The sequence below is a fragment of the Bradyrhizobium sp. CCBAU 11386 genome (genome assembly GCF_028128955.1).
GTDB lineage: Bacteria > Pseudomonadota > Alphaproteobacteria > Rhizobiales > Xanthobacteraceae > Bradyrhizobium.
Window position 1 is genome coordinate 112240 of the sequence record NZ_LBKA01000259.1, and the last position, 55120, is coordinate 167359.

At 66.7% G+C, this 55120-nt stretch carries 57 protein-coding genes and 3 riboswitches (2 of these 60 running past the window's edge); of the genes, 37 read left to right on the plus strand and 20 right to left on the minus strand.

Features of this window, described 5'->3' with window-relative positions; translation table 11 throughout:
- Nucleotides 1-166 carry the start of a bifunctional adenosylcobinamide kinase/adenosylcobinamide-phosphate guanylyltransferase gene (gene cobU / locus XI09_RS41085; RefSeq protein ID WP_271572008.1) on the minus strand. Its footprint begins 338 nt before the window's first position, so the window shows 166 of its 504 coding nt (coding positions 1-166); the start codon lies at nucleotides 164-166; its stop codon lies beyond the left edge, outside the window.
- A 126-nt stretch (nucleotides 167-292) separates the two neighbouring features.
- Here cobU and cbiB point away from each other — a divergent pair, with 126 nt between their 5' ends.
- Nucleotides 293-1234 carry an adenosylcobinamide-phosphate synthase CbiB gene (cbiB, locus tag XI09_RS41090; RefSeq protein WP_271572009.1) on the plus strand — a complete coding sequence of 314 codons (942 nt, stop codon included), beginning with the start codon at nucleotides 293-295 and terminating at the stop codon, nucleotides 1232-1234.
- An 11-nt stretch (nucleotides 1235-1245) separates the two neighbouring features.
- Nucleotides 1246-2211 carry a threonine-phosphate decarboxylase CobD gene (gene cobD / locus XI09_RS41095; protein ID WP_271572010.1) on the plus strand — a complete coding sequence of 322 codons (966 nt, stop codon included), beginning with the start codon at nucleotides 1246-1248 and terminating at the stop codon, nucleotides 2209-2211.
- Here cobD and XI09_RS41100 read toward each other — a convergent pair.
- Together XI09_RS41100 and cobO are read right to left on the minus strand one after the other, a co-directional pair.
- The gene (locus tag XI09_RS41100) at nucleotides 2200-3648 is read right to left on the minus strand and encodes a cobyric acid synthase (RefSeq protein WP_271572011.1); all 1449 of its coding nucleotides are present in this window, start codon (nucleotides 3646-3648) and stop codon (nucleotides 2200-2202) included. The genes cobD and XI09_RS41100 overlap by 12 nt on opposite strands.
- A gap of 11 nt (nucleotides 3649-3659) precedes the next feature.
- Nucleotides 3660-4295: a cob(I)yrinic acid a,c-diamide adenosyltransferase gene (gene cobO / locus XI09_RS41105; protein ID WP_271572012.1), complete on the minus strand. Its 636-nt coding sequence runs from the start codon at nucleotides 4293-4295 to the stop codon at nucleotides 3660-3662.
- 40 nt (nucleotides 4296-4335) lie between these two features.
- A riboswitch (cobalamin riboswitch) is annotated at nucleotides 4336-4555 on the plus strand.
- Between the two features lie 96 nt (nucleotides 4556-4651).
- Between cobO and XI09_RS41110 the strand changes: the two genes are divergently transcribed.
- From XI09_RS41110 to cobJ, 7 genes are read left to right on the plus strand one after another with little or no spacing between them, the layout of a single operon-like run.
- Nucleotides 4652-5026 (plus strand): DUF1636 domain-containing protein, encoded by a 375-nt coding sequence (locus tag XI09_RS41110; RefSeq protein ID WP_271572013.1) that lies wholly within the window; start codon nucleotides 4652-4654, stop codon nucleotides 5024-5026.
- The gene (gene cobW, locus XI09_RS41115; protein WP_271572014.1) at nucleotides 5023-6072 is read left to right on the plus strand and encodes a cobalamin biosynthesis protein CobW; all 1050 of its coding nucleotides are present in this window, start codon (nucleotides 5023-5025) and stop codon (nucleotides 6070-6072) included. The genes XI09_RS41110 and cobW overlap by 4 nt, the downstream gene beginning before the upstream one ends.
- Nucleotides 6072-9320: a cobaltochelatase subunit CobN gene (gene cobN / locus XI09_RS41120; protein WP_271572015.1), complete on the plus strand. Its 3249-nt coding sequence runs from the start codon at nucleotides 6072-6074 to the stop codon at nucleotides 9318-9320. Before cobW ends, cobN begins: the two co-directional genes overlap by 1 nt.
- Complete coding sequence (gene cobG / locus XI09_RS41125; RefSeq protein WP_271572016.1) at nucleotides 9317-10480, plus strand: precorrin-3B synthase; 1164 nt, start codon at nucleotides 9317-9319, stop codon at nucleotides 10478-10480. Before cobN ends, cobG begins: the two co-directional genes overlap by 4 nt.
- On the plus strand, nucleotides 10480-11109 hold the full coding sequence (locus tag XI09_RS41130) for a precorrin-8X methylmutase (RefSeq protein WP_271572017.1): 630 nt from the start codon (nucleotides 10480-10482) through the stop codon (nucleotides 11107-11109). Before cobG ends, XI09_RS41130 begins: the two co-directional genes overlap by 1 nt.
- Nucleotide 11110: 1 nt before the next feature.
- A complete protein-coding gene (locus XI09_RS41135) occupies nucleotides 11111-11842 on the plus strand; it encodes a precorrin-2 C(20)-methyltransferase (RefSeq protein ID WP_271572018.1) in 732 nt (243 codons plus the stop codon).
- Nucleotides 11839-12573: a precorrin-3B C(17)-methyltransferase gene (cobJ, locus tag XI09_RS41140; RefSeq protein ID WP_271572019.1), complete on the plus strand. Its 735-nt coding sequence runs from the start codon at nucleotides 11839-11841 to the stop codon at nucleotides 12571-12573. The genes XI09_RS41135 and cobJ overlap by 4 nt, the downstream gene beginning before the upstream one ends.
- Here cobJ and XI09_RS41145 read toward each other — a convergent pair.
- Complete coding sequence (locus XI09_RS41145) at nucleotides 12549-13295, minus strand: cobalt-precorrin-6A reductase (RefSeq protein ID WP_271572020.1); 747 nt, start codon at nucleotides 13293-13295, stop codon at nucleotides 12549-12551. The two genes, cobJ and XI09_RS41145, sit on opposite strands and share 25 nt — an antisense overlap.
- On the opposite strand from XI09_RS41145, the gene cbiT reads away from it, so the two are divergent.
- The 8 genes from cbiT to cobT all read left to right on the plus strand — a co-directional run bounded on the left by cbiT (nucleotide 13294) and on the right by cobT (nucleotide 20496).
- The gene (gene cbiT / locus XI09_RS41150; protein WP_271572021.1) at nucleotides 13294-14475 is read left to right on the plus strand and encodes a precorrin-6Y C5,15-methyltransferase (decarboxylating) subunit CbiT; all 1182 of its coding nucleotides are present in this window, start codon (nucleotides 13294-13296) and stop codon (nucleotides 14473-14475) included. The two genes, XI09_RS41145 and cbiT, sit on opposite strands and share 2 nt — an antisense overlap.
- Nucleotides 14472-14840, plus strand: coding sequence for a cobalamin biosynthesis protein (locus tag XI09_RS41155; RefSeq protein WP_271572022.1), 369 nt, complete (start codon nucleotides 14472-14474; stop codon nucleotides 14838-14840). Before cbiT ends, XI09_RS41155 begins: the two co-directional genes overlap by 4 nt.
- Nucleotides 14837-15619: a precorrin-4 C(11)-methyltransferase gene (cobM, locus tag XI09_RS41160; RefSeq protein ID WP_271572023.1), complete on the plus strand. Its 783-nt coding sequence runs from the start codon at nucleotides 14837-14839 to the stop codon at nucleotides 15617-15619. Before XI09_RS41155 ends, cobM begins: the two co-directional genes overlap by 4 nt.
- Entirely contained in the window at nucleotides 15619-16929 is a 1311-nt protein-coding gene (locus tag XI09_RS41165; protein ID WP_271572024.1) for a cobyrinate a,c-diamide synthase, read from the plus strand. Before cobM ends, XI09_RS41165 begins: the two co-directional genes overlap by 1 nt.
- Nucleotides 16926-17657, plus strand: coding sequence for a uroporphyrinogen-III C-methyltransferase (gene cobA / locus XI09_RS41170; RefSeq protein WP_271572025.1), 732 nt, complete (start codon nucleotides 16926-16928; stop codon nucleotides 17655-17657). Before XI09_RS41165 ends, cobA begins: the two co-directional genes overlap by 4 nt.
- Nucleotides 17658-17702: 45 nt before the next feature.
- A riboswitch (cobalamin riboswitch) is annotated at nucleotides 17703-17922 on the plus strand.
- Between the two features lie 37 nt (nucleotides 17923-17959).
- On the plus strand, nucleotides 17960-18637 hold the full coding sequence (locus XI09_RS41175; protein WP_271572026.1) for an energy-coupling factor ABC transporter permease: 678 nt from the start codon (nucleotides 17960-17962) through the stop codon (nucleotides 18635-18637).
- A gap of 46 nt (nucleotides 18638-18683) precedes the next feature.
- Nucleotides 18684-19433 carry a precorrin-6A synthase (deacetylating) gene (gene cobF, locus XI09_RS41180; protein WP_271572027.1) on the plus strand — a complete coding sequence of 250 codons (750 nt, stop codon included), beginning with the start codon at nucleotides 18684-18686 and terminating at the stop codon, nucleotides 19431-19433.
- A gap of 10 nt (nucleotides 19434-19443) precedes the next feature.
- Nucleotides 19444-20496 (plus strand): nicotinate-nucleotide--dimethylbenzimidazole phosphoribosyltransferase, encoded by a 1053-nt coding sequence (gene cobT / locus XI09_RS41185; protein ID WP_271572028.1) that lies wholly within the window; start codon nucleotides 19444-19446, stop codon nucleotides 20494-20496.
- 6 nt (nucleotides 20497-20502) lie between these two features.
- On the opposite strand, the gene XI09_RS41190 is transcribed toward cobT, so the two are convergent.
- Nucleotides 20503-21075 (minus strand): histidine phosphatase family protein, encoded by a 573-nt coding sequence (locus XI09_RS41190; protein WP_271572029.1) that lies wholly within the window; start codon nucleotides 21073-21075, stop codon nucleotides 20503-20505.
- 72 nt (nucleotides 21076-21147) lie between these two features.
- Nucleotides 21148-21349, plus strand: a riboswitch (cobalamin riboswitch).
- 113 nt (nucleotides 21350-21462) lie between these two features.
- Here XI09_RS41190 and XI09_RS41195 point away from each other — a divergent pair.
- Nucleotides 21463-23832, plus strand: coding sequence for a TonB-dependent receptor (locus XI09_RS41195; RefSeq protein WP_271572030.1), 2370 nt, complete (start codon nucleotides 21463-21465; stop codon nucleotides 23830-23832).
- Nucleotides 23833-23844: 12 nt separating this feature from the next.
- The gene (locus XI09_RS41200; protein ID WP_271572031.1) at nucleotides 23845-25266 is read left to right on the plus strand and encodes a PepSY domain-containing protein; all 1422 of its coding nucleotides are present in this window, start codon (nucleotides 23845-23847) and stop codon (nucleotides 25264-25266) included.
- A gap of 137 nt (nucleotides 25267-25403) precedes the next feature.
- Here XI09_RS41200 and XI09_RS41205 read toward each other — a convergent pair whose 3' ends face one another.
- Together XI09_RS41205 and XI09_RS41210 are read right to left on the minus strand one after the other, a co-directional pair.
- On the minus strand, nucleotides 25404-26789 hold the full coding sequence (locus XI09_RS41205) for an amidase (protein WP_271572032.1): 1386 nt from the start codon (nucleotides 26787-26789) through the stop codon (nucleotides 25404-25406).
- Entirely contained in the window at nucleotides 26770-27960 is a 1191-nt protein-coding gene (locus tag XI09_RS41210; protein ID WP_271572033.1) for an MFS transporter, read from the minus strand. The genes XI09_RS41205 and XI09_RS41210 overlap by 20 nt, the downstream gene beginning before the upstream one ends.
- A gap of 26 nt (nucleotides 27961-27986) precedes the next feature.
- Here XI09_RS41210 and XI09_RS41215 point away from each other — a divergent pair, with 26 nt between their 5' ends.
- Nucleotides 27987-28322: a hydroxyisourate hydrolase gene (locus XI09_RS41215; protein WP_271572168.1), complete on the plus strand. Its 336-nt coding sequence runs from the start codon at nucleotides 27987-27989 to the stop codon at nucleotides 28320-28322.
- Here the strand turns inward: XI09_RS41215 and XI09_RS41220 are convergent, their stop codons facing one another.
- The 4 genes from XI09_RS41220 to XI09_RS41235 are packed head-to-tail and all read right to left on the minus strand — an operon-like array spanning nucleotide 28323 to nucleotide 32192.
- Nucleotides 28323-29138, minus strand: a complete 816-nt coding sequence (locus XI09_RS41220) for an ABC transporter permease (RefSeq protein WP_271572034.1) — start codon at nucleotides 29136-29138, stop codon at nucleotides 28323-28325.
- Entirely contained in the window at nucleotides 29138-30001 is an 864-nt protein-coding gene (locus XI09_RS41225; RefSeq protein ID WP_271572035.1) for an ABC transporter permease, read from the minus strand. Before XI09_RS41225 ends, XI09_RS41220 begins: the two co-directional genes overlap by 1 nt.
- 19 nt (nucleotides 30002-30020) lie before the next feature.
- On the minus strand, nucleotides 30021-31067 hold the full coding sequence (locus tag XI09_RS41230; protein WP_271572036.1) for an ABC transporter substrate-binding protein: 1047 nt from the start codon (nucleotides 31065-31067) through the stop codon (nucleotides 30021-30023).
- Between the two features lie 30 nt (nucleotides 31068-31097).
- A complete protein-coding gene (locus XI09_RS41235; protein WP_271572037.1) occupies nucleotides 31098-32192 on the minus strand; it encodes an ABC transporter ATP-binding protein in 1095 nt (364 codons plus the stop codon).
- Nucleotides 32193-32280: 88 nt separating this feature from the next.
- Between XI09_RS41235 and XI09_RS41240 the strand changes: the two genes are divergently transcribed.
- A complete protein-coding gene (locus tag XI09_RS41240) occupies nucleotides 32281-33660 on the plus strand; it encodes an amidase (protein ID WP_271572038.1) in 1380 nt (459 codons plus the stop codon).
- Here XI09_RS41240 and XI09_RS41245 read toward each other — a convergent pair whose 3' ends face one another.
- Together XI09_RS41245 and XI09_RS41250 are read right to left on the minus strand one after the other, a co-directional pair.
- Nucleotides 33661-34410 (minus strand): aspartate/glutamate racemase family protein, encoded by a 750-nt coding sequence (locus tag XI09_RS41245; protein ID WP_271572169.1) that lies wholly within the window; start codon nucleotides 34408-34410, stop codon nucleotides 33661-33663.
- Between the two features lie 2 nt (nucleotides 34411-34412).
- Entirely contained in the window at nucleotides 34413-35147 is a 735-nt protein-coding gene (locus tag XI09_RS41250) for a GntR family transcriptional regulator (RefSeq protein ID WP_271572039.1), read from the minus strand.
- A gap of 174 nt (nucleotides 35148-35321) precedes the next feature.
- Between XI09_RS41250 and XI09_RS41255 the strand changes: the two genes are divergently transcribed.
- The 5 genes from XI09_RS41255 to hydA are packed head-to-tail and all read left to right on the plus strand — an operon-like array spanning nucleotide 35322 to nucleotide 40099.
- A complete protein-coding gene (locus XI09_RS41255) occupies nucleotides 35322-36326 on the plus strand; it encodes an ABC transporter substrate-binding protein (RefSeq protein ID WP_271572040.1) in 1005 nt (334 codons plus the stop codon).
- Nucleotides 36310-37161, plus strand: coding sequence for an ABC transporter permease (locus XI09_RS41260; protein ID WP_271572041.1), 852 nt, complete (start codon nucleotides 36310-36312; stop codon nucleotides 37159-37161). Before XI09_RS41255 ends, XI09_RS41260 begins: the two co-directional genes overlap by 17 nt.
- On the plus strand, nucleotides 37161-37937 hold the full coding sequence (locus XI09_RS41265; RefSeq protein WP_271572042.1) for an ABC transporter ATP-binding protein: 777 nt from the start codon (nucleotides 37161-37163) through the stop codon (nucleotides 37935-37937). The genes XI09_RS41260 and XI09_RS41265 overlap by 1 nt, the downstream gene beginning before the upstream one ends.
- Before the next feature lie 3 nt (nucleotides 37938-37940).
- Nucleotides 37941-38678: a maleate cis-trans isomerase family protein gene (locus XI09_RS41270; RefSeq protein ID WP_271572043.1), complete on the plus strand. Its 738-nt coding sequence runs from the start codon at nucleotides 37941-37943 to the stop codon at nucleotides 38676-38678.
- Between the two features lie 11 nt (nucleotides 38679-38689).
- Nucleotides 38690-40099: a dihydropyrimidinase gene (hydA, locus tag XI09_RS41275; RefSeq protein WP_271572044.1), complete on the plus strand. Its 1410-nt coding sequence runs from the start codon at nucleotides 38690-38692 to the stop codon at nucleotides 40097-40099.
- A gap of 175 nt (nucleotides 40100-40274) precedes the next feature.
- Here hydA and XI09_RS41280 read toward each other — a convergent pair whose 3' ends face one another.
- The 6 genes from XI09_RS41280 to XI09_RS41305 all read right to left on the minus strand — a co-directional run bounded on the left by XI09_RS41280 (nucleotide 40275) and on the right by XI09_RS41305 (nucleotide 45938).
- Entirely contained in the window at nucleotides 40275-41111 is an 837-nt protein-coding gene (locus tag XI09_RS41280) for an ABC transporter substrate-binding protein (RefSeq protein WP_271572045.1), read from the minus strand.
- A 71-nt stretch (nucleotides 41112-41182) separates the two neighbouring features.
- Nucleotides 41183-41671: a MaoC family dehydratase gene (locus XI09_RS41285; protein WP_271572046.1), complete on the minus strand. Its 489-nt coding sequence runs from the start codon at nucleotides 41669-41671 to the stop codon at nucleotides 41183-41185.
- Between the two features lie 9 nt (nucleotides 41672-41680).
- Entirely contained in the window at nucleotides 41681-43264 is a 1584-nt protein-coding gene (locus XI09_RS41290; protein ID WP_271572047.1) for an acyl CoA:acetate/3-ketoacid CoA transferase, read from the minus strand.
- A 16-nt stretch (nucleotides 43265-43280) separates the two neighbouring features.
- The gene (locus tag XI09_RS41295; protein WP_271572048.1) at nucleotides 43281-44423 is read right to left on the minus strand and encodes an acyl-CoA dehydrogenase family protein; all 1143 of its coding nucleotides are present in this window, start codon (nucleotides 44421-44423) and stop codon (nucleotides 43281-43283) included.
- 15 nt (nucleotides 44424-44438) lie between these two features.
- Nucleotides 44439-44807, minus strand: a complete 369-nt coding sequence (locus XI09_RS41300; protein ID WP_271572049.1) for a tautomerase family protein — start codon at nucleotides 44805-44807, stop codon at nucleotides 44439-44441.
- 3 nt (nucleotides 44808-44810) lie between these two features.
- Nucleotides 44811-45938, minus strand: a complete 1128-nt coding sequence (locus XI09_RS41305) for a LacI family DNA-binding transcriptional regulator (RefSeq protein WP_271572050.1) — start codon at nucleotides 45936-45938, stop codon at nucleotides 44811-44813.
- A 184-nt stretch (nucleotides 45939-46122) separates the two neighbouring features.
- Between XI09_RS41305 and dapA the strand changes: the two genes are divergently transcribed.
- The 11 genes from dapA (at nucleotide 46123) to XI09_RS41360 (ending at nucleotide 54969) form a co-directional block, all read left to right on the plus strand.
- Nucleotides 46123-47031, plus strand: a complete 909-nt coding sequence (gene dapA / locus XI09_RS41310) for a 4-hydroxy-tetrahydrodipicolinate synthase (protein ID WP_271572170.1) — start codon at nucleotides 46123-46125, stop codon at nucleotides 47029-47031.
- Nucleotides 47032-47045: 14 nt separating this feature from the next.
- A complete protein-coding gene (locus tag XI09_RS41315) occupies nucleotides 47046-48236 on the plus strand; it encodes a CaiB/BaiF CoA transferase family protein (RefSeq protein ID WP_271572051.1) in 1191 nt (396 codons plus the stop codon).
- The gene (locus XI09_RS41320; protein WP_271572052.1) at nucleotides 48233-49396 is read left to right on the plus strand and encodes an acyl-CoA dehydrogenase family protein; all 1164 of its coding nucleotides are present in this window, start codon (nucleotides 48233-48235) and stop codon (nucleotides 49394-49396) included. Before XI09_RS41315 ends, XI09_RS41320 begins: the two co-directional genes overlap by 4 nt.
- A 10-nt stretch (nucleotides 49397-49406) precedes the next feature.
- A complete protein-coding gene (locus XI09_RS41325; protein ID WP_271572053.1) occupies nucleotides 49407-49814 on the plus strand; it encodes a MaoC/PaaZ C-terminal domain-containing protein in 408 nt (135 codons plus the stop codon).
- A gap of 3 nt (nucleotides 49815-49817) precedes the next feature.
- Entirely contained in the window at nucleotides 49818-50249 is a 432-nt protein-coding gene (locus XI09_RS41330; protein ID WP_271572054.1) for a MaoC/PaaZ C-terminal domain-containing protein, read from the plus strand.
- Nucleotides 50246-51199, plus strand: coding sequence for a dihydrodipicolinate synthase family protein (locus tag XI09_RS41335; RefSeq protein ID WP_271572055.1), 954 nt, complete (start codon nucleotides 50246-50248; stop codon nucleotides 51197-51199). The genes XI09_RS41330 and XI09_RS41335 overlap by 4 nt, the downstream gene beginning before the upstream one ends.
- Nucleotides 51200-51210: 11 nt before the next feature.
- The gene (locus XI09_RS41340) at nucleotides 51211-51513 is read left to right on the plus strand and encodes a DUF4286 family protein (protein ID WP_271572056.1); all 303 of its coding nucleotides are present in this window, start codon (nucleotides 51211-51213) and stop codon (nucleotides 51511-51513) included.
- 121 nt (nucleotides 51514-51634) lie between these two features.
- Entirely contained in the window at nucleotides 51635-52471 is an 837-nt protein-coding gene (locus XI09_RS41345) for an ABC transporter substrate-binding protein (RefSeq protein WP_271572057.1), read from the plus strand.
- Between the two features lie 19 nt (nucleotides 52472-52490).
- Nucleotides 52491-53222, plus strand: a complete 732-nt coding sequence (locus XI09_RS41350; RefSeq protein WP_271572058.1) for an amino acid ABC transporter permease — start codon at nucleotides 52491-52493, stop codon at nucleotides 53220-53222.
- Complete coding sequence (locus tag XI09_RS41355; RefSeq protein WP_271572059.1) at nucleotides 53219-54010, plus strand: amino acid ABC transporter ATP-binding protein; 792 nt, start codon at nucleotides 53219-53221, stop codon at nucleotides 54008-54010. Before XI09_RS41350 ends, XI09_RS41355 begins: the two co-directional genes overlap by 4 nt.
- A 26-nt stretch (nucleotides 54011-54036) precedes the next feature.
- The gene (locus XI09_RS41360) at nucleotides 54037-54969 is read left to right on the plus strand and encodes a dihydrodipicolinate synthase family protein (protein WP_271572060.1); all 933 of its coding nucleotides are present in this window, start codon (nucleotides 54037-54039) and stop codon (nucleotides 54967-54969) included.
- Here the strand turns inward: XI09_RS41360 and XI09_RS41365 are convergent.
- Nucleotides 54966-55120 carry the 3' portion of an LLM class flavin-dependent oxidoreductase gene (locus XI09_RS41365; RefSeq protein ID WP_271572061.1) on the minus strand. Its footprint extends 1150 nt past the window's final position, so only the last 155 of its 1305 coding nucleotides appear in the window; its start codon lies off the right edge, out of view — the gene reads right to left on this strand; the stop codon is at nucleotides 54966-54968. The two genes, XI09_RS41360 and XI09_RS41365, sit on opposite strands and share 4 nt — an antisense overlap.

A 55120-nucleotide genomic window follows, 5' to 3' on the forward strand; every position in this document is an offset into this window, starting at 1 on the left:
CGGCTCCGCGTCGCGCGCGATGCTTTGCGATGCGATCCTCCATTTCGGCGTCGAGCGCCTCGGCCGTGGCAATATAGACGGGCCGCCCGGGAAAGGCCTGCGCGCGCGTCTCCGCACGCCGGCTCTTGCCCGATCGCGCTCCGCCCGTGATCAAGATGACGGCCATAAAAGTCTCCTGTCGGCCAGCACTAATCACCAAACGGGGCCAAAGACAAAGCCGAAATCAGGCGGCAGGGGCTTGCGCTCGGCCGGAGCTTTGCGCAACAGGGGCGGAGCGAGACGGGAGATTTGTGTGGGCTTTGCGGGTGCGATGGCGGTGGCGATGGCGGTGGATGCCCTGTTGGGCTGGCCGGCCCCGCTGTTCGCGCGGATCGGCCATCCCGTGACCTGGCTCGGCCGGCTGATTACGATGGTCGACACCGCCTGGAATCGGCCGTCAGATCCGCCGGCGTTCCGCCGCGCCGCGGGCGTTGCCGGCGCGCTCGTGGTGATTGCAGTCTCTGCCGCTCTCGGCTGGGTCCTTCAGTCCGTGCTCGCGCTGGGCTGGATCCAATTCGTGCTGGTGGGCATCCTGGCGTGGCCGCTGGTCGCGCTACGCTCGCTCGATGATCATGTGGCCGCCGTCGCAAGCCCCTTGCTGGCCGGCGACATCGCCGGCGCACGCGAGGCAGTCTCGCGCATCGTCGGCCGCGATCCCGCGGCGCTCGATGAAGCCGGCATCGCGCGCGCGGCGATCGAGAGCCTCGCCGAAAATGCCTCCGACGGCATCGTGGCGCCCGTGTTCTGGGGCGCGCTGTTCGGTTTGCCCGGCATCTTCGCCTACAAGGCCATCAATACGCTGGACTCCATGATCGGCCATCGCAGCGAGCGACACGAAGCCTTTGGCTGGGCGGCGGCGCGGATCGACGATGTCGCCAACTTCATTCCGGCGCGCCTGACCGGATTCCTCTTTGTGCTGCTGGCACCAAAGCGATCCGAGGCATTGTCGTGCATGACGCGCGATGCGCGCCGGCATCGCTCGCCCAATGCCGGCTGGCCGGAAGCGGCGATGGCCGGCGCGCTCGGCGTGCGGCTCAGCGGTCCCCGGATCTACCACGGCAGCATCACCAACGAGCCCTGGCTCAACGAAGGCGCGCGCGATCCGCTCGCCGCCGATATCACGCAAGGGGTGACCGTCTACCGCCGCACCATGCTGCTGCTCGCAGGCCTCCTTGCGATCCTCAGCTTCGCGTGAAAGAACAGGGCATGCGCGAGCACGGTGGAAATCTCGATCTGGCCCAGCAGCGTTTTGGCGGGCGCGCCGAGGACTGGATCGATCTGTCGACGGGGATCAACCGGCTGGCTTATCCGGCGGGCGAGGTGAGCATGCGCGCGTGGAGCGCGCTGCCGTCGCGTGCCGAGATCGACGCCTTGCATCAGGCGGCGCAGCACGCCTACCGCACCAGCGCGGCGCTCGTTGCGATGGGCGGCGCGCAAGCCGCTATTCAATTGCTGCCGCAATTTGGGCCGCGCGGCGGCGCCCGCATCCTTGCGCCGACCTACAACGAATATTCCGGGGTCCTGTCGGCTGCGCGCTGGGGCGTCCAGGAGGTCGCGGATCTTGACGCGCTGGCGGGCGCGGACCTCGCCGTCGTCGTCAATCCCAACAACCCCGATGGCCGGCGCCATACGCCGAAGGACTTGCTGGCACTGCTGCCGCGCGTCGGCCGTCTCGTCATCGACGAGAGCTTTGTCGATGCCGTTCCGCAGCTCTCGCTCGCGCCGGAAGCGGATCGGCCGGGGCTGCTGATCCTGCGGTCCTTCGGGAAGTTTTATGGTCTGGCCGGCCTGCGGCTCGGGTTTGCGATCGGTAGCGCGGCCGACATCGCAGGGATCGCCGCGATGTCGGGGCCATGGCCGGTCTCGGGGGCGGCGATCGCGATCGGATGCCGCGCATTGCGCGACGATGCCTGGGCGGAGGCCACCTCAGCGCGGCTTGCGCGCGACTGTGCCCGTCTCGACGACATGGCGCAAGCAAAAGGCTGGACGCTCGTCGGCGGTACGCCGCTGTTTCGTCTTTACGAAACGCCTGATGCGCTGGCCGCGCAGGAGACGCTGGCGCGTGGCCAGATCTGGTCGCGCGTCTTCGCGCAGAAACCGACATGGCTGCGGCTCGGACTTCCCGGCAGCGAAGCCGAATGGACGCGCCTTGCCGAGGTCCTAGCGCGCTAGCGAAAGCAGGCCTTCGACGTCGAGATGCTTTTCGATGTGGTCGGCGAGCGCATCAAGCGCGCTCTCGACCCTGGCATGATAAGGCTCGTCGCCTGCGGGAATGTCGAGCTTGGCCAAGTACGCCTTGCGGAAATCGTCCGACGTGAACAGGCCGTGCAGGTAGCTGCCCTGCACACGGCTATCGCTGGAGATCGCGCCTTCCGGCGTGCCGTTCAATGTCGCAAACGGCCGCGCGCGATCCGGCCCGTCGGTGCGGCCGATGTGGATCTCGTAGGCCTCGATCGGCTGGTCCGTGGCGGCGTGCACGGCCGCAACACGCGTCAGCGTCTTCTGCGGACTCATTACCGTTTCGACATCCAGGAGTCCGAGGCCGGGCGTGTCGCCGGCAGGGCCTTCGATGCCATCAGGATCGGCGACACTGCGTCCGAGCATCTGATAGCCGCCGCAGAGGCCGAGGATGTGGCCGCCACGGCGATAATGCGCCAGGAGATCAATGTCCCAGCCCTGCGCCCGCAGGAAGGCGAGATCGCCGCGGGTCGATTTGGAGCCGGGGACGATGACGAGACGCACATCGCCGGGGATCGCCTCACCCGGACGCACCATCACGAGATCGACGCCCGCCTCGAGCTTGAGCGGATCGAGATCGTCGAAATTGGCAATCCGTGACAGCGCGAGGCAGGCGATCTTGCATTGGCCCGGCTTTCGCGCGTCGCTGAGGCCCAGCGCGTCCTCGGCCGGTAGCTCGCCGGCGCGCGCAAACCAGGGTAGCACGCCAAAGCCGCGCCAGGACGTCTTCTGCTCGATCAGCTTGTAGCCGTCGTCGAACAGCGTGGGATCGCCGCGGAACTTGTTGATGACAAAACCCTGGATCATCGCGGCATCGTCAGGGGCGATCACCGTTTTGATGCCGACGAGCTGCGCGATGACGCCGCCGCGGTCGATATCGCCGACCAGCACAACCGGCACATCAGCCTTTCGGGCAAAGCCCATATTGGCGATGTCGGCCTTGCGCAGGTTCACCTCGGCGGGACTGCCGGCGCCTTCGACCAGCACGAGATCGGCCCGCGCCTTCAGCCGCTCGAAGCTCTCCAGCACGGAGCCCATCAGCTGTGGCTTCATCGCCGCATAGTCACGCGCACGCGCAGTTGCGATGCGCTTGCCATGCACGATCACCTGCGCACCGACGTCGGTCTCCGGCTTCAGCAGTACCGGATTCATGTCGGTGTGTGGCTCGACGCCGGCGGCGAGGGCTTGCAGTGCTTGTGCGCGGCCGATCTCGCCGCCATCGACGGTCACGGCCGCATTGTTCGACATGTTCTGCGGCTTGAAGGGAAGCACGCGCAGGCCGCGCCGCGTGAAGGCGCGCGCGAGACCGGCGACGATGAGCGACTTGCCCACGTCCGAGCCGGCCCCCTGGATCATCAATGCGCGCGCCATCGCGTGTGTCTTCAGAACTCGACGCCGGCCTGCGCCTTGATGCCGGAGCGGAACGGATGTTTCACCAGCGTCATCTCGGTGACGAGGTCGGCGATCTCGATCAGTTCGTCCTTGGCATTGCGCCCGGTGAGCACGACATGCGTCATCTCAGGCTTTTTTGTCGACAGGAATTCGACGACCTCAGCAATATCGAGATAGTCGTAGCGCAACGCGATGTTGATCTCGTCCAGCACGACCATGCGCAGGCTGGGATCGAGGATCAGCTCCTTCGCCTTCTCCCAGCCGGTGCGTGCGGCGGCGATGTCGCGGGCGCGGTCCTGCGTCTCCCAGGTGAAGCCTTCGCCCATCGCATGGAACTGGCAGAGATCGCCGAAATGGCCGGTGAGCAGGCGGCGCTCGCCGGTGTCCCAGGCGCCCTTGATGAACTGCACGACGGCGCAGGGGAAGCCATGGGCGACGCAGCGCACGATCATGCCGAAGGCCGAGGACGACTTTCCCTTGCCGGCGCCGGTATGGACGATGATGAGGCCCTTTTCGCCGCTCTTGGTCGCCATGATCTTGTCGCGGGCGGCCTTCTTCTTCGCCATTTTCGCGGCGTGGCGGGCGTCGGTTTCCTCGCCCGTTTGGGTATCCGGTTCAGGCGTCATCGTACCTGGTCCTTCGGCTTGACAAGAGGCGGCCGGGGGCAAATGGTGGCCCGGCGTTGGTTCCTGTCCTATGACAGGCGAAGAGGGAATGCGATAGGGTCCGAATCGGCAAGATTTGGGTCCAAAATGCAGCCGCCCCCGCGACCGTGACCGGAGAGATGCCCGAAGCCACTGACCCCTCACGGGATCGGGAAGGCGGGGATCGAAGGGCAAAACCCTGCTCCGCAAGCCGGGAGACCTGCCAGCGCGGACGATTTTTGGACCGGCGGACGGGGTGTTCCGCGACGGGGAAACGGACCCTCGCAAGACCGGTTCGTGGGCCTCTTCGCCTCCCGCTGTTTATTCTGGAAGAGGCGATGACCGTCACACTTCACGTCTGCATTACCTGCCGCGCCGGCGAGACGCTTGGCGAGGGCGAAGTCACGCCGGGCAAGCGCCTTCACGGTGCGATCGTCGACGCCGGCGTGCCCGATGGTGTCAATGTCGTTCCCGTCGAATGCCTGTCGGCATGCAGCCAGGGCTGCTCGGTCGCGCTGAGCGCGCCCGGCCGCTGGTCCTATGTCTATGGCCGCCTGTCGGATGCCAACGCGCGCGACGTGATCGCGGGCGCCGCGGCCTATTCGGCCGCGCCCGACGGTCTCGTGCCCTGGCGCAGCCGTCCCGAGATCTTCCGCAAGCAGTCGCTTGCCCGCATTCCCCCCATTGCCGTCGTGCCGGAGGCCGCCGAATGAATTCGCTCGCAAAAGTCCCGGTCACGGTGGTGACCGGCTTTCTCGGCTCCGGCAAGACGACGCTGATCCAGCATCTGCTCGCCAACCCCAACGGCAAGAAGCTCGCGGTGCTCGTTAACGAGTTCGGCAGCGAGGGTGTCGACGGCCAGATCCTGAAGTCCTGCGCCGATGCCAATTGCCCGGAGGAAAACATCGTCGAGCTCGCCAATGGCTGCATCTGCTGCACCGTTGCCGACGATTTCATCCCGACCATGGAACTGTTGCTGGCGCGGCCCGTCAGACCCGATCATATCCTGATCGAGACCTCGGGCCTCGCGCTGCCCAAGCCTTTGCTCAAGGCGTTCGACTGGCCGGAGATCCGCTCGCGCATCACGGTGGACGGCGTGATTGCGTTGGCCGATGCCGAGGCCGTCGCCGCCGGTCGCTTTGCGCCGGATCCGGCCGCAGTGGAAGCGCAGCGTGCGGCGGACGAAAATATCGATCACGAGACGCCGCTGTCGGAAGTGTTCGAGGACCAGATCGCCTGCGCCGACATCGTGCTGCTGACCAAGGCCGATCTTGCCGGCCCGGCGGGACTCGAAGCGGCCAAGGCTGCCATCACCGCAGAGATGCCGCGCCGCGTGCCGATGCTTCCCGTTACCGATGGCGCGATCGATGCGCGCGTCATCCTCGGTCTCGGTGCCGCCGCCGAGAATGATCTCGCCGCCCGCCCGTCGCATCACGACGGCGAAGAGGAGCATGAGCACGACGACTTTGCCTCCGTCGTGATCGACCTTCCGGAGGTGGCGGATATCGATGTGCTGGTCGCCTCGGTTCAGCGTCTGGCGCGCGAGCAGAACGTGCTTCGTGCCAAGGGTTACATCGCGGTCGCGGGCAAGCCGATGCGCCTGCTGCTCCAGGCCGTCGGCGAGCGCGTGCGTCACCAGTTCGACAAGCCCTGGGGCGCGATCGCGCGGCAGTCAAAGCTCGTTGTGATCGGCGAGCACGGCGATATCGACGAGGCCGCGATAAGAGCGGGACTTGGTCTTTCAGGATCTGGCATCTGATGCACGTCGTCTTCCGCGAGAGCCGCGGTCTGGAAGAGACCGCGACGCCAAGGGACATCGGCCAGGACCCGGCCGATCTCGTGGTGCTCTCGTACTCGGATTCCGATCTCGCCGCGTTCGCGGCCGGCTGGCGCCGAGGCCGCGACAGCCTGCCGTCGCTGCGGCTCGCCAATCTCGCGGAGCTGCGTCATCCGTTGTCGGTCGACACCTATATCGAGCGCACGCTGGCCCAGGCACGCGGCATTCTGGTCCGCCTGATCGGCGGTGAGTCCTATTGGCCCTACGGCCTCGCGGCTCTCCAGCAACTCGCGAAGGCGCGCGGTATCGTGCTCGCGGTGCTGCCGGCCGATGGCCGCGACGACACACGGCTCGATGCATACTCAACCCTGCCGGTCTCGACGCTGCGCCGGTTGAAGGTGCTCTGCGACACCGGTGGTCCGGTCGCGGCGCAAGCGGCGATCGCGCAGCTTGCGCTGGCTTCGGGACTCTATGCCGGTCCGGTCGTCGGCGAGATGACCGTGCCCGAGATGGGCTTCTACGATCCCGCCCGCGGCGTCATCGCGGCGATGCGGGACGGCGAGGGGAAACCGCGCGCGCTGGTGACGTTCTATCGCTCGTACCTCACCGCCGCGGACACCGGCCCGGTCGACGCGCTGATTGCCGCGCTGCGCGAGAAGGGGTTTGACGCGTATGGCGTATTCGTCATCTCTTTGAAGGCAGCGGGCGTTGCGGACTGGCTGGGGGCGCATCTTGCGCAAGATCCTCCGGCCGCGATCGTCAATGCGACCGCGTTCTCCGCGGTCGGCGACGACGGCACGACACCGTTCGATGCGGCATCGTGTCCCGTGTTCCAGGTCGCGCTCTCCACGGCGCGTCGCGAAGATTGGGCGGAGTCGCTGCGCGGCCTGTCGCCCGGCGATCTTGCGATGCATGTGGTGCTGCCCGAGGTCGACGGTCGCCTGTTCGCGGGCGTGGTGAGTTTTAAGTCGGCTGCGGAACGTGATCCTGATTTGCAGTTTTCGCACCTTGCGCATCGAGCTGACGAGCAATGCGTGAAGGCCGTTGCCGCACGTGTCGCGGCTTGGCGGAAGCTTGCGGTGAAGCCGGCCGGCGAGAAGCGGCTGGCGATCGTGCTCTCGAACTATCCGGGCCGCCCGCACCAGATCGCGCACGCGGTGGGTCTCGACGCGTTGGCCTCGGTCGAAGCCTTGGTGTCAGATCTCGCGGAGACTGGCTTCTGTGTCGCACCGGTTCATGCGCTCGGCGAGACGCTGCTGAGACAGCAACTCACCTGGGGCCTCGCCAATTATCGCGCGGCGCTCTCGCGCCTTCCGCAACCCTTGCAGGATGATCTCGCGCAGGCCTGGGGCGCGCCTGAGAGCGATCCGGGCTGCCGCGACGGCGCATTCCACTTCGCCGCGATCCAGTGCGGCAAGTCGATCATCGCGGTTCAGCCGGAACGCGGCGATGCAACCACGCGCGACGCCGACTATCACGATCTCGCCCGCACGCCACGCCACGCCTATGTCGCGTTCTATCTCTGGCTCCGCGAGCAGGCCGTTGATGCTGTCGTGCACATGGGCGCGCATGGCACGCTTGAATGGCTGCCCGGAAAATCCGTGGCGCTGTCATCGAGCTGCTGGCCGGAAGCCCTGATCGGCGATCTGCCTGTCATCTATCCCTTCATCGTCAACGACCCCGGCGAGGCCGCGCAGGCCAAGCGGCGCATCGGCGCCGTCACCATCGGCCATCTGCCGCCGCCGCTGGCAAGCTCGGCCGTGCCGGAAGGCTTGCGCCGGCTTGAACAGCTCCTCGACGAATATTCGACGGCCGATGGTCTCGATCCCGCCCGCCGCCAGCGTCTGATCGCCGCGATCCGGGAGGAGGCGCGCGTGGCCGGACTGGAGGACGATCTCGGCCTCGATGCATCGGCAGCACCAGCCGAGGCGATCCCGCGGATCGATCGCTTTGTCTGCGATCTCAAGGAAAGCCAGTTCGGCGACGGCCTGCACGTGTTCGGCCGCGGCGCCTGCGGCGAAGCGGAACGGAACGCGCTGCGTGCCGCACTTGCGGGGAAGCGCATTGCACCGGGGCCGTCAGGGTCACCCTATCGCGGGCGCCAGGACGTGCTGCCGACGGGACGCAATCTCTTTGCCGTCGATCCGCGCGCCGTGCCGACGCCGTCGGCGCATGCGCAAGGCATCAAGCTCGCGGAAGAGCTGCTTCGCCGCCACTTGCAGGATCACGGCGACTGGCCGAAGGGCCTCGTGGTCGATCTCTGGGGCTCGGCGACGATGCGGACCGCCGGCGAAGAGTTCGCGATGGCGCTGCATCTGGCGGGGCTTGCACCGCGCTGGGATCACGCCTCCGGCCGTGTGACCGGCTATGACATCATCGCGCCGGCCGAGCTCGGGCGCCCTCGCATCGACGTCACGCTGCGGGTGTCGGGCCTGTTCCGCGATGTCTTCTCCGGCCTTGCGCAATTGTTCGAAGCTGCGGCCGAGGCGCTCGCCGCGCGCGAGGAGGAGGGCGACGAGAATCCGTATCGCCACCGTGCGTCCCGCGTGTTCGCGCCGCGCCCCGGGCAATACGGCGTCGGCCTCTCGGCGATCCCTGATGCCTTCACGCCCGAGACGCGCGATGCGGCCGGCGAAGCCTGGCTGTCGGCATCGTCGTGGGCGTTCTCGGCAGACGGCGCGATCAAGCCCGATCGCGCCGGCATCGAAAAGCGGCTCGCCTCGGCCGATGCTTTCGTTCATGTCCAGGACTTGCCGGAGACCGATCTTCTGCTCGCAGCCGACTATGCCGCGCATGAAGCCGGCGTTGCGGCGGCAGCCGCGCATCTCGGCGCGAATGCGCCGTCGCTCTATCATCTCGACGCGACGCGTCCCGACCAGCCGCATGCGCGCACGCTGACCGAGGAAATCTCACGCGTGGTCCGCGCGCGTGCGGCCAATCCGGCCTGGATCGCCGGTATGATGCGCCACGGTTTTCGCGGCGCGGCAGAGATCACCGCCACACTCGAGCACATGGCCGCCTTCGCCCATCTGGCGGACGCCGTACCGCCGCATCTGTTCGATCTCTATTACGATGCGACGCTCGGCAACGACGACGTCCGCGCCTTCATGACCCGCGAAAATCCTGCGGCGCTCGCCGCGATGGAGACGTGCTTCACCCGTCTGCACGAGGCTTCACTCTGGCGAACGCGTCGCAATTCGATCGCGGCGGCGTTGCGGGAGGCGTCATGAGTGCGGCCAGGGTCAAGGGCTGGTGCCCCGGCGCGCTGCGGCCGATGCAATCGGGCGACGGGCTCGTGGTCCGCGTGCGCCCGTTCGGCGGCCGGCTCGATGCGGCGCAGATCTCCGGACTGGCGCGTCTGGCCGAACGCCATGGCAACGGCCTGATCGATGTCACCAGCCGCGCCAATCTCCAGATCAGAGGCGTCAGCGAAAGCAGCCACCGGCTGCTGCTCGACGGTCTTTCGCAACTGGCACTGCTCGATCCCGACGCCGACACCGAATCCCGGCGCAACATTCTGGTGACGCCGTTCTGGCGCGCGGGTGACGAGACCCAGGCGCTCGCCGCCGAGCTCGAGGAGGCGCTCGAGAACAGCGCGCTCGCGCTTCCGACGAAGTTCGGCTTTGCCATCGATGACGGCACTTCGCGCGTGCTTGCCGGCGATTCCGCGGATGTGCGGATCGAGCGGGACCGCGCCGGCGGACTGCTGGTGCGGGCCAATGGCGCCAGCCTCGGCCGTTCCGTTGGACGCGGCGAGGCTGTGACCGCCGCGCTCGCGCTCGCAAATTGGTTCGTGACATCAGGCGGTGCCACGGGCGGGCGAGGGCGGATGGCGACACATCTTGCTGCTGGCGCGGCCCTGCCTGACGCGTTGCGCGGCGAGGCCGAGCCGGTGCCGATCATGGCTGCGGCGCGTCCCGGCCTTTATCCGCAGGGCGCGATGGTCGGTGTCGCCTTTGGGCAAATGCAGCATGCGACGCTCAACCGGTTCGCCGGCTGCGGACATGCGCTGCGCATGACGCCGTGGCGGATGGTTCTGAGCGAAGGCAAGCGGACGATGCCGTCCACGGCCGGTCTCATCACCGAGGCCTACGACCCGGCGCTACGGGTCATCGCCTGTAGCGGCGCGCCGCGCTGCCGCGAGGCGCATGCCGATACCCGCGCGCTGGCGGCAGCGCTCGCCCCGAACATCGGCGCCGCCGCACGGCTTCACGTCTCCGGCTGCGCCAAGGGCTGCGCTCATTCCGGTGCGGCCGCGATTACGCTGGTCGCGACCGGCGCCGGCTTCGATCTCGTGCGCGGCGGGTCGACGCGCGACGAGCCCATCCTGCGCGGCCTGAACCGCGACGACATCGTCGGCAATCCCTCCATCCTGATGGGAGGGCACTGATGCCGCATATCTACGAGACCGACGGTGCGGCGATCTACCGGCAATCCTTTGCGACCATCCGGGCCGAGGCCGATCTTGCGCGTTTCACGCCCGATGAGGAACAGGTCGTCGTGCGGATGATCCATGCCGCCGGCATGGTGGGCCTGGAAGCGCATGTCCGCTTCACATCAGGCATGGCGACCGCCGCGCGTGCGGCGTTGCAGAAGGGAGCGCCGATCCTGTGCGATGCGCGCATGGTCTCCGAGGGAATTACGCGCGCGCGACTTCCCGCGGCCAATGCCGTCATCTGCACGCTAGGCGATGCTGCGGTCCCGGCACTGGCGCAATCCATGCGCAACACGCGTTCGGCCGCGGCGCTTGAGCTGTGGCGGCCGCATCTGGGTGGCGCGATCGTCGCGATCGGCAACGCGCCGACCGCGCTGTTTCATCTCCTCAACATGCTGGAGGACCGCGACTGCCCGCGGCCGGCGGCGATCATCGGCTGCCCCGTCGGCTTCGTCGGCGCGGCCGAATCCAAGGCTGCGCTGATGGCCGATCCGCCGGTGCCGGCGCTGACGGTCGAGGGCCGTCTCGGCGGCTCCGCGATCACCGTTGCCGCCGTGAATGCGCTGGCGAGCCGGAGCGAATAGAATGGGACGCATCATCTGCTGCGGTCTCGGCCCCGGTGATCCCGATATGATGAGCGTGCGCGCCGATCGCACCGTGCGCGGCGCCCAGCACGTGGCCTATTTCCGCAAGAAGGGTCGGCCGGGCCAGGCGCGCCGTATCGTCGAGGGCATGCTCGCCGGCGACGTCACCGAATATCCCATGGAATACCCGGTTACGACCGAGATCGCCTTCGACAGCGCCGAATATGTCCAGCTGCTCGCGGGCTTCTACGACGAATGGGCCGAGCGCCTGGCGCGGCTGGCGCGCGCGGTCGACGTGGTCGTGCTCTGCGAGGGCGATCCCTATTTCTATGGCTCCTTCATGCATCTGCACACGCGCTTGCAGGGACGCGTCGAGATCGAGGTGATCGCCGGCATTCCCGGCATGGTCGGCTGCTGGAATGCCGTGGGACAGCCGATCGCGCTCGGCGATGACGTGACGACGGTATTGATGGGCACGCTCGCGGAGGACGAGCTCGAGCGCCGCATGCGGGACTCCGATGCGCTGGTCATCATGAAGACCGGCCGCAATCTTGCGAAAGTGCGGCGCGCGCTCGCTTCCGCCGGCCGGCTCGACGATGCCTGGCTGGTCGAGCGCGGCACCATGCCGGGCGAGCGCGTCGCGCGGCTCGCCGAGATCGATGCCGCCGACTGCCCCTATTTCGCGATCGTGCTCGTGCATGGCAAGGGCCGGCATCTGGACGCCGCCGAATGACGGGCACGCTGACCATCGCGGGCCTCGGGCCGGGCAGTGACGCGCTAGTGACGCCCGAGGTCTCCGCCGCTCTGGCCTCCGCGACGGATATTCTGGGCTACGCGCCCTATGTCGCGCGCGTGCCGCCGCGACCGGGGCTCACGCTGCATCCATCCGACAACCGCGAGGAGCTGCAACGCGCGCGCGAGGCGTTGCGTCTGGCCGCCGAAGGCGGGCAGGTCGTCGTCGTCTCCTCCGGCGACCCCGGCGTGTTCGCGATGGCGTCGGCCGTATTCGAGGCGCTCGAACTGGCGCCGCAATATCGCGAACTCCCGATCCGCGTACTGCCCGGCATCACTGCAATGCTGGCGGCGGCCGCACGGGCCGGCGCGCCGCTCGGCCATGATTTCTGCGCGATCAATCTCTCCGACAATCTCAAGCCATGGGCGCTGATCGAGAAGCGCCTGCGGCTGGCGGCGGAAGCCGATTTTGCCATCGCGCTGTACAATCCGCGTTCGGCGAGCCGGCCGGAAGGCTTTGGCCGAGCGCTTGCGGTGCTGAAGGACGCCGGCTGCGGCGAGCGGCTCGTGATCTTTGCGCGCGCGATCAGCGCATCCGACGAGAAGATCGAGACCGTCACGCTCAACGACGCGCGGTCCGAGATGGCCGACATGCGCACGCTGGTGATCGTCGGTAACTCGCAGACGCGCCGTGTCGGCCGTTGGGTCTATGCGCCGAGGCAGGTGCGATGACCGAGCCACTGCATGATCTCGGCCACGCTCTCGACCCGCTGGCGCCCGGGCAACTCCGGCCGCGCGATCATGATCACGGGCAGGTCGCGCGTGCGGGCCGCGTCGATCTTGGCGCGCGCGCCATCGCCACCGGAATTGCGGGCGACGATCCACATGATGCCGCGCGTGCGCAGCATGTTCAGCTCGCCATCGAGCGTGAACGGTCCGCGCGACACAATCACGTCCGCGGCGAAGGGCAGCGGCGCGTCGGGCGGATCGACGAAGCGCAGCGTGTAGGCGTGCTGCGGCTTGGTCGCAAACGGCGCGATGTGCTGGCGGCCGATGGCGAGAAACACTTTTGCCGGCAACTCGGGCAAAGCGGCGACCGCGGCATTGACGTCGGCGACCTCGATCCAGTTGTCACCGGGCGTCTTGGCCCAGGGGGTGCGTTCGAGCGCGATCAACGGCGTGCCCGTTTCCGCGCACGCCGCGACGGCGTTGCGGCTCATCTCGGCGGCAAAGGGATGCGTCGCGTCGATCACATGCGTGATGCCTTCGCGGCGCATGTAATCGGCGAGCCCGCTCACGCCACCAAAGCCGCCGATGCGGGTCGGCAGCGGCTGCTCGGCAGGCGCACGGGTGCGGCCGCCATAGGAATAGACGGCATCAAGCCCGGCGCGCGCGATCTCCGCCGCAAGCTGGCTTGCATCGCTCGTTCCGCCCAGAATGAGGGCGCGTGTCATGGCTGATCCCTGGCTGACCATCATCGGTATCGGCGAAGATGGCCTTGCCGGGCTGTCCGAGGCAAGCCGAAAGGCGCTGCGTGAAGCCGAAACCGTCTTCGGCGGCGAGCGTCACCTCGCGCTTGCGGGTGTGACCGGGCACGGCCACCCGTGGCCGGTGCCGTTCGATGCGGAGGTCGTGCTCAGCCGCCGCGGCCGGCCGACGGTGGTGCTCGCCTCTGGCGATCCGTTCTGGCACGGCGCCGGCGCAAGCCTTGCCGAGAAGCTCGAGGCGGGCGAGTGGGTCGCACATTCGGCGCCGTCGACATTCTCGCTTGCCGCCGCGCGGCTCGGCTGGCGCCTCGAAGCCGTTGCCTGCCTCGGTCTGCATGCTGCGCCCTTCGAGCGCCTCGTGCCGCACCTTGCACCTGGCGCGCGCATCATTTGCCTCGTGCGAGACGGCAAGGCCGCGGGAGACCTCGCAAAGTGGCTGAGCGAGCGCGGATGGGGCGCCTCGGCATTCTGGACGCTCGTCGCGCTGGGCGGACCGCGCGAAAGCATCAAGGAGCATCGCGCCGATGGCTTTGCCGGCGATCTCGCCGGAAACCTGGTCGCGGTGGCCGTGGAGGCGAGGGGAGCTCAGGGCATTCCTCGCAGCGCAGGACTTTCAGACGATCTCTTTGCCCATGACGGCCAGATCACCAAGCGGCCGGTACGTGCGCTCGCGCTTTCGGCGCTGGCACCGCGCCCGGGCGAGCGGTTGTGGGATATCGGCGCAGGTTCGGGCTCGATCTCGGTCGAGTGGGCGCTCTGCGGCGGGACGGCGACGGCAATCGAGGTGCGCGAGGATCGCGCCGCGAATATCCGCAGCAATGCGTCGGCGTTCGGATTGGCGCATCGGATCGCTGTTGTCACAGGCAGCGCGCCCGAAGCTCTTGCTGGGCTGGACGCGCCGGATGCCGTCTTCATCGGCGGTGGTCTCGATGGCGCGATGTTCGACGCCATATGGCCGCTCCTTGCGCCGGGCACACGGCTCGTTGCGCATGCGGTGACGCTGGAGACGGAAGCGCTGCTTGGCGAACTGCACCGGCGCCACGGCGGCGAGCTGATGCGGGTCGAGATCGCCCATGCCGGCCCGCTCGGCCGCTACCGGTCCTGGGAGGCGGCGCGTCCCGTGGTGCAGTGGAGTGCGGTCCGATGAAGGTTGCCGGGCTCGGATTCAGGCGGGATGTCACGCTGGCTTCGCTGCGTGAGGCGCTGCTGGCGGCCGGCGGTCCCGCGGGCCTTGCGGCGGTGGCGACCGTCAGCGACAAAGCCGACGCGGAGGCATTGAAGCAGCTCGCGCGCGAATGCGGTGTGCCGATCAAGGCGGTGCCGCCCGATGTGCTTGCCGGCATCGACACGCCGACGCAGTCAAAACTCATCACGGAAAAGTTCGGCACGGGATCGGTCGCCGAAGCCGCGGCACTCGCTGCGGCCGGCCCTCGCGCCCGATTGATTGCGACCCGGGCGGTCTCGCAGGATCGCACCGCGACGGCCGCAATCGCGGAAGGAGACGGCGCATGACGGTGCATTTCATCGGCGCCGGGCCAGGCGCTCCCGATCTGCTGACGTTGCGCGGGCGCGACCTGATCGCGGCCTGTCCGGTCTGCCTCTATGCCGGCTCGCTGGTGCCCGAGGGCGTGCTGACGCATTGCCCGCCGGGCGCGCGCATCGTCAACACGGCACCGTTGTCGCTCGACGAGATCATCGCGGAGATCGCCGCCGCGCATGCCGACGGCAAGGACGTCGCGCGCCTGCATTCCGGCGATCTCTCGATCTGGTCGGCGATGGGCGAGCAGCTCCGTCGTCTCCGTGCGCTCGACATTTCCTTCACCGTGACGCCCGGCGTTCCGTCCTTCTCCGCCGCCGCGGCCGCGCTCGAAGCGGAGTTGACTTTGCCCGGGCTCGCACAGACCGTCGTGCTGACGCGTACGCCGGGGCGCGCCAGCGCGATGCCCGAGGGCGAGAAGCTCGCCGCCTTCGCCGCCACCGGCGCCGTACTTGCCATTCACCTTTCGATCCATCTGCTCGACCAGGTGATTGCGGAGCTGATGCCTCACTACGGCGCGGACTGCCCGGTCGCCGTGGTCTGGCGCGCAAGCTGGCCGGACCAACGCATCGTCCGCGCCACGCTTGCAACGCTCGATGCGGCTGTCGGCAGCGAGATGGAGCGCACCGCGCTCATTCTGGTCGGCAAGACATTGGGCTCGGCTGATTTCGACGAGAGCCGTCTCTATGCCGCCGATTACGATCGCCGCTATCGGCCGGTCGGAGCCGAGCCGCGCTTTTCGGAGGCCTCCTGATGCCGGTAGGGCTCGTCATCTCCGCGCCTGCCTCCGGTGTCGGCAAGACGACGCTGACGCTGGCGCTCGCGCGCGCCTGGCGCAATCGCGGATTGAACGTGCAGTGCTTCAAGAGCGGGCCCGACTATATCGATCCCGCCTTTCACGCGGCCGCTACGGGCCGCGCCTCCGTCAATGTCGATAGCTGGGCGATGGATCGGGCGACGATCAGCCATCTCGTCAGCCGCGGCGCGGACGCTGACGTTGTCCTCGCAGAAGGTTCGATGGGTCTGTTCGACGGCGTCGCCGCGCGTGGCGTCTCGGGTACCGGCGCCACCGCCGACATTGCGGAGATGCTGGGCTGGCCGGTGCTGCTGGTGATCGATCCCTCGGGACAAGCGCAGACGGCCGCGGCGATCGCGGCGGGCCTCCGCGACTACCGTCCTGGCGTGCGCCTTGCCGGCGTCGCGCTCAACCGGGTCGCCAGCCAGCGCCATGAAGATCTCGTACGGCGTGCGCTCGACGACGCCGGCATTGCGGTGTTCGGCGCGCTGCCGCGCCATGCCGAGATCAACCTGCCGAAGCGGCATCTCGGCCTGGTGCAGGCCGAGGAGCAGGCCGAGATCGGCAAGCTGATCGACGAGGCCGCGCGCTTCGTCGCCGAGCATGTCGATCTCGATGCGGTGTTGCGATCGGCAGCCAGCTGGTCGCCGCAACCCGCTGCGAACGGGGTGAACGTGACGCCGCCCGGGCAGCGCATTGCGCTTGCGCGCGATGCCGCGTTCTCCTTCGTCTACCCGCATATGCTGGAAGCCTGGCGCGCGGCGGGCGCCGACATCTCGACCTTCTCGCCGCTTGCCGATGAAGCGCCCGACGCGAGCGCCGATGTCTGCTGGCTGCCCGGCGGCTATCCCGAGCTTCATGCCGGGAAGATCGCGGCCAACGCGCGCTTTCGCAGCGGCCTGCGCGCCTTCGCCGAGACGCGACCCGTGCACGGTGAATGCGGAGGCTATATGGTGCTGGGAACCGCTTTGACCGATGCCGACGGTGTCTGCCATGAGATGGCGGGCCTGCTCGGCCTGGAGACCAGCTTTGCCAAGCGCCGCATGCATCTGGGCTATCGTCTCGCCGAACTCGCCGCGCCGATGCCGGGACATCGCGCCGGCGCACGCCTGCGCGGCCATGAGTTCCACTATTCGACGATTGCCGCCCAGCCCGACACGCCGCTCGCGGTCGTGCATGACGCGACCGGTGCGGTCATCGCCGAGACCGGTTCGCGCCGGGGCAATGCCACCGGCACGTTCTTCCATTTGATCGCGGAGGACCGGTGAGCGGTTTTGTCTCCTTCATCTCTGCCGGTCCCGGCGACCCCGAGCTTCTCACGCTTAGGGGGGCCGCGCGGTTACGCGAGGCCGACGTCGTGCTCTATGACGACCTCGCGTCCGGCGCGATCCTCGATCTCGCCCGTCCAGGCGCCAATCTCGTTGCGGTCGGGAAGCGGGCCGGGCGGCCCTCGACCAAGCAGCATCACGTCAACCGCCTGCTGGTCGACTATGCCGCGACTGGCGCGCGCGTGGTGCGGTTGAAGTCCGGCGATGCCGGCATCTTTGGACGGCTCGAAGAGGAGCTCGAAACGTTGCGCGAAGCCGGCATCGGCTACGAGATCGTTCCCGGCGTCACCTCGGCCTGCGTGGCCGCTGCGCAAGCCGGCATACCCCTGACCCGGCGCCACACTTCGCGCCGGGTGCAGTTCGTGACCGGGGCCGACGTCACCGGCGAGTTGCCGCAAAACCTGAACTGGGCGGCGCTGGCCGACCCGGAGGCGACGACCGTGGTCTATATGGGCCGCCGCACCTTTCCGGCCCTTGCCGCAAAATTGATCGCGCACGGCCTCGCGCCGACCACCCCGGCGCTGTTCGCCGAATCCCTCGGGCGTCCCGACGAGCGGCTGGTCCGCACCACCATTGTCGAGCTTGCCGAGCAGCTTGCGCGGGGCGGGGCGGCCTCGACGGCCGCGGTGATCCTGTTCGGCGCACTGGCGGGAGAATACCCGTCATGATGGCTTCCGTCGCTCTTCAGCCCTTGACGCCCGGCTGGCGAAAGGGGCACACAGGACGGGCATGGTGCTCGATGCGGCGCAAAGCGCCGGAGCATAATCGGGAATGGGGATGGGCGGACCCAGTTGCGGCGCCCGAAACCCCAGCCGCCCCCGCGACTGTAAGCGGTGAGGGGCTCCGAACCGCCACTGGGCCGCAAGGCTCGGGAAGGCCGGAGATCCCCACTGAACCGCGAGCCAGGAGACCGGCCGTGCACGTTTTGAGGCCAAGGCCGTCGGGTGTGACGGCAGGAAGGATTTGAGCCATGCATATCGAACCCGGAGTCGTGACGGGCGCCAAGCTCGTGTTGAGTTACGCAACCGGCATCGCCGCAGGCGGCGTTGCGCTGAAGCTCGCGGCCGAGACCGTGCGCGAGCAGGGCATCACGTCGTTCGCGGCGCGGACACTCGCCACCACCGGCCTCGTGTTCACCTTCTTCGAGATCCTGCCGCACTTCCCGGTCGGCGTGTCCGAAGTGCACTTCATCCTCGGCTCGACCTTGTTCCTGCTGTTCGGTGCTGCGCCCGCGGCCTTCGGCCTCGCGCTCGGACTCCTGTTCCAGGGCGTGCTCTTCGAGCCGGCCGACCTGCCGCAATACGGCATGAACGTCACCACGCTGCTGGTGCCGCTGTTTGCGATCCAGGCGATCGCCACGCGGATCATTGCCCGCAACACCGCCTATGTCGATCTCAGGTATCGCCAGGCGCTGGCGCTTTCGACGACCTATCAGGCCGGCGTCATCGCCTGGGTGGCGTTCTGGGCGCTCTATGGCTCCGGTTTTGCCGTGACCAACCTCGTCAACATCGCGACCTTCGCGGCCTCGTATGCGCTCGTCATCGTGATCGAGCCGCTGGCCGATCTCGCCGTGCTGGCGCTGGCGAAGTCGCTGCGCGGCGTCACCGCGCCCGGCCTCGTGACCCCGCGCCTGCACAACGCGGCTTGAGAGACAAGCGAAAGGGCGGCCGTGATGGCCGCCCTTCGCGAACGTGATGCTCACGCTCTCCCTGATAGGCATCGGTTGCGGCGATCCCGAGCAGCTCACGCGCGCCGCGACCCGCGCCATCAACGCGGCCGATCTCGTCCTGATCCCGCGCAAGGGGACGGCGAAATCCGATCTCGCCGATCTCAGGCGGACGATCTGCGCGGATGTGCTCAGCAGCGACACCACGCGCATCGCCGAGTTCGATCTTCCCGTGCGCGATGCGGGCGAGGCGGACTACCGCAAGGGCGTCGACGATTGGCACGATGCGGTTGCGGCGATTTGGTCGCAGACAATCGCAAGCCATCTCGAAGGTGACGGCAGGGTCGCGCTGCTGATCTGGGGCGATCCTTCGCTCTACGATTCCTCGCTGCGCATTGCGCGACGGCTCGATCCCCTGCCGGAGATCGAGGTCATTCCCGGTATCACGTCGATCCAGGCGCTGTGCGCGGCGCATGCGCTGCCGCTCAACGACATCGGCGAGCCCTTTCTGGTTACGACGGGAAGGCGCTTGCGTGAGGGCGGCTGGCCGCAGGGCGTCGACACCGTGGTCGTGATGCTCGATGGCGGCACCGCGTTCAAGTCGCTCGATCCGGCCGGGCTCGACATCTGGTGGGGCGCTTATCTCGGCATGCCCGATCAGATCATCATGTCCGGTGCGCTGGCCGAGGTGGGCCCGCGCATCGCCGCGCTGCGGCAGGAGGCGCGCGAGCGGCATGGCTGGATCATGGACAGCTACATTCTCAAGCGCAGGCCGTAAGCGAGGCAGCATGCTCCCCGAATGGGTCTACCAAAAGTGCCCCGATATCTCCGCGGCCCATCGCGAGGCGGCGATCGCGCGGCAGGCGCAACTGACGAAGCCGACGGGCGCGCTCGGCCGGCTCGAGCAGCTCGCGATCGAGCTCGCGGGCCTGCAGGCGACCAAGCAGCCACGCGCGGCACGCGTGCCGATCATCATTTTCGCCGGTGATCACGGCATCGTCGCGCAAGGCGTGTCGGCCTATCCGCAAGCAGTGACCATCGCGATGATGGCGAATTTTGCCTCCGGTGGGGCGGCTATCTCGGTGCTGGCGCGTGAGCTTGGTTCGAGCCTGGAGGTGGTTGACGCCGGCACGTTGGCGCCGGAGGCGGTAGCGGGCATCGTCATCGACAAGCCGCGCAGCGGCACTCGCGATTTCAGTGTCGAGGCTGCGCTCACACCGTCCGAGCTGGCCTTCGCCTTCGAAGCCGGTCAGCGCGCCGTCGCGCGCGCGGAAGCCAGCCAGCCCGATCTTCTGATCTTCGGCGAGATGGGCATCGGCAACACCACGACCTCGGCGGCGATCGCGGCGAGCCTGCTCGGCGTGAGCGCCGAGGAAATCGCGGGCAGCGGGACCGGCGTCGATGCGGCCGGCCGTGCGCACAAGGCGCGCGTGATCGATGCCGCGATTGCGCGCCATGGCGTTGCGGCTGCGTCGCCTGAAAAAATCCTGTGCGCCGTCGGCGGCCTCGAGATCGCGGCCATCTGCGGCGCCATCATTGCGGCCGCGCAGCGCCGCATCCCTGTATTGATCGACGGCTTCATCGTGTCGGTCGCGGCACTGGCGGCCGTGCGGCTCAATCCGTCGTGCCAGCCGTTCCTTTTGCCGTCGCATCAATCGGCGGAGCAGGGGCATCGGCTGATGCTTCGCGCCCTGAACGTGCAGCCGCTGATCAGCCTCGATCTCAGGCTCGGGGAGGGATCGGGCGCTGCCATCGCGCTGCCGCTGGTACGGCTCGCCTGTAGCCTTCACAACGGCATGGCGACCTTCGCGCAGGCCAATGTGCCGGATCGCCCGGCCTGATCCGGCTCACGCCACGCGCTGATTGACCGACACGACGCGCCAGCCGGTCGCGAGCCGGTCGATCCTGGTGAGCGACAGCGGATCGATCACGAAGCGCAGGGCAGCTTGCGGCGCAAGATCCAGCGCGATGCACAGTGCGGCGCGGATCGTGCCGGAATGCACGACGAGCGTTGCGCGTCCAGCTTCGATTCGTGACAGCCCACGTCGCACGCGCGCGACCTGGTCCTCAAAGCTTTCACCTCCCGGTGGTCGTGCGTGCGCCGGATCGTCCCAGAATTGCGCGTAGGCATCGCCACCGGTCGCTGCGAGTTCATCATGCCGCCGGCCGGTCCAATCGCCAAAATCCTGCTCGCTGAACTCGCCCACCAGCTCCGGTTCGAGCCCCAGCACGCGCGCGGTCTCGACCGTGCGCCGCGACGGGCTGGCATAGCTCGCAGAGTCCTGCGGCAAGCGCTGCCGCAGCGCCTCCAGTTGCGCGCGATCGCCGAGATCGGCGGGCGCGTCCGGCGCGTGGATCGTCCCCGCGACGCCGGCGACGGGCGCATGACGGATCAGCCAGAGGAAGGTCTTGCCTTCCATGCTCATCTCCAAGGAAGTTGGTCGCTGTGGCAATAACGCCGCAACTGGCACATTGACTCTGTCTCGATCGTAATCCTAGATGCTCGCGACGGTTTCCCCCGAGAGGGGATGAAAAGGGAATGCGGTGCGGGGATGTTTCCCCAACGCCGCGGCTGCCCCCGCAACTGTAAGCGGATAATCCTTCGTCAGAAGCCACTGGGTCCTCGGTCCCGGGAAGGCGACGAAGTGGTGACGACCCGCGAGCCAGGAGACCTGCCGTCAGCCGTGGTCACACGCGAAGATGTCGGTCGGGGAGTACAGACATTCGGCTTCATCGGACGGCTGACAAGCCAAAGGTGAGACCTCGTTCGCTGTGACGTGCCACTGACGTCATACCGAGGTCCCGCTGTGTCTTCTATCCGTCTTGGACGATCGCGCCGTTTCCTGCTCGCCTCCGCTGCTTTCACGTCGTTTACAGTCGCCGATCTGCCCGCCGCGCTGGCGCAGCAGGTCCGCGAACCGCTGCCACCCGTCGAGGTGTCGCCCAACCAATCCCGCAAGCAGGCAAAGCCGGCCGGGCGGGACGCGCAGAGTGCGCGCCGCGCAACGCCGCGCCGGTCAGCGGCCGCATCGGCGGCGCCCAAGCCTGCCGTGCCGGCCGCGGCGGCGCCAACGCCGCTCAACAGCAATGCGGTGGCCGAAAGCGCCTCGCGTCTCGGCCTCACCGTGCGCGAGACGCCGGCGACCGTCGAGGTGATCTCAGCCGAGACCATGCGCGAGCAGGGCTATCGCACCGTGTCCGAGGTGGCCCAAGGTGCGGTCGGCGTGACCTCCGGCGATAGTCCGGGGGAGCCGGCGGGTTTCTCGATGCGCGGCTTCACCAACAGCCAGATCAACACGCTCTATAACGGCATCAAGATCGGCCCGCAGAACATGACCTCGCGGATCATGGACACGGCCAATCTGGAGGCCGTCGAATTCCTGAAGGGCCCGGCCTCGCTGATCTCGGGCGAGGGCGCCGCCGGCGGGGCTATCAACTTCGTCACAAAGCAGCCACACACCGGAGCGATCCGCAACGAGGCGGACTTCTCGTACGACTCCCTGAACTCGTTCCGTACCCATTACGGCTCGGGCGGCAGCACCAACGTCCAGGGCCTCGACTACCGCTTCGACATCAGCCGCTCCTCGCTCAACGGTTTTGTCGACGACACCAATACCAAGACGCTCGACGTGTCTGGCCAGCTCAACTACCGCGTCTCCGACAGTCTCAAGGTCTGGGGCGCGATCGAGTACCGCGAGGATCGCGGAAAGGCCTATTGGGGCGCGCCGCTGGTGCCGGCCGCTTTCAGTGGCTCGCATGCGACGAGCGGCATCGTATCGGGTACTTACGTGTCGGACTTCACTAAATCGAATCTTGGATCAATTACGATCGACGATCGCACGTTCAACACCAACTACAACGTGCTCGACAACCGCAACGTGGCGCAAGAGGTTTGGCTGCGCGGCGGGTTCGAGCTGAAGCTTGCGCCCGACCTGATGCTGAAAAGTCAGGCCTATGCCTACGGCGCGGAACGTTCGTGGTTCAACAACGAGGTCGAGGCGTTCACCACGAATCCCGGCCCGCACATGAACACGGTCGACCGCAGCCGTTTTTACGTCGCACACAGCCAGCGGCTCGTCGGCAACATCACCGACCTGACTTGGGATGCGAACATCGCCGGCTTTGACAACCGTCTAGTCACCACGCTGTCGTCGAGTTATCTCGATTTCGTCAGGCCGGGCGCCGCAAATTTCCCGGAGGATTTCGTCTCTCTGGTCGATCCTGTTCGTGGCTTCTACGGCGATCTCACGACCAAGCAGCAGACCGCGCGCATCGACAACGAGGCGCTGTCGTTCGAGGACCGGCTGAAGCTGACGCGGACCTTCGCGCTGATCGGCGGCCTCCGCGTCGAACATATCGGGCTCGACCGCAACTCGACCGACCAGAACGGTCTAGTGAACGCGGGCTTTCCGTTCACGAAGGACTGGGCGCCGGTGACGGGTCGCATCGGCTACACCTGGGAGGCCGTGCCCGGCCTGACCTTCTTCAGCCAGTATGCCACCGGTGCCGACGTTTCCGCCAACAACATCTTCCTGCTGTTGCCGACCCAGCCGCTGGATCTGACGACGTCGCGCACCTACGAGACCGGCGTCAAGCATCTGTTCTGGGACAACCGGGCGGAATGGTCGTTCTCGGCCTACGATATCCTGCGCAAGAACGTCTATGCCGCGGCCGGCGGCATGGCGCTCAACATCGCCGGGCGACAGGAATCGAAGGGCGTCGAGCTCGCCGCCTCGGTGCGGCCGATCGAGCCCCTCCGGCTATGGGGCAACATCGCCTATGTCGATGCGCGCTATGCCGACTACAATTTCGTCGGCGGCTCGTTCTCGGGCAACACGCCGCCGAACGTGCCGCGCATCGTCGCGAATGCTGGTGCGTCGTACCGGTTCTTCACGCCGTGGCCGGTGGAGCTCGGCATCGTCGGCCGTCACGTCGGCGACCGCTACAACACCGACGCCAACACGGTGACGATGAACGCCTACACGGTCGGCGACGTCTACGCCTTCGTCGACATTCCCAAGACGGTGTTCAATGCCGTCGATCAGGCCCGCCTGACCTTCCGGGTGCGCAACTTCACCGACAAGCGCTACGCGATCTGGGGCGATCCGTTCTATCCCGGCCAGATCCTCCTGGGCGCGCCGCGCACCTACGAGATCTCGGCGGCGTTCAAATGGTAGGACGCTGAGCGCATGATGGGCGCGATCGTCCTGCTGCATCGCTGGCTCGGGATCACGTTCTGCCTGCTGTTCGCGATGTGGTTCGCGACGGGTATCGTGATGCATTTCGTTCCGTTTCCGTCATTGACGGAAGCGGAACGTTTTGCCGGCCTTGCGCCGGTCGTGCGCGTGCAGGCCACCATGGCGGTTGCCGATGCCGTGGCTGCGAGTGGAATCGCCGATGCTACGCGCCTGCGCCTGATTCAGCGGAGCGATGGATCCGTCTATGTCGTGTCGGGGCCCTCACGCTCGCGCGCGGTCCGCGCTTCCGACGGACGGGATGCATCGGCGTCGTCGCCCGAGGTCGCGCTCGCCATCGTGCAGGCGCATGCGCGCCAGCGCGGGCTGGATGCCGCGCATGCGACGATCGTTGCGCACGCGGACTACGATCAATGGAGCGTACCGAACGGCTTTGATCGCCACCGACCGCTGTTTCGCGTGGCCCTTGGCGATGCCGCCGGGACGGAGGTCTACGTCTCGTCGCGTACTGGTGAAATCGTCCTGGATACGACGCGGAGCGAGCGCGGCTGGAATCTCGTCGGCAGCGTGCTGCACTGGATCTACCCGACGGTTCTGAGGAGCAACTGGGCGCTGTGGGACGGCGTGGTCTGGACGCTATCGCTGCTGGCCCTGATCGCAGCGATGTTGGGGGCGGTGCTCGGGATCGCGCGGATGAGGCTACAGGGACGTCAGTTCTTCTCGCCCTATCGCGGCTGGCATGCTCTGCATCACATCGTCGGCCTGGTGGCAACAGCCTTCGTGCTGACCTGGATCTTCAGCGGCTGGCTCTCGATGGATCACGGCCGGCTGTTCTCGCGCGGGCAGTTGAGCCCCGCGGAGGCCGGCGTGACGAACGCCTTGCCGGACTGGAAGACGGCCGCCTCGCTCGATCGGAAGCCGGTATCGTCCTTAGCCCGCGAAGTCGAATGGCTTGGCTTTAACGGCATGGTCTATCGACGCGAGCGGATTGGTCTCGACAAGCAGATTCTGGTCCGGCCCAACGGCGGAGAATCGGAATTCCTCAGCGCGCAGGAGGTCGAGAGTTTGATGACGCGGCTCGCGGCAGGCTGCGGCGCGCCGTCCGTTGTTGCGGTCAATGACGATTATCCCGCGCAATCCATCGTCCCGGGGGCACCGGTCTACCGTGCCCGCTGCGGCGACGTCTGGTTCGACATCGACAGCGCCGACGGCAGCGTCCTGCAAAGGCTGGATGCATCGCGGCGTGCCTATCGCTGGTTCTACGGCGCGCTCCACACGCTTGATTTTCCGGTCCTGCTGGCGCATCCGCGTTTGCGCGATGTCCTGATCGTCGGTCTCTGCGCGCTCGGGCTGGTGTTCTCGATCACCGGAATTGTCATCGGCTGGCGACGGCTGCGTCTGTCTTTCGCCAGCTAGACTTGCTCGCGCGGCGCCCGATCAAACAAAAAGTGCGAAAACAACCCCATGCACAGTAGCCGGTGATAATTGAATCAACGGCTTACGCAGGTGTCGACGTCAATTGACCCGTCGGGCAAAACAGGGGTATTCTGCTATTATTCCGAAATCGCCGCTGGACGCTGCAACAGCGCCTCGATCTGCTGTGCGGCGCGCAGCAGCGTGCGGTCCTGGCCGCGCCGGGCGATGATCTGGAGGCCGAACGGAAGCCCGCGGGCGTCGGCCCCGCATGGAAGCGAGATCGCCGGTAACCTCGCGTGATTGACGAACGGCGTGAACACCGCATGCCCGCGCGGGCTCGCGGGGCGGCCGCCGATCATATCAGGCCCCAGCTGGGTGAACGGCCATGCAACGCAGGGGACCGTGGGCGCCAGCAGCAGATCGACCTCGGCGAAGAAGGCCGCGAAGGCATTGGCGATTGCGGTGCTCGCAAGCAGCGCGCGCGCGACGTCCGCGCCTGACCAGGTGAGTCCCCGCTCGATCTGCTTGGCGATGTCAGGATCGAAGACAGTCGGATCCTTGCGAAAGGCGTCGCCAAAGAGCGCAGCGAGGCCGGCATGCTGAAGCGGCATGAGGGACTCTTCCGTCGCACCCGCCGGCCAGATGGGATCGCGCTGCGTGATGCCGAGGCCTGCGGCGGAGAGACGCGCCACTGCGGAAACGAGCCCGTTGGCGACTACGTCATCGACCGCGACGTCGAGCCCAAGGCGTGGCGAGAACGCGATGCGAAGGCGCGCGATGTCATCGGGTTCTCGCGCGATGACGGCGGAATCGGGATCGCGCGGATCGATGCCGGCCATCGTCTCGAACGCCAGCGCGACATCGGCAACATCGGCCGCGATCGGTGCGATGACGGAGAGGCCGAAGAAGGGCTCGGCGAAACCGGGCCCATAGGGGATCGCGCCATAGGACGGCTTGAAACCGGTGACGCCGACATGGGCCGGCGGCCTGCGGCTGGAGCCGCCCGCATCGGTGCCGATTGCGAGCGGCACGAGGCCGGCTGCGACGGCGGCGGCCGGACCGCCGGATGAGCCACCGGGCGTCAGCGTAGGATCGAGCGGATGCCGCGTGGGCCCGAAGAGAGGAGAGGTCGTGACGCCCTTGCTGGCGAATTCGGAGGTTGCGCCGATGCCGACGATGACCGCGCCGGCCTTGCGCAGCCGTTCGATCGCAATCGCATCCTGTGACGCGATGAAATCGGCGAACAGCCGCGAGCCCTGCGTCACACGCCAGCCGCTGGCCCAGATGTTGTCCTTGACGACGATGGGGACGCCGGCGAGCGGCATCGTCTCGCCGGCACGCAGGCGATCGTCGATCGCCGCGGCCTCGGCGAGGGTGCGTGCGGGATCGGTCGTGACGACCGCGTTTAAGGCCTTGGCTGCCTCGATCCGCGCGAGCGCGGCCTTTGCGGTCTCGGCGGCGCTTGTCCGTCCGGCCCCGACATCCGCCGCGATGTCGCGGGCACTACGTGCTGGCTTTGTCATGGCCTCCCCACATCAGCGCCAATGTGCCGCAGAGGGCAAGACACGCCAAGGCAAAGAACGCTGCGCCGAGGCTGGCTGCGCCATCCAATATCGACACCAGCGCCGGCGCCGCCAGCAGGCCGGCATAGGACGCGGTCAGCACCGCGCCGGTGGTCTCGCCGATCCGGTCCTGCGGCGCGAGGCGCGCGATCTCGGCGATGAAGACACCGTTCCAGCCCGACGCTGTCAGGCCGAACAGCGCAGCAACTGCGAACTGCCAGGTGCGGCTGAGCGATCCGCCGTCGAGGCCGAGCAGCGCGGCGCAGAAGGCCATGCCGAGGCCGATGACGATGAGCACCATGCGCGAAGCATCGAGGCGCATCGCCACAAAGCCCCAGCCGAGCCGGCCGACGAGGCCGCCGGCTTGCGCGCAGGCGAGCGCCATGCCGGCCTCGATATGGCCAAGGCCAAGCTCGCGCGTGCCGAGCGTGACGAAGACCGTGTTGAGCGACACCTGCATGGCGCTGAACGGCATCGAGGCCAGCGCCAGCATCGCGATGCGCCGGTCCGCGGTCACCAGCGCCAGCCGTGCGCGCAGATCGAGCTCTGGCGGCGGGACGATCTTGCCGGCATAGGCCGGCCGCAGCCGTTCGAACAGCGCGATCGCCAGCAGCGCGCAGGCAGCAACGCCCGCATAGCACCAGGCCGGGCCGAACGCGATGGCGATCGCGGGCAGAGCCAGCGAGCCGCAGACCGCGCCGATCTGGTTGCCGGTCTGGCGCACCGAGAAGACGAAGGCGCGGCGCTCGGCGGTCACCAGCCGCGCCAGCAGCGCCGCGCTTGCGGGCGTCTCGGGCCCCATGGCGAGGCCGAGGCAGAGGCCTGCGGCCAGCAGGGCGGCGCTCGATCCGAGTGAAGCCAGTGCCATGCCGATGACGATGGCCGCTGCGCACAGGCTCGCGATCCGCAGCGAGCCAACCCGCGCGATGAAGCCGCCGCCCCAGAACGAGGCGGGGATTCCGACCGCGAACACCGCGCATGAGAACATCGAGAGCTGCCAGACCTCGATATGGGCGCGCGGCGCGACCACGCCGGGCGCGAATAAAGCGAGCGCCACCAACGCCTGGAGCCAGGTCATCGCGCCCAGGGCTGGCAGCAGTGCTGGCCGAACGGCAGCGTTTCCGTCTATCATGGCGGCGCGCTCAGCGGAGGAACATGGTGGCAGGCGGCATTTCCATTCACGCGGTCGATGTGGCAAGCGGACGGCCCGCGCAGGGGCTGCGCGTCGAAATCTGGCGGATCGATCCCGACTCCTCGCGCATCGCCGACGGGCGGCTCGGCGCCAATGGCGTGCTCGATCACCCCATTGCGCAAGGCGCCGGCGTGACGGCCGGCGAGTACGAGGTCCTGTTTCATCTCGGCGAGTTCTTTGCGGACAGCGGCGGTTTTCTCACGGTGACGCCGTTCCGCTTCCGCATCAAGGATGTCGACGAGCATTTTCATCTGCCGCTGAAATTCACGCGCTGGGGCTATTCGTTGTTCCGCGGCGCCTGATCAGTTCGTCAGCCGCCGCGACAGGCCCGTGACGCGCTCCATGACCGCGACCAGCGCGACGGTCGCAATGATCAGCACGCCCGACAATGCGGCGATGGTGACATCCAACTTGCCTTCGAGATCCTGCCACATCCGGATCGGCAGCATGTCGGTGGCGGCATCGCGCAGGAACAGCGACACCGGCACGTTGTCGAAGGACGACATGAAGGCGATGAAGGCGCCTGCGATGATGCCGGGCCGGATCAGCGGCAGCACGATCCGGCGGAACGTATAGAGCCGGCTTGCGCCCAGCACCGCGGAGCTCTCCAGCAGGGTCGGCTCCAACTGGGCGAGCGCTGCGACCGTGTTGCGCACCACATAGGGGACGCAGACCACGGTGTGGCCGATCACCAGCGTCAGCGGCGACACCGGCAGGCCGACCAGCGAGAACAGCATCAGGGCGGCAAGCCCGAAGGCGAGCGCCGGCAGGACCAGCGGCGACATGAACAGGGAATCGAGCAGCCGTGCCGACAGCGTCCGCGAGCGCGAGATCGCAAGCGCTGCGGCGACGCCGAGGACGACGGACAGGCCCGTCGCCCACAGCGCGACGATGAGGCTGTTCTTGGCCGCGAAGTGCAGCTGCCAGGCATTCCACAGTTCGGCGTACCAGCGCAGCGAATAACCCGGCGGCGGGAAGCGCAGCGAGAAGCCGCTGGTGAAGGAGACGATCAGCACCACCAGCGACGGCGCGATGATGATGATCAGCGCGATCACCGCGATCACGGTCATGACCAGCTCGAAGCTGATCGCCTCCAGGGTGCGCTTGCGCCCGCCCATCACGCACCTCCATAGCCGCGCGATAGGCGGCCGAGCGTGGTGAAGACGGAGACGACCGCGAGCACGGCGAGCAGGAAGATGATCGAGATCGCGGATGCGAAGGGCCAGTTCTGCAGCGTCGAGGCCTGCTGATAGAGATACATCGGCATGAACAACATCTGCCCGCCGCCGATCAGCGACTGGGTGATGAACGCCGTGATCGCGGCGGCATAGGTCAGCGTGCAGCCGGCGATCACGCCCGGCAGCGACAGCGGCAGCACGATCCTGAAGAAGGTGCGCCAGCTCCCGGCGCCGAGCGAGCAGGAGGCATCGTCGAGATTGGGATCGATCCGGCCGAGCGCGGTGATCAGAGGCAGCGTCATCAGCGGCATCTGCACCTGCGCCAGCGCAATCACGACGCCGAACTGGGTGTAGAGCACCTTCAAGGGCGTATTGATAATGCCGAGCGATTGCAGCGTCGCGTTGATGATGCCCTGGCGGCCCAGGATGACGATCCAGGCGAAGGTGCGCACCACGACGCTGGTCAGGAGCGGCAGCAGCACGATCAGGATGATAATGGTCTGAAGCTTTGGTCCGACCCGCTGATAGAGCCATGCAATGGGAAAGCCGAGCACGAGGCACACGGCCGTCACCTCGGCGCCGAGCAGCAGCGTCGAGCCGAGCACCCCTAAGCTGAAGGGATCGGTGAGGAAGTGCAGGTACTGGCCGAGCCCCCAATGGAGCCCGGCCGTGTCGTTGTGCAGCGAGAGCCAGAGCAGTTGCAGCAGCGGCGCCACGAAGAAGACCAGGAAGAACAGCGCCAGCGGCACTGCCAATCCCATCCCGTAGGAGGTCACGTCCCGTGATGCCGGCGCTGCGCCCATCGCTAGATCCTTAACGCTCTCAGATCTTGATCTCGCGGTTGAAACGCTCGATCCAGGCCGAGCGCTGTTCGTTGATCTTCTTCCAGTCCTGGAACACGAATTTCTGCTTCAGCTCGGCCGTGTCCTTGGCGAGCACGCGCGCGATCTCGCCGCCCATCGTCACCTTGGAGTTGGTGGGCACGATCAGGTAGGGCGGGTTCATCAGCGTGGTCTGCACCTCCGGCGTCAGCGCGGCCTCGATCAGCTTGAAGGCGAGCTCGCGGTTCGGCGAGTTCTTGACGATGTGGATCGTGGTCTTGAAGGCGATGGCGCCTTCCTTCGGGGCCACGAACTCGACCGGCACGCCGCGCGCTTTCAGGATCTGGATGGCGTTGAAATTGCCGGGCGAGATGTCGATCTGGCCTTGCTGGAACAGGGTGGCGAGCGCGCCGGGATTGGCAGCCACGGCCGCGAGATTGGGCTTCAGCTCTTCCAGCGCCTTGAAGCCGGGATCGACATTGGCCTCCGAGCCGCCGCGCATCTTGGCGATCTCGACCAACCATCCGGTGCCGAGCGTCGAGTTGAGGTTTGTGATGCCGACGCGGCCCTTGAATTCCGGCTTCCAGAGGTCAGCCCAGGAGGTCGGCGGCGTCTTGACGGCTTCCGGATTGTAGGTGAGGCCGACGACCTGGAAGAACGGGGCGGGGCCCATCGGCTCCTGCGCCTCGACGATCAGGTCCTTGTAAGAGGCGCTCTTCTCGACCGGATAGGGCTCGACGAGGTCCTGGCCGATCGCGACGAGGGCGGGGCCGGGATCGTGCAGCATGACGTCGATCGGCGGATTGGCCTTGGCGGCATTGACCTTCGCGATCTGGTCGACCGAGAGCATGGGATCGAGCACCATCGCGGCGTCCGCGTTGGCTTTGCGGAAGGCCGGCACCAGCACGGCCTTGTGCGCCTCCTCCCAGCTTCCGGTGAAGGTCGCAAACACCAGCGGGCGGGCCTGCGCGAAGCTCAGGCCGGGAAACGCCTTCATGGCGCCGAGTGTGAGTGCGGTCGTCATCAGGCTTCGGCGGTTGAGGATCATGTCGAACTCCTTGTGAACTATGGACTGGATCTAAAGCGTTGCGGCAAAGGCGTTGGCGAGCGACGGGGCGAGCGGTGCGAGGCGCACCGCGGCGCCGTTCTCCAGCGCGCGCGTCTCGCCGATGCGCGCCTGCGAGACCTTGACGCCGGAGCCGTCCGCGGTCGTGACCTCGTGCACGACGGTGGCGCCGAGCGGCAGCGACATGCCGACCACGCCGGCAAAGCCGGTTTCGTCGCCGACGAATTGCAGGTGTTCTGGCCGGATGCAGACGGTGACGCGGCCACCTTCAGCGAGCGCGCCGCCGGCGGGCCGTGCGATGATCTCCGCGCCGGCATCGAGACGCACCTTGGCGGCGGTGCGGTCCGCCGAGACCACGACACCGGGCATGCGGTTGGTCGAGCCGACGAAGGTGTTGACGAACAGCGTCTGCGGACGGTCGTAGACGTCGGACGGCGATCCGAACTGCTCGAGCTTGCCGTGGCTCAGCACGGCGACGCGATCGGCCATCGACAGCGCCTCTTCCTGGTCGTGCGTCACGATCAGCGTGGTGATGCCGGAGACGCGTTGCAGCCGCTTGACCTCGATCTGCATGTCGAGCCGCAAATTCTTGTCGAGCGCCGCAAAGGGCTCGTCAAGCAGCAGGATCGACGGCTTGATCGCGAGCGCGCGGGCCAGCGCGACGCGCTGCTGCTGACCGCCGGAGAGCTGCCGCGGCAGCCGCTCGGCCATTGCAGGCAATTGCACCAGCTCGAGCAGGCGCTGCGCCTCGCGCTGGCGCGTCGCCTTGTCGATGCCGCGCGCGGCGAGCCCGTAGGCGACGTTCTCGCTGATCGACAGGTGCGGAAACAGCGCGTAGTTCTGGAACACGATGCCGACCGCGCGGCGGTTCGGCGGCAGCGTATCGACGACGTCGTCGCCGATGATGACCCGCCCTTGCGTCTGCGCAATGAAGCCGGCGATGATCCGCAGCAGGGTGGTCTTGCCGCAGCCTGACGGGCCGAGCAGGGCGATGATCTCGCCGCCCTTGATGTCGAGATTGATGTTCTCGACCGCGAGTGCGCCGCTCGGATAGCGGTGCGTGACGGCGTCGACGACGAGCGAACGTCCGCGTGGCGCATCAGCCATGGTGTTGCCTCCCGTTGCTGCAGAGGAGAAAGCAAGTCTCGTGCCCGAAGCGCTCGCCTTTCGATGCGCGTTTTGGCATGGTGATCCGATGACATCGGTTTGCGACCTCACTGCCACGGAGCTTGCGCGCGCCATCGCCAGGGGCGAACTGTCCTCGCGTGAGGCCGTCGAGGCGCATCTCGCGCGGATCGCGAGCCTCGATACCCAATTGGCGGCGTTCGTAACGGTCGATGCCGAGGGCGCCCGCCGCGCGGCGGAAATCTGCGATGCGGCGCCCGCGCCGATCGGACCCCTGCATGGGGTGCCGATGGGGATCAAGGACCTCACCGACACCGGCGGGCTCACGACAACTTACGGATCGGCTCTGTTCCGCGATCACGTTCCGGTGGAGGACGATCTCGTGGTCGCGCGGCTGCGGCGCGCCGGTGCGATCATTCTGGGAAAGACCAACACGCCGGAATTCGGCTTCGGTGCGGTCTGCACCAACCGGTTGTGCGGGCCGACACGCAATCCCTTCGATCCCGCGCTGACCTCCGGTGGATCGTCCGGCGGCTCCGCCGTTGCGGTCGCGGCCGGCATGGTGCCGCTGGCGCATGGCACCGATTTCGGCGGCTCCGTGCGGACGCCCGCCAGCTTCTGCGACGTCGCCTCGATCCGGCCGACGCCCGGCCGCATTCCGTCGCCGCGCCGTCCGCTCGGCTGGGACATGCTCGCCACCCACGGCTTCCTCGCCCGCAGCGTCGACGACCTCGAACTTGCGCTGTCGGTATGCGGGGGACGCGACGCGCACGATCCGCTCTCCGCCGGCGTTGTCAGTGACGACCGGCCACTTGCGGGACGTCCCCGGATCGCAGTCACGCCTGACTTTGGCGTCGCGCCGGTTTCGCGCGACGTTCGAGCCCGCTTCGCCTCCGCCTGCGAGGAGCTCGCGCGCATTGCCGATCTCGTGCCAGCCTCGCCCGATTGCGGCGGCGCGATCGAGACCTTTCGGACGTTGCGCGCCGCTCACATTGCCAACGCTTATGGTGATCTGCTGAGAACGCGCCGCGCTGAGCTGACGCCCACCGTGATCTGGAATATCGAGGCGGGCGCAAGACTCTCCGCCGAGGATTATCTCAACGCCGAGCGCCGCCGCACGGCGATCTACCGCAGCTTTCGCGAGCTGTTCACCCGCGCCGACGTCCTGGTCGCGCCGGCGGCATCGGTCCTGCCCTGGCCGAACGAGATCAGCGACGTCACCGCAATCGACGGCGCTCCGCTGGAGACGCCGATCGACTATCTCGCCGTCACCTTCATCGTGTCGCTGGTCGGCTTTCCGGTCCTGACCTTGCCGGCACCTCGGGGAGTGAACGAGCTGCCGTTCGGCATCCAGATCATCGCGCCGCCGGGATGCGAATCCCGCTTGTTTGCCTTCGGCCGTATCATCGAGAACGAATTGGGTTTTTCGCATCGCCGGCCGCCTCTCTGATCAGCTGTCGCGATGCTCGAGCCGGGCGGCGAGCGCGTCGGCAAGACCGATGGTCGGCTTGGCGGCGGGCCGGCGGAACGTGCCCACCGTCGCCTTGCGCAGGCGCAGCGCCACCAGCGCCTCGGCCTGTTTCACGGCGGCAATGACCTGATCGACCACAGGAACGGGGATCCGGTCGGCGACGCGTTCGGCAAGGCCCGAAAGCGGCGCGCCGGCGAAGATCAGCACGTCGGCCTCGTCCTCGACAATGGCGCGCTGCGCGAGATCGACCAGCACATCCTCCTTTTCGGTGCCGACCTCGGAGATCGCCTGGAACGGCGTGTCGAGCATGCGGATGCCGGCGCAGCGCTCCCACAGCCCGTGGGCGCGGACGCATTCTTCGTACCAGGGCCCCAGCGCCTGGGCGAAGGTGACGATGGCGAAGCGGCGGCCGGCCATGCACGCCGTCAGCATCGCCGCTTCCGCCATGCCGACCACGGGAATGTCGAAGGTTTCGCGCGCGGCGAACAGGCCGGGATCGCCGAAGGCGGCGATGATCGCGGCATCGACCTTGTTGTGCTGTTCGGCCAGCATCTCCAGCGCAATAGTGCCGCCGATCTGCGCCTCGGTCCGCGTCGCGATATAGGGCAGGCCGCGAGTCGCGGTGCAGGGGATCAGCTCGGTCCCGGCGGAGGCGGCGCGCTGCCCGACCCGCATCATCAGGTGCGTGACTTCGGTGCTGGTGTTGGGGTTGAGCAGCAGCAGCTTCATGGTCACGCGGCCGTCTGCTTGGCTTGAGAGGTGGCGATGACTTCGAGCAGGGCGGTGCCGGTGCGCCGGACATGGGCGCCGAGCAGGCGGCCGGCCGCTTCGCTGTCGCGCGCCTCGAGCGCTGCCAGGATGTCGGCGTGCTCGTCGACCGAATTGCTCCAGCGGCTGTTAGCGCCGAGTGCGAGGTAGCGCGCGCGTTCGGCGCGGGAGATCAGCGTCTCGTGCGCCTCGCGCAGCGGCGTGTTGCGCGCCATGCGGACGATGGTGTTGTGGATCTCGCCGTTGATGGCGAAGTAATCGTCGAGCTTGCCGTTGCGGTGATGACCCTCCATGCGGGTCTGAAGCGTGCGCAGGCGGGCGAGATCGCGCTCGGTGGCGCGCTCCGCGGCAAGCTCCGCCGCCAGCCGCTCGATGCCGGCCAGCGCCTCGAACAATTCCGAGATGCCGTCGACGGCGATGTCGGCGATGCGAGGGCTGCGATTGGGGCGCAGCTCGATCAACCCTTCCGCCGCCAGCACCTTCATCGCCTCACGCAAGGGCGTGCGCGAGACGCCCAGCTCCTTCGACAGCCTGGTTTCCTGGGTCTGCGATCCCGGTGGCAACTCGCCGCGGATGATCATCGTCCGCATCCGCGCGGCGGCGCGCTCATGCAGGCCCATCCGCTTGAGTTTGGGCGACTTTCGTCCCTTCGGCGCTTCCGATTTCTGCTGCACGCGTGCCTCACTGCTTGCGCTCATCTTAGCCGTTTCCGGCCCTTTGACCTGCCCAAAATACCGACGCATCTCGCTGAAAACAATGGCACAACGCGCAAATTGTATGCAGCATGCAGAATCCCCGTTGCGCTGCCGCAAAGGCCGACCGATGATCTCCGACGACGCGCGAGACCTCGCGCCTTCGAAACGGAGTTAGCGATGCGGACGAGTTTGCGATTGGGCCTCGTGGTGATGGCGGCGATGTTCGGTGGAAGCGATCTCGCCTCCGCGCAGACCGCCAAGATCAAGCTCGGTTACGCCAAATGCGCGCACTGCCTGCCGATGTCGCTGATTTCAGGCATGGCCAGGAACGTCGAGGTCGAAGCGACCGGCTTCAACTCGGGCAATGACGTCCTCACTGCGCTGGTGTCGAAGAGCATCGACATCGCGCAGGTCACCTACCTCCACTACATCACGGCGCTCGACAAAGGCTTCGACGTCGTCGCCGTGTCCGGCCAGATCAATGGCGGCTCGGAATGCCTGTCCTCCGCGAAGCTGAACCTGCCGCCGGAGGACTGGGCCACTTTCAAGACGACCGTTGCGAAAGCGAAGAGCGACGGCCAGCCGCTGAAGGTCGCAGCGTCCCGCGGCAATGCGCAGGACATCCACATGCGCGGTGCGTTCCTCAAGCAGGGCGTCGATCCCAACAAGGACATCCAGTTCATCAACATTCCCAATCCGTCGGACCATCTCGCAGCCCTGCAGCGCGGCGAGGTCGACATGATCTGCTCGGTCGAGCCGTTCGCCTCACAGATCAGGCTCGCCGGCGCCGGCAAGCATTTTGTGCTGCCCTACGACCAGGCCGCGGGGAATCTCACCAACCTGATCGTCACCCGTTCCGACGTGATCGCGAGCCAGCGCGCCGGCGTCCAGGGCGTCGTCAGTGCCGTGGTCGAACTCGACAACAAGCTGATCGCCGACAAGGGGCCGTGGATCGACGTCATCAACAAGCTCACCGGCCTCGACAAGACGGTCGCGACCGAAGCGCTGAAGAATGCCTCGCCGGATCCCGCGATCCATCGCTCGCAGACGCTCGCGATTGCCGCGATGATGCGCGACCTCAAATACATTGCGAAGGACGTCTCCGCGGAAGCGGAGAAGAACATGGACTATTCGTTCCTGGAGCAGGCCACGGGAAAAGCCAAGAATGACCTCGGTTACTGACGTCTCTCCGGCCAAGCCGGCGTTCCGGCTGACGCGGGCGTTCCAGGGGCTCGAACGCGTCGTCGTCCCCGCGCTGCTGATCGCCGGTTGGGAGGCCTTTGCCCGCAGCGGCATGCTGCCGCCGGCGCTGCTGCCGGCGCCGAGCGCGGTGCTGCATGCGCTCGGCGACTGGGTGTTCGGCTTCGACGAGACCACGCAGACCTATTCGGGCCACTGGCTGCGCGATGCGCTCGCCAGCGCCTTGCGCGTCTTCGGCGGCTTTGCGCTGGCAAGCCTGCTGGGAATCCTCGCCGGTGTCGCGATCGGCTGGTCGCGTCTGTTCGAGAAAACGCTGGAGCCGACGCTCCAGATGCTGCGGCCGATCCCGCCAGTGTCCTGGATTCCGCTGGCGATCATCTGGTTCGGCATCGCCGACAAGCCGGCGATCTTCCTCGTGTTCCTCGGCGCCTTCTTCCCCGTGCTGATGAACAGCATTCACGGCGTGAAGACCGTGGACCACAATCTCGTGCGTGCCGGCGCGATGATGGGCGCGAGCCAGCGGCAGATGCTGACCGACATCGTGCTGCCGGCGGCATTGCCCTCGATCTTCGCCGGCCTGCGCATCGCGGTCGGATCGGCCTGGATGCTGACGGTCACGGCCGAGATGGTCGCGGTGAAGAGCGGCCTCGGCTACGTGCTGTGGGATTCCTATTACTTCCTGCGCTACGACATCGTGCTCGCGGCGATGATCTCGATCGGGCTGCTCGGCTATCTCTCCGACCTCGGCCTCAAGGCGATCATGGCGCGCACGCTGCGCTGGCAGCAGGCCACCACCGTGCAGGGCAGGGCAGGCTGATGGCGGCAATCGAGCTTCGCAACATCGTCAAGGTGTTTTCGGACAAGCGGCGCGGCCGTGACCTGCTGACGCTGGACAACATCAATCTCGACATTGAGGCCAATGACTTCGTCTGTCTGCTCGGTCCGTCCGGCTGCGGCAAGTCGACCCTGCTCAACATCATCGCCGGTTTCGAGCAGGCGACCTCCGGGCGCACGCTGGTTGGCGGCAAGCAGGTGGAGCGGCCCGGCTCGGACCGCGGTGTCGTGTTCCAGCAGCCGACCCTGATGCCGTGGCTGACGGCGATCGACAACATCGCCTTCCACCTCAAGCTCAAGGGCGTCGCCAAGGCCGAGCGCTACGACCGCGCCATGGAGTTCATCGATCTCGTCGGCCTCAGCGGTTTCGAGCACCATCATCCCTCCGAGATGTCCGGCGGCATGAACCAGCGGGTCGGCATCGCCCGCGCCCTCCTGATGAACCCGAGCGTCATCCTGATGGACGAGCCGTTCGCGGCGCTGGACGCCCAGACCAAGCTCGAAATGCAGGAGGAGCTGGTCGCGATCTGGCAGAAGCGCCGCTGCACCATCGTGTTCGTTACCCACAGCGTCGACGAGGCGCTGGTGCTCGGCAACAAGATCGTGGTGATGACGAAGCGGCCCGGCCGGATCCGCGAGGCCGTCAATTTCGACCTGCCGCGCCCGCGGGACATCACCAGCCCCGAATTCAACGACGCCAAGCGGCACATCCTGGCCCTGATCCGCGAGGAGTCGACGCGCCTCGCGCAGGCGTCGTAGAATATGGTCATGCGCACGCGTCTCGGCATGATCACGCCGTCCTCCAACTCGGTGCTCGAGCCCGTCACCAGCGCCATGCTGCATGGCGTGGCCGATGTCACCGCGCATTTCTCGCGCTTCCGCGTCACCGAGATTGCGCTGGACGCCGCTGCGCTGAGCCAGTTCGACGCTTCCGCGATGCTGCCGGCGGCGGACCTGCTGGCGGATGCCAAGGTCGACGCCATCGCCTGGAACGGCACGTCCGCAAGCTGGCTCGGCATCGGCCGCGACCGGAGCCTTTGCGAGGCGATCACGGCGCGCACAGGCGTGCCGGCCACCACGTCGACGCTCGCCTGCATCGATGCCGCCCGTGCGCTCGGCGCCAAACGCGTCGGCCTCGTCTCGCCCTACATCGACGACGTGCAGCGACGGATCGGCGACGTGTGGGCCGAGGCGGGGATCGCCCCGCACACGGAGCGGCACCTCGGACTGCGCGACAATTTCTCCTTCGGCGAGGTCGCGCCTGCGACGATTGCCGGCATGATCCGCGCGGTCGCGGCTGAGGGCGCCGACGCCGTCGTCATCCTCTGCACCAATCTTGACGGTGCGGCGCTTGCGGCCTCGCTCGAGCGGGAACTGAATGTTGCGGTGCTGGACTCGGTTGCGGTCACGCTCTGGCGAACCCTGAGCCTCGCCGGCGGCGACATCACTGCTCTTGCGCCGTGGGGCCGGATATTCCAGACATCAGCGGTCATCAAGTGACGGAGACGCAAGTGACCCAGTTCGATCTCGCCATTCGCGGCGGCACCATCGTGACGGCCGGCGACGAGTTTCGCGCCGATATCGGCATCCGCGACGGCCGCATCGTCAGCATCGCGGACAGCATCGACGGTGCGGCGCGCGAGATCGACGCGACGGGCCTGCTGGCGCTGCCGGGCGGGATCGATAGCCACGTCCACATCTCGCAAGCTTCCGGCCCCGACGTGGTGATGGCCGACGACTTTGCCTCGGCGACGCGCGCGGCGGCGGCCGGCGGCAACACCATGGTGCTGCCCTTTGCGCTTCAGGAGAAGGGCACCTCGCTGCGAACCTGCGTCGAGAACTACCGCAGGCTCGCCGAAGGCGAGTGCTACATCGACACCGCCTTCCATCTCATCATCTCCGATCCGACCGCGGTCGTGCTCGGTCAGGAACTGCCGGCCCTCGTCAAGGACGGCTACACCTCGTTCAAGGTGTTCATGACCTATGACGACCTCGTGCTCAGCGACAAGCAGCTGCTCGAGGTCTTCGACGTCGCGCGCCGCGAGGAGGCGCTGGTGATGGTCCATTGCGAGGGCTACGACGCCATCCGCTTCCTCACCTCCAAGCTGGAACGTGAAGGCCATATCGCGCCCTATTATCACGGCGTCTCGCGGCCCCAGGCCGTCGAGCGCGAGGCGACGCATCGCGCCATCAGCCATGCCGAGGTGATCGGCGTTCCCATCATGATCGTGCACGTCTCCGGACGCGAGGCGATGGAGCAGGTGCGCTGGGCGCAGCAGCGCGGCCTGCCGGTGCATGCCGAGACCTGTCCGCAATACATCACGCTGACGGCCGACGACATGAAGGGCCTGAACATGGACATGTCAGGCGCGAAATATGTCTGTTCGCCGCCGCCGCGCGATGCCGAAAGCCAGCAGGCGATCTGGGAGGGCATCACGTCAGGCGTGTTCCAGACCTTCTCGTCCGACCACTGCCCGTTCCGCTACGACGATCCCAGGGGCAAGCTGACGCCGAACGCACGCACCTCGTTCCGCTGGGTGCCGAACGGCATCCCCGGTGTCGAGACGCGGCTGCCGATCCTGTTCTCCGAGGGCGTGTCGAAGGGGAGGATCAGCTTGCAAAAATTCGTCGAGCTGACCGCGACCAACCATGCGCGCATCTACGGCCTCTATCCGCGCAAGGGCTCGATCGGTGTCGGCTTCGATGCCGATATCGTGCTGTGGGACCCCAAATTGAAGAAGTCGATCCAGCAGGCCGATCTGCATCACGGCGCGGACTACACGCCCTGGGAGGGTTTTGACGTCACCGGCTGGCCCGTCACCACCATCGCGCGGGGCCGGGTGGTGTACGAGCAGGGCAAGATCGTCGGCGACAAGGGCGCGGGCGAGGTGCTGAGCCGCGGCAAGTCGAGCCTGGTGTGATGGGGCCGCCGCGCGCACAAACCTGCGCCTCGAAGGGCGGCGGCCCCGCTGCATCCCGGCCGTGCATCCTTCGAGGCTCGCTGCGCAGTGCAGATGCACTGCGCAGCTCGCACCTCAGGATGACGGAGTTGATATGCTCGTCATTGCACAATGACGAGACCGCGGCCCACCTCCCTCAGTTCGTCGGTCCGTCGCCGCGGATGGCGAATGTCGTGGCCTTCAGCTTGGTCATGCCGAACTTGTCGAACAGCTTGTCATAGGTGCCGTCGGCGCGGATCGCGGTGAGTGCATCGGCAACGGCCTGGGCCAGCAGCTTGTCGCGGAAGGCGAAGGTGATGTCGGTGCCGGCGATGTCGCGGACCCAGATCTTTGCGATGCCCTTCTGTTCGAGCGAGTTGGCGGTCTCGTTGATGTTGAGCGCAGCCTCGAGCTGGCCGGCACGCAGCGCCGCCGAGGTGGCGGTGACCGTGGTGAAGGTGCGCAGCTCGACCGGCTTGAGGCCCTTGGCGACCATCTCGGCGCTGAACTCGCGCGCCTTGCGTTCGGTGTAGGTCGCCGATTCCACGCCCACGACGCGGCCGGCGAGATCCTCGAACTTCTCCAGCTTCAGGCTGGAGGAGGGATCTGTGTAGATGCTGATCGCCTGCTGCGCGTAAGGCACGAGGTAGAGCATCTTCGAGCGCTCCTCGGTCCAGAACAGGCCGGTGTTGATGGCATCGAAGCGACCCGAACGCAGGGCCGGGATCATCGGCGGGAAGTCCATGCGCAGGAACACCGGCTCGACGCAGATGCGCTTGGCGATCTCGCGGGCGAGCTCGACATTGAGGCCCTGCAACTCGCCCTTGTCGTCGACGAATTGCTGCGGCGGCAGCGTCGGGTTGATCGACATCTGCCATTTCGGCGCTTCGATCAGGCTTGATGCCGGCACCTTCGGCGTACAGGTCTGGGCGGCGGCCGCCTGGGACAGGCCGATCAGCAGGGCGAAGGCGGAGAAGGTCTTGGGAAATCGCATCTGAATACTCCGATCAAATCGTGGGTGGCAGAGGAGCCGTTCTCCGGTCCGACGTCTTCTTCATTGTCTCGTCAAATGGCCGCCGTCGCGTCGCGATCGGCCTGCCGGGTCAGGATCAGCGAGGTGTGGCGGGCCGCCGTCACCACCTCGTCGCGCTGGTTGAGAAGGTCGAGCGTCTCGATGACGATGCCGCGTGCGGGATTCCTGGTCGGCCGCTTCTCGGCGAAGCGGAAGCGGACGCGCAAGACATCGCCGGCGACGATCGGCGCCTTGAACCGCACCTCGTCCCAGCCGAGCGAGGCGACCGAGGTCTCCTCGTACAGCTTCAGCTCCGACTTCAGTCCTTCCATCAGCGACAGGCCGAACAACCCGTGGCCGATCACCGCGGGAAAGCCGCGCGACCTCGCATAGGCGGCATCGACGTGGAGTGGATGATGGTCGTGCGTGACGTCGGCGAAGACTGCGATCTCGGCCTCCGTCACGGTGTGTACGGCGGTCTCGAACTCCGCGCCGAGCGCGATGTCCTCGTAACGGAGATTGATGGGAGCGCTTGTGTCCATCTAGATCCCTCAGGCGACCTTGCGTGGCCGCGCCGGCAGGGCCTTGAAGCTCTGCGCGATGCCCATGGGCCCGGAGCGGAAGATGCGCGGATCCATGTCCTTCAGTTGCGGGCTGATGCGCGGCTTAAAGCCCATATGGGCGAGGACGTCCTCCTCCAGGCGAGCGCCCGGCGCGATCTCGGTCAAGGTCACGCTGCCGTTCTCCAGCTCGAATACGGCACGCTCGGTGACGTAGCTGACGTGCTGGCCACGCTGCGCGGCGAGCGAGGCACTGAAGCTGATCTGGCCAACCTGCGGCACAAACTTGCGGAAGGCGCCGTCGCGCCGGATCGCGAGGCGCCCGTTCTCGACGCCGATGTCGAACTTGCCGCCAGTCATGGTGCCGCTGAAGATCAATCGCTTGGCGTTCTGCGTGATGTCGATGAAGCCGCCGGAGCCGTCACGGCGCTCGCCGAAGCGGGTGACGTTGACGTTGCCCATCTCGTCGACTTCCGCGAAGGAGAGGAAGGCGCAGGAGAGGCCCCCGCCGTCGTAGAAGTCGAACTGATAGGCCTGGTCGAGAATGACGCGCGGATTGATGGCGGTACCGAACTCGCGCGCATGACCGGGCACGCCGCCGACCACGCCGGATTCTACCGTCAGCGTGATCAGGTCCGAAATGCCTTCCTCGGCAGCGACATTGGGGATCATCGCGGATATGCCGACGCCGAGATTGACGACGTCGCGCGGGCGCAGCTCGAAGGCGGCGCGGCGGGCGATCACCCGCCGCTCGGTCAGCGGATCGGGCGTGATCATCGCCACGGGCACACGCGTTTCGCCGCAGCGCGCCGGATCATAGGCCGTGCCGTAGGTCTGCATCTGATCGGGCTCGAGCACGACGTGGTCGATCAGGAAGCCCGGAATCTTCACCATCTGCGGATGGATCGAGCCGCGCTTCACGATCCGCTTGACCTGGCAGATCACGGTGCCGCCGGCATTGTGCACGGCCTGCGCGATCGAGAGATCCTCGCGCGTCGTGCCCTCGTGCTCCATGCTGATATAGCCGTCGTCGTCGGCCGAGGTGCCGCGGATGATGGCGACGTCGGGCGGAGCGGGGACGCGGTAGAGCAGCCAGGACTGGCCGTGCAGCTCGAGCAAATCGACCAGCGGCGCGGTGGTGCGCTTGTTCATGCGGCCGCCGTCCTGGCGGGGGTCCATGTAGGTGTTGAGCCCGACATGGGTGAGCACACCGGGATGTTTCGCCGCCATGGCGCGGCAGAGCTGGCTCATCACGCCTTGCGGAAAATTATAGGCGTCGATCAGCTCGTCGCGGACGAGGCGCATGAACGGCACCTGGAGGCCGAAATTGCCGCCGATCACGCGCGCGATCAGGCCCTCATGGGCGAGATGGCAGAGGCCCTTCTCGGTCACGGCGCCGACGCCGGTGATGTTGATCAGCGTCAGATTGTGCGGGCCCTGGCCACTGATGAAGCGCTGCTCCAGCGCGTCGAGGATGGCTTCGGCAGCGCCAGTGCCACCATTGCCGCCGACGATCAGCGTGTCGGCATCGCGGATGAGGCCTGCGGCCTCCGCTGCGGTGATGATGCTCAGCATGACTGCACGCCCCGCATCACGCGGCCTCCTTCTCGACCTGGCGGGCGATGATCAGCCGCTGGATCTGGTTGGTGCCCTCGTAGATCTGGGCAAGGCGCACGTCGCGGAACAGCCGCTCGATGCGGTACTCGCGCGAATAGCCGTTGCCGCCGTGGATCTGGAGCGCGTTGGAGACGTGCTTCATCGCCATGTCGGTCGTGAACAGCTTGGCCTGCGCGGCCTCCTTGGCGATCGGCTCGCCGGCATCGTGCAGGCGCGCGGCGTGATGGATCAGAAGCCGCGCGGCGGCGATGTCGGTCGACATGTCCGCGAGCATGAACTGAACCGCCTGGAAGCCGATGATGGCCTGGCCGAACTGCTTGCGGTCGCGGGCATAGGCGGTGGCGTCCTCGAAGGCGGCCTGCGCCATGCCGAGCGCCATCGAGGCCATCATCAGCCGGCTGAAGTTGAAATTGCTCATGGCCATCTTGAAGGCCTGGTTCTCCGTCCCCATCACGCTGTCCGCCGGCAGCTGAACATCGGAGAAGGTGATCTGGCAGTCTTCAAGGCCGTGCATGCCGAGAAGCTCTTCGTTCTTGCCGCGGGCGATGCCGGGCAGGGCGCCGTCGACCAGCAGGCAGGAGATGGCGCGATGGCCCGCATCCGCGCCGGTGCGCGCGAACACCATGATGCGATCGGCGACGCCGCCGAGCGTGACCCAGGCCTTGGTGCCATTGAGCCGCCAGCCGTTGCCGTCGCGCACCGCATTGGTGCGGATGCCGGCGACGTCGGAGCCGTGGTCGGGCTCCGAGACGGCGGTCGCGGGGATAATGTCGCCGCTGAGAATTTTAGGGATCAGCGCCTTGTGCGCGTCGGTGCCGTGATGGTCGAAGAACAGCACCGCCTCGACAGGGATCGCGAAGGCATTGGCGACTGCGCCGGAGCATCGCGCCAGTTCCTCCATCGCGATGCAGGCCGCGACCGCATCGAGCCCTGCGCCTCCGGCGCCCTCGCGCAGGCAGATGCCGAACAGGCCGAGATCGGCCATGTCCTTGTAGAGCGTGCGGTCGAAGCGGTCCTCGCGGTCGATCGTGGCGGCGCGCGGGAGGATCTCTGCTTCCGCGAAGCGGCGCGCTGTCTCGCGCAGGGCTTTCTGGTCTTGGGAGTAGAAGCGGTCCATGGCGTGCGGTTCCCGTCAGTCGCTGGCGAGCTTGGAATCGTGGGAGACCTCGCTGCGGTCGCGATCGATGAAATAGACCGCGACGTCGTCGCCGGGCACGCCATAGGCGCTGCATACGCCGCGGGTCAGCGCGATGGCGGCGGCGCGGCGCTCGGCCTCGCTGCGGCGGAAGGCGTGCACCTTGAGCAGGATGCGCTGGCCGGTGGCCTGCGCGCCGAACGTGCCGGCATGGGCGTAGTCATCGGGCGCAATGGTCAGGAAATAGAGCGTGACCGTATCTGCGGTCACGCCGAACGCCGACATCAGGCCGTCCGTCACGGACCTCGCCAGCGCAGCCTTGCGCTGGATTGGGGCTTGCGGGGCTAGCACTTCGACATAGGGCATCGATCAGACCTTCGCGGGCTTGGCCGCAGACGACTTGGACGCAGCCGACTTGGACCCAGACGATTTGGACGGGGAGGATTTGGGCTTCGTGGACCTGGCGGAGATCGGGGTGTCGAGCTGGCGGCAGGAGTCGCGCTTGATCAGCCGGGCGCCGACGCGATATTCGCGGACGCCGTCATTGCCGTTGCCCTTGCCATTCCCCTTGGCATCCATGCGCTGCAGCAACCGGTCGACGGCGAGATTGGCGAGATCGCGCGCGCCGTTGTCGACGATGCTGATGGCGGGGCGATGCCATTCGAACCACGGCATGTCCTCGTAGCAGAGCAGCGAGAGGTCGTCGGGGATCGCGATGTTCCGCTCCGCCGTCACGCGCAGCACGCCGAGCGTTGCCTCGTGGTTGGCCACGAAGATCGCGCTCGGCGGGCGCGGGAGGTCCAGCAGCTTGCGGCAGCCCGTCACACCGGTCTCGGGGACGAAATGGCCCGCATGAATCAATGTGTCGTCCTTGGTGATGCCGGCTTCGCGCAGCGCGCGGACATAGCCGGACAGTCGCTCGCGGCCGGACGTCGTGTCCTGGCGGCCGACGATCAACCCGATGCGCTTGTGGCCGAGCTCGATCAGGTGGCGCGTGCCGAGATAGGCGCCCTGCGGATCGTCCGCGAGCACGGTCTCGAGATCGGTTGCGTCGTCGCGCCGCACCAGGCAGACGATCGGAACATCCTTCGCCAACGCCTTGAGCTGCGGGCCGTTCTTGCCGGTCGGGACGACGATCAGCCCGTCGATGCGATGGTCGACCAGCGTCGTGAGGGTGTCGCTCTCCTGCTGCGGATCGTCGCCGCCGATGCACAGAAGCATCTGATAACCCAGCGCCTTCAGGCGCGCCTGCACCACTTCGGCCATCACCTGGAACGAGGCGTTGGTGAGGTTGTGCACGAGCAGTGCGACGAGCCGCGATTGTCCGGTCTTCAATCCGCGCGCGATGGGGTTCGGCCGATAGCCGAGCTCGCGCGCGATGCGCGTCAGGCGCTGCTGCGTGCGCTCGCTGGTCAAGCCGGTTCCAGTCAGTGCGCGCGAGGCGGTACTGACCGAAACGCGGGCCGCCTGTGCCACATCTTTGAGCGTGACGCTCATCAAACCTGCCGATAGACTGCAATCGATTGCAGGAACGCTATGGGCTATTTCCACGTGGATCAAGCCCAAAAAATGGATGGTGTTGCTCAATGCAGAGCCAGTTACGCAATCGATTGCAGAAAGACTGCGGATATTCCGCAGTAGATCGTTGTCATCCAAGTCAACTTGATCACCCGGCAGCTCCCTGATGAAGACGTTTCGCGGCACCTACACCGTCATGATCACCCCGTTCACGCAAGGCGGCGACGTCGATGTCGCGGCGTTGCGCGCCTTTGTCGACTGGCAGATCGCGGAAGGCATTCATGGGCTGATCCCGCTCGGTTCGACCGGCGAATTCCTGTCCCTCGACGATGACGAGAAGGCGCTGGTGGCGGAGGTCGTCATTGGCCAGGCCGCGGGGCGCGTGCCCGTGCTGATCGGCACCGGTGCGGAGGATACGCGCGAGGTGGTTCGCCTCAGCCGCCGTGCCGAAAAGCTGGGCGCCGACGGCGTCATGATCATTCCGCCATTCTATTCGACGCCGACCGACGATGAGCTCGTCCATCACTACAAGACGGTGGCCGACGCGATCGCGCTGCCGATCATGGTCTACAACAATCCGGCGACCGCCAATGTTGATCTCAAGCCGCCTCTCGTGGCGCGCCTCGCCGAGATCGACAACTGTCTCTATATCAAGGAGTCGACGCTGGAGGTGACGCGGGTGCGCGACATCATCCGTCTCTGCGGCGATAGGATGACCGTGTTCGGCGGCATCCTCGGCTTCGAATCCTTCGTCGAGGGCGCGCAAGGCTGGGTCGCGGTCGCCTCCAATGTCGTGCCGTCCGAGATGGCGCGTATCTTCAGCCTCGTCGCGGACGAGGGCGCCATCAAGGAGGCGCGCGAGCTCTATCTGAAATATCTGCCGGTGATCGAATTCGTCGGCGGCCAGGCCTATGTCGCCGGCAGCAAGGCGCTGCTCGGCCATATGGGCCTTGCGGTCGGCGACCCGCGCCCGCCGCGCCTGCCATTGCCGGCCGCGCAGGACGCGGCTGCGCGTGCATTGGTCAAGACGTTCGGTCTCGCGTGGCGCGGCGCGTCCATTGCGGCTGCTTAAACGGGTGTGACCGGATGAACCTGCTCGACGGCGTCAAGATCCTCAGCTTCAACCATTATCTCGCGGGCCCGCTGGCCGCGCAGACGCTCGCCGATCTCGGCGCCGACGTCATTGCGGTCGAGCCGATCGAAGGCGCGTTTCAGCGCAACTGGGCGGTGGCCAATCATTTCGTCGCGGGCGACAGCGTCAATCATCTGGCGACCGGGCGCAACAAGCGCAGTATCGCGGTCGATCTCAAGCATCCCGACGGCATCGCGGCCGTGAAGAAGCTGGTGGCGACCTCTGATGTCGTGATGGAGAATTTCCGGCCGGGGACCATGGCCAAGCTCGGCCTCGGTTACGAGACGCTGAAAGCGATCAATCCAGGTCTGATCTATGCGGTTGCAACCGGCTTTGGTTCGGAAGGGCCCTACAAGGATCGTCCCGGCCAGGATCTGCTGCTCCAGGCCATGTCGGGCCTGGCGATGCGAACCGGGCGCGCCGATGGCGAGCCGACCGCTGTCGGCGCGGTGATCGTCGATCAGCATGCGGCCTCGCTCTATGCCATGAGCATTCTCGCCGCGTTGTTTGCCCGGACCAAGACGGGGAAGGGGCAGCTCGTCGAGGTCAACCTCTATCAGGCCGCCCTCGATCTCCAGGTCGAGCCGCTGACCGCCTGGCTCAATGGCGCGCCGTCGCCGACGCCGCGCGGTCCGGCTGGAATCGCTGCCTGGTTCAGCCCCGGACCTTACGGCATTCACGCGACGGCCGATGGCCATCTCGCGATCTCCATGGCAGCGCCCAAGGCGCTCGCGGCTGGGCTCGACTGCGAAGAGTTGAAGCGGTTCGGCGAGGCCGATAGTTTTTCGAAGCGCGAGGAGATCACGCGGATCGTCGCAGCGCGCCTGAAACAGAAGTCGACTGCCGATTGGCTGCCCTCGCTTGAAGCGGCGCGGATCTGGCACGCGCCGGTGCAGGACTATCGCGACCTCGAGGCCGACCCCCAGCTCAAACATCTCGGTGTGTTCAAGAGCGCCGAGAGTGCCGGGGGCGCGCAAATCCGGATGGTCGCGCATCCCGCGCGTTATGACGGCCGGACGCCGGAGGTGCGGCTGGTTCCGCAGCGGCTGGGTGCGCAGACCCGCGAGGTGCTCGGCGAGATCGGCTACAGCGCTGCCGACATTGACGCGATGATTGCCGGCAAGGCGGTGGGAGTGGCGCGATGATCGACTTTTCAGTCCCTGAGGATACGCGCCTCCTGGTCGATACCGTCCGCCGCTTCGTCGAGATGGAGGTGCAGCCGCTCGAGGACGAGGTGGAGCGGACGGCTACGGTGCCGGCCGATGTGCTGGCGGTCACCAAGGCCAAGGCACAGAAGCTCGGCCTGTATGCGATGAACATGCCGGCTGATGTCGGTGGTGGCGGGCTGTCCTGCGTCGAGCATTGTCTCGTCGAAGAGGAGTTCGGCAAGACCTCCGATGCGCTGATCCGCCGTGTGTTCGGCCAGGTCTATCCGATGCTGATGGCCTGCAAGGGCGATCAGGTCGAGCGCTATCTCTTGCCGACGGTGAAGGGCGACAAGATCTGCGCGATGGCGATCACCGAGCCGGGCGCCGGCTCCGACGCGGCATCGATCAGCACGACCGCTCATCTCGATGGCGACCAGTGGGTGCTCAACGGGACGAAGCATTTCATCAGCGACGGCGACATCGCCGATTACGTGATCCTGATGGCGCTGACCGACAAGGAGAAGCGCGCGCGGGGCGGCATCACGCTGTTTCTGGTCGATCGCGGCACGCCGGGCTTCAAGGTCGCGCGCACGCAGCCGATGATGGGCCACCGCGGTTATGGCCATGCCGAGCTGACCTTCGAGGACTGCCGTATTCCGAAAGCGGCCGTGCTCGGCGAGGTCGGCGGCGGATTCAAGCTGATCATGCAGAGCGTGCTCCAGATTCGTCTCGCTCATATTGGTGCCCGGGCGGTGGGCATGGCGCAGCGTGCGCTCGAGATGATGCGCAAGCATGCCGGCGAGCGGCGTCAGTTCGGCCAGCTCATCGGTGACTTCCAGATGGTGCAGAAACTCATTGCCGATTCCGCCACCGAGATCTTCGGCGTCAAGATGATGGTGATGAACGCCGCCTGGGACATCGATCAGGGCCGGGATGCGCGCGACAAGGTCTCGATGATCAAGGTCGCGGCGTCCGAGATGCAGGGCCGCGTCGTCGACCGCGCCATCCAGGTGTTCGGCGGCATGGGTTTCAGCAAGGACCTGCCGCTGGAGCGCATGTATCGCGACGCGCGCGTCACCCGCATCTATGACGGCACCTCCGAAATCCACCGCATGCTGGTCGCGCGCAGCACCATCAAGAACGGCTTGCAGCTCTAGGGAACGACCGATGTCTCACGCACCTCTCAAGCCCGGCGCCGTCTTCGCCTTCCGCAAGACCATGACGGTGGCGGAGCAGGCGATGTTCACCGGCATCAGCGGCAATCTCGGTGGTCTCTATGTCGATGCCGTCCGCGCCCGGAAGGCCGGCGCCTCCAACATGGTCGCCTTCGAGCTCGCGGTCGGCGGCCTTGCCACGACCTGCCTCAGCCAGCTCGGCGGACCGACGCGGCGGATCGGCAGCATCGCGCTGAATTTCGCCGCGCCCGTGATCGTTGGCGAGTCCGTCGAGGCCAGGGCCGAGATCGTCTCGGTTGCCGGTGATGACGCGGTCTGCCGCGTCACCTGCACGCTGTCGCCCTCGGGGGCGACCGTGGTGGACGGTACCGCGACGCTGGTTCCGTTCGCGAAGGGCTGAGCCATGTACGAGCCGAAATCCTTCGACGACCTGAAGGTGAACGACAGGGTCAGCCTCAGCAAGACCATCACCGAGGCGGACGGTGCACTCTATATTGCCGCGACCGGCGATTTCGGCCCTGTTCATGTCGACGAGGTCTATGCGGGCGCTACACGCTTCGGCCGCCGGCTGGCGCCGGGGATCATGGTCGCGGGGCTCTGTACCAGTGTCCTCACCAGCGAACTGGTTGGCACGATCGGCGTCTCTGTCGAGGATCGGTTCTGGTTCACCGGCCCGGTGTTCTACGGCGACACGCTCACCTTCGACGTCTGGATCGCCGAGCAGCACCACGAGACCCGCACGATCATCTGGGAGGCAAGCGCCCGTAACGAGGGCGGCCTCGAGGTGCTGAAGGCGCGCGCGAGCCTGAAATTCCCGCGGCGGAAACCGTCATGAGCAAGCCGATGAAGAAACCTGACTTGCGCGGCGTCACGGTCGCGACCGTGCTGCCCTTCAAGGATGACAGCTCGATCGACTGGGACGGCTACGGCCGCGTGCTGGACTATTGTGCCTGTCCGGACGGAATCGCGGCGGTGTTCGTCAACGGGCATGCCGGCGAGGGCGGATCGCTCTCGGATGACGAGCGACAGGCGGTGATCGAGCGGACGCGCAGGCAAATCGGCTGCAAGCCGCTGCTGGCCGGCATCATCGCGCATTCCACCGCGGAGGCGATCCATCAGGCGCAGCTCGCGGAAGCTGCCGGCGCCGATTGCGCCGTGTTGTTCCCGCCGGCACCGCTTGGTGGCGGTGCATCGGCGACCTCGCGTGCACCGGTGGCCTTCGTGCAGGCGGTCAGTTCCGCCATCGGCATTCCAGTGTCGATCTTCCAATATCCACTGGCGTCCGGATTTGGCTACTCACCGGAGACGCTGGCGAAGATCGCAGCGCTCGACAGCGTCATCGCCATCAAGGAGGGCAGCGATACCATCTTCGCCTATGACGAGAACCGCCGGGCGGTGAAGCAGGCCGATCCCACCGTCGCGATCCTGCCGTCGAATTTCAATTGGTTCCTGCCGCAGCTTGCCGTCGGTGGCGACGGCATTCTCTCGGGTCTCGTCAGCCTCGCGCCGGATCTGTTCGTCGCGCTCTGGCAGGCGGCGCTCGTTGATGATCTCACGGCGATGCGCGCGGTCAACGAGCGGCTCTATCCGATCGTCCGCGCGATCTACGGGCCGGCGCCGATCATGGACATGCACACGCGCATGAAAGTCGGGCTCAAGGCGCTCGGCCTGATCCGCAATGCGGATCCGCGACCGCCCTTGCTGCCGGTCGTTCCTGCGCTGTGCGACGTCATCGCAACGACCGTCGGCGCGGCGCGCGCGGTCGGCGACATCCGTCTGGCTTGACGGAGAAACCGATGCCCGGCGAGGCCTTCATCCACATCGTGCGGGTCGACATCGATCCCGAGCACGAGGCCGCGTTCAACGCCTGGTACGAGCAGAGGCATTTCCCTGATTTGCTCGCCTGTCCCGGCTGGCTGTCCGCAAAGCGTTTCGTCTCGATCGGCGACGGACCAAAATACGCGGCCATGTACGAAGTCGCGGGACGATGGGCGTTCGAGACGCCGGAGTTCCTGAAGGTGAAGGGCTTCGGTCCGTTCGAATCGCTGGTGAAGAACTTCATGCGAATCCAGCTCAAGCCGATGTCGGGACCGGCTTGAGGGAGAGAAGACGATGCTGCCTGTCGTGTCGTGAGATCCGGCCGGCCGCATCCAAGAAACATTGAGGGGAAACCCGGGCGAGGGACTGCATCGGTCATTGGCGTCTTACTGGAGGTATCACATGCTCTCGACACTGCTTCGCCTGAGTGCGGCTGCCGCACTCGCTCTCGCATCCACGGCTGCGCATGCGGCCTGTACGCCTGGGATCACCGACGACAATCTGATTGCGCCCGGGAAGTTGCAGCTCTCGATCAATCCGACCAACCCGCCGCAGCAATTCGTCGACAAGGACGGCAACTTGCAGGGCCTCAACGTGGAACTCGCCGCCGAGCTCGGCAAGCGGTTGTGTCTTCCGGTCGAACTCGTCCGGATGGATTTTCCGGCGATGATCCCGGCGCTTAACGCGGCCCGCATCGACGGCATCGACACCGGCATGTTCTGGACCGAAGAGCGTTCCAAGCTGATGTACATGGTGCCTTACGCCATTCAGGCCATTTCGGTCGTGGTTGCGCCCGACAGCGGCACAAAAATTGCTACCGAAAATGATCTGATCGGGAAGTCATCGGCCGTCGAGGTGAGCAGCTACCAGATGAATTGGCTCAAGAAGCTCAGCGATGCGAGCGTGGCGAAGGGAGGCGCAGCCGTCGAGATGCGGACATTCCCCACCGCCACCAACGTCGTGAGCGCATTGCTGGCCGGCCAGGTGGACAACGCGCTGCTCGTCGACAGCGTGGCGCGCGATCTTGTCGGCCGCGGTCGCGTGAAAGAAGTATTGAGCGGGCTCGGCACGGCGCGAACCACGCTCGGTTTCCGCAACAAGACGGTGGTTGACGCCGTCGTCAAGGCGCTGAACGCGATGCGTGCCGACGGCTTCTATAAGGCGCTGTTCGACAAGTTCGGCCTGACCAGCATGCCGGCCGATCAGCCGCTCGCGATCGCCGGCCCAGGCCCGGCCTGATACCTACGGAGACGAGCCGATGAGCCATTTCAGTCCGACGGCCGCCGTCAACTACTTCTTCAACTACTTCCTGATGAAGGGTGTGCTCGTCACCATCGGCCTGACGGTGGCGGCCGTCATCGGCGGATTGATCCTCGGCATGGGCATCGCGTTGATGCGCATGTCGTCCAATCCGGTGCTATCAGGCTTCTCGCGCTTCTACATCTGGTTCTTCCGCGGCACGCCGCTGCTGATCCAGCTCGTGGTGATCTACAGCGGCTTGCCGCAGCTCGGGATCAAGTTCTCCGTCATCACCTGCGCGCTGGTCGGGCTCATTCTCAACGAGGCGGCCTACCTCGCCGAGATCGTGCGCAGCGGCTTCATGGCCGTCTCGGCGGGGCAGCGCGAAGCTGCCTGGGCGCTCAGCCTGTCGCCCTGGGTGACGTTCCGACGCGTGACCCTGCCGCAGGCGTTCCGGCTGATGATCCCGCCGCTCGGCAACTCCATCAATTCGCTGCTGAAGGCGACCTCGCTCGCCTCGGTGATCTCGGTCGAGGAGCTCATGCGCCGCAGCGACATGCTGATGCAGGAGCATTTCCAGATCCTCGAGGTTTATGCGGCGGCCACGGCCTATTACCTGATCCTCACCTCGGTCTGGGATGCGATTCAACGCCGGCTGGAGAAGCACTTTGGTCGGTCGAGCGCTGCGAAATCCAGGCGGGTCGCGGCGAGGGCGCCGGTTGCGCAGGCAAGCGTGGAGGCCCGCGCATGAGCGAGATATCGATGAATACGGCTAGCGGCGTCGAAGGTGCAACGCAGCTCCGTGAGGTGCCTGCGGTTCGCATGGAAGCCGTCTACAAGCACTATGGCGACTTCACCGCGTTGAATGAGGTGGATCTCAAGGTCGCCAAAGGCGAGAAGATCGTGGTCTGCGGTCCCTCCGGCTCGGGCAAGTCGACGCTCATTCGCTGCATCAATCACATCGAGAAGCACGACGAGGGCCTGATCTACGTCAACGGCGTCGAGCTCGATCGCCAGCGCAAGAACATCGATGCGGTCAGGCGCGACACCGGCATGGTGTTCCAGAGCTTCAACCTGTTCCCGCACATGACGGTGCTGGAGAATTGCATCCTGGCACCAATGACCGTGAACAGCATGTCCGAAGCGGAGGCGAAGGACCTCGCCATGCACTTCCTCACCAAGGTCCGGATTCCCGATCAGGCCGAAAAATTTCCCGGGCAGTTGTCGGGCGGCCAGCAGCAGCGTGTCGCGATCGCGCGCGCGCTGTGCATGCGGCCGAAGATCATGCTGTTCGACGAGCCGACCTCCGCACTCGACCCCGAGATGGTCAAGGAAGTCCTGGAGACCATGAAGAAGCTTGCGGAGGAGGGCATGACCATGCTGTGCGTGACCCACGAGATGGGCTTCGCCCGCGAGGTCGCCGACCGCATCGTATTCATGAACGAGGGCAAGGTGGTCGAGCAGGCCGCGCCGGAGGAGTTCTTCCAGCATCCGAAGTCCGAGCGGGCGCGGGTGTTCCTCGACCAGATCATCCATTAGCCGGCGCGGCGGCGGTGTCCGGCGAAATGACGCAGACATTCGGCGATCGCCTGCGCGGCATCCATGCCGCCACGATCGTGCCGATGATGCCCGACTTCGGGATCGATGAGGCGCAGCTGGCGGTGCATCTGGCCTCGGTCGCGTCCACGCCCGGCATCAATGGACTCCTGGTCAACGGCCACGCCGGCGAGAACTTCGTGCTGTCACTTGCCGAGAAGCGGCGCGTGGTGGAGCTGGCGCGCGCGCATGTTCCGAACGGCTGCCTGATCGTCTCCGGTGTCAACCATGAATCGAGCCTGGAGGCTGCGCGCGAGGCGGCCGCGCTGGAGCAGGCTGGCGCGGATGGCCTCCTGGTGTTCCCTCCCAACAGCTGGGCGCTCGGTCACGCCGATGGCTGCGTCATCGAGCATCATCGCCGTATCCGCGACGCGACAACCTCACCCTTGATGCTCTATGCCGCACCGGTCGGCGCGGGAGCCATGGCCTATGCGCCGCCGCTGCTGGAGCAGCTCATCGCCGATCGCCGCTTCGTCGCGATCAAGGAGGGCAGCTGGGAGGTCGCGACTTACGAGCAGAATCTGAGGTTGGTTCACAAGCTGCGTCCGGAGTTCGTCGTGCTCGGCTCCGGCGACGAACATCTGCTGACGAGCTATCTCGTCGGCTCGGCCGGCAGCCAGGTCAGCCTTGCCTGCGTCGTGCCAGAACTCGTCGTCAGCCTCTGGACTGCGGCCGAGGCCGGCGATTGGGAGCGAGCGCGTGCCGCGCACGAGAAGCTTTATCCGCTGGCGGTCGCGATCTACCGCGATGCGCCCGGGGGACGGGCAACAGTACGGCTCAAGGCCTGCCTGAAGCTGCTCGGACGTCTGGCGTGCGACGCGGCACGGCCGCCGCAGCCGCCCGCAACGGCGAACGAATTGCGGGCGCTGGAACAGGCACTTCGGATCGCCGGCGCGCTCTAAGCCTCGAAGAACGGATTGGCTGGCCGCGCGAGGCCGAGGTGATCGCGCAATGTCGTGCCCTCATAGCCCGCGCGGAACAGCCCGCGCTCCTGCAAGATGGGTACGACGAGCTCGACGAAATCCTCGAACCCTTCGTGGAAATAGGGCGGCA

Bases quoted from the DNA above. Each gene is read 5' to 3' on its own strand.
- XI09_RS41320 (WP_271572052.1), top strand. From the start codon at position 48,233: ATGATCGACTTTTCAGTCCCTGAGGATACGCGCCTCCTGGTCGATACC.
- XI09_RS41145 (WP_271572020.1), bottom strand. From the start codon at position 13,295: ATGACACGCGCCCTCATTCTGGGCGGAACGAGCGATGCAAGCCAGCTT.
- XI09_RS41135 (WP_271572018.1), top strand. From the start codon at position 11,111: ATGGGACGCATCATCTGCTGCGGTCTCGGCCCCGGTGATCCCGATATG.
- cobF (WP_271572027.1), top strand. From the start codon at position 18,684: ATGCTCACGCTCTCCCTGATAGGCATCGGTTGCGGCGATCCCGAGCAG.
- cobM (WP_271572023.1), top strand. From the start codon at position 14,837: ATGACGGTGCATTTCATCGGCGCCGGGCCAGGCGCTCCCGATCTGCTG.
- XI09_RS41240 (WP_271572038.1), top strand. From the start codon at position 32,281: ATGACATCGGTTTGCGACCTCACTGCCACGGAGCTTGCGCGCGCCATC.
- XI09_RS41245 (WP_271572169.1), bottom strand. From the start codon at position 34,410: ATGAAGCTGCTGCTGCTCAACCCCAACACCAGCACCGAAGTCACGCAC.
- XI09_RS41200 (WP_271572031.1), top strand. From the start codon at position 23,845: ATGATGGGCGCGATCGTCCTGCTGCATCGCTGGCTCGGGATCACGTTC.
- cobD (WP_271572010.1), top strand. From the start codon at position 1,246: ATGCGCGAGCACGGTGGAAATCTCGATCTGGCCCAGCAGCGTTTTGGC.
- XI09_RS41205 (WP_271572032.1), bottom strand. From the start codon at position 26,789: ATGACAAAGCCAGCACGTAGTGCCCGCGACATCGCGGCGGATGTCGGG.
- cobO (WP_271572012.1), bottom strand. From the start codon at position 4,295: ATGACGCCTGAACCGGATACCCAAACGGGCGAGGAAACCGACGCCCGC.
- cobT (WP_271572028.1), top strand. From the start codon at position 19,444: ATGCTCCCCGAATGGGTCTACCAAAAGTGCCCCGATATCTCCGCGGCC.
- XI09_RS41210 (WP_271572033.1), bottom strand. From the start codon at position 27,960: ATGATAGACGGAAACGCTGCCGTTCGGCCAGCACTGCTGCCAGCCCTG.
- XI09_RS41285 (WP_271572046.1), bottom strand. From the start codon at position 41,671: ATGGACACAAGCGCTCCCATCAATCTCCGTTACGAGGACATCGCGCTC.
- cobW (WP_271572014.1), top strand. From the start codon at position 5,023: ATGAATTCGCTCGCAAAAGTCCCGGTCACGGTGGTGACCGGCTTTCTC.
- XI09_RS41230 (WP_271572036.1), bottom strand. From the start codon at position 31,067: ATGATCCTCAACCGCCGAAGCCTGATGACGACCGCACTCACACTCGGC.
- XI09_RS41235 (WP_271572037.1), bottom strand. From the start codon at position 32,192: ATGGCTGATGCGCCACGCGGACGTTCGCTCGTCGTCGACGCCGTCACG.
- XI09_RS41255 (WP_271572040.1), top strand. From the start codon at position 35,322: ATGCGGACGAGTTTGCGATTGGGCCTCGTGGTGATGGCGGCGATGTTC.
- XI09_RS41295 (WP_271572048.1), bottom strand. From the start codon at position 44,423: ATGGACCGCTTCTACTCCCAAGACCAGAAAGCCCTGCGCGAGACAGCG.
- XI09_RS41330 (WP_271572054.1), top strand. From the start codon at position 49,818: ATGTACGAGCCGAAATCCTTCGACGACCTGAAGGTGAACGACAGGGTC.
- cobN (WP_271572015.1), top strand. From the start codon at position 6,072: ATGCACGTCGTCTTCCGCGAGAGCCGCGGTCTGGAAGAGACCGCGACG.
- XI09_RS41250 (WP_271572039.1), bottom strand. From the start codon at position 35,147: ATGAGCGCAAGCAGTGAGGCACGCGTGCAGCAGAAATCGGAAGCGCCG.
- XI09_RS41190 (WP_271572029.1), bottom strand. From the start codon at position 21,075: ATGGAAGGCAAGACCTTCCTCTGGCTGATCCGTCATGCGCCCGTCGCC.
- XI09_RS41265 (WP_271572042.1), top strand. From the start codon at position 37,161: ATGGCGGCAATCGAGCTTCGCAACATCGTCAAGGTGTTTTCGGACAAG.
- XI09_RS41110 (WP_271572013.1), top strand. From the start codon at position 4,652: ATGACCGTCACACTTCACGTCTGCATTACCTGCCGCGCCGGCGAGACG.
- cbiT (WP_271572021.1), top strand. From the start codon at position 13,294: ATGGCTGATCCCTGGCTGACCATCATCGGTATCGGCGAAGATGGCCTT.
- XI09_RS41220 (WP_271572034.1), bottom strand. From the start codon at position 29,138: ATGGGCGGGCGCAAGCGCACCCTGGAGGCGATCAGCTTCGAGCTGGTC.
- XI09_RS41270 (WP_271572043.1), top strand. From the start codon at position 37,941: ATGGTCATGCGCACGCGTCTCGGCATGATCACGCCGTCCTCCAACTCG.
- cobG (WP_271572016.1), top strand. From the start codon at position 9,317: ATGAGTGCGGCCAGGGTCAAGGGCTGGTGCCCCGGCGCGCTGCGGCCG.
- XI09_RS41130 (WP_271572017.1), top strand. From the start codon at position 10,480: ATGCCGCATATCTACGAGACCGACGGTGCGGCGATCTACCGGCAATCC.
- XI09_RS41225 (WP_271572035.1), bottom strand. From the start codon at position 30,001: ATGGGCGCAGCGCCGGCATCACGGGACGTGACCTCCTACGGGATGGGA.
- XI09_RS41280 (WP_271572045.1), bottom strand. From the start codon at position 41,111: ATGCGATTTCCCAAGACCTTCTCCGCCTTCGCCCTGCTGATCGGCCTG.
- XI09_RS41175 (WP_271572026.1), top strand. From the start codon at position 17,960: ATGCATATCGAACCCGGAGTCGTGACGGGCGCCAAGCTCGTGTTGAGT.
- XI09_RS41355 (WP_271572059.1), top strand. From the start codon at position 53,219: ATGAGCGAGATATCGATGAATACGGCTAGCGGCGTCGAAGGTGCAACG.
- XI09_RS41360 (WP_271572060.1), top strand. From the start codon at position 54,037: ATGACGCAGACATTCGGCGATCGCCTGCGCGGCATCCATGCCGCCACG.
- XI09_RS41165 (WP_271572024.1), top strand. From the start codon at position 15,619: ATGCCGGTAGGGCTCGTCATCTCCGCGCCTGCCTCCGGTGTCGGCAAG.
- XI09_RS41300 (WP_271572049.1), bottom strand. From the start codon at position 44,807: ATGCCCTATGTCGAAGTGCTAGCCCCGCAAGCCCCAATCCAGCGCAAG.
- cobJ (WP_271572019.1), top strand. From the start codon at position 11,839: ATGACGGGCACGCTGACCATCGCGGGCCTCGGGCCGGGCAGTGACGCG.
- XI09_RS41335 (WP_271572055.1), top strand. From the start codon at position 50,246: ATGAGCAAGCCGATGAAGAAACCTGACTTGCGCGGCGTCACGGTCGCG.
- XI09_RS41100 (WP_271572011.1), bottom strand. From the start codon at position 3,648: ATGGCGCGCGCATTGATGATCCAGGGGGCCGGCTCGGACGTGGGCAAG.
- XI09_RS41155 (WP_271572022.1), top strand. From the start codon at position 14,472: ATGAAGGTTGCCGGGCTCGGATTCAGGCGGGATGTCACGCTGGCTTCG.
- XI09_RS41315 (WP_271572051.1), top strand. From the start codon at position 47,046: ATGAACCTGCTCGACGGCGTCAAGATCCTCAGCTTCAACCATTATCTC.
- XI09_RS41290 (WP_271572047.1), bottom strand. From the start codon at position 43,264: ATGCTGAGCATCATCACCGCAGCGGAGGCCGCAGGCCTCATCCGCGAT.
- XI09_RS41325 (WP_271572053.1), top strand. From the start codon at position 49,407: ATGTCTCACGCACCTCTCAAGCCCGGCGCCGTCTTCGCCTTCCGCAAG.
- XI09_RS41340 (WP_271572056.1), top strand. From the start codon at position 51,211: ATGCCCGGCGAGGCCTTCATCCACATCGTGCGGGTCGACATCGATCCC.
- XI09_RS41350 (WP_271572058.1), top strand. From the start codon at position 52,491: ATGAGCCATTTCAGTCCGACGGCCGCCGTCAACTACTTCTTCAACTAC.
- XI09_RS41345 (WP_271572057.1), top strand. From the start codon at position 51,635: ATGCTCTCGACACTGCTTCGCCTGAGTGCGGCTGCCGCACTCGCTCTC.
- XI09_RS41260 (WP_271572041.1), top strand. From the start codon at position 36,310: ATGACCTCGGTTACTGACGTCTCTCCGGCCAAGCCGGCGTTCCGGCTG.
- XI09_RS41305 (WP_271572050.1), bottom strand. From the start codon at position 45,938: ATGAGCGTCACGCTCAAAGATGTGGCACAGGCGGCCCGCGTTTCGGTC.